This window comes from Pedococcus bigeumensis (assembly GCF_039531795.1).
GTDB lineage: Bacteria > Actinomycetota > Actinomycetes > Actinomycetales > Dermatophilaceae > Pedococcus > Pedococcus bigeumensis.
This window is the reverse complement of the sequence record NZ_BAAAQS010000003.1, coordinates 1-56779: the sequence shown is the minus strand read 5'-3', so window position 1 is coordinate 56779 and position 56779 is coordinate 1. Positions and strand designations below refer to the sequence as shown.

Annotated in this window: 54 protein-coding genes and 1 tRNA gene (1 of these 55 cut by a window edge); 39 read left to right on the top strand and 16 right to left on the bottom strand. The window is 71.4% G+C overall.

Annotated elements, in window-relative coordinates; all coding sequences use genetic code 11:
• On the top strand, positions 1-224 hold the final stretch of the coding sequence (locus tag ABD262_RS10885) for a CYTH and CHAD domain-containing protein (protein ID WP_344135530.1). It extends 1306 nt beyond the left edge of the window; the window shows 224 of its 1530 coding nt (coding positions 1307-1530); its start codon lies beyond the left edge, outside the window; the stop codon is at positions 222-224.
• A 39-nt stretch (positions 225-263) separates the two neighbouring features.
• On the opposite strand, the gene ABD262_RS10880 is transcribed toward ABD262_RS10885, so the two are convergent.
• The 3 genes from ABD262_RS10880 to ABD262_RS10870 all read right to left on the bottom strand — a co-directional run bounded on the left by ABD262_RS10880 (position 264) and on the right by ABD262_RS10870 (position 1794).
• A complete protein-coding gene (locus ABD262_RS10880) occupies positions 264-500 on the bottom strand; it encodes a three-helix bundle dimerization domain-containing protein (protein WP_344135527.1) in 237 nt (78 codons plus the stop codon).
• Between the two features lie 109 nt (positions 501-609).
• Positions 610-927 (bottom strand): hypothetical protein, encoded by a 318-nt coding sequence (locus ABD262_RS10875; protein WP_344135524.1) that lies wholly within the window; start codon positions 925-927, stop codon positions 610-612.
• Positions 928-1278: 351 nt separating this feature from the next.
• Positions 1279-1794, bottom strand: a complete 516-nt coding sequence (locus ABD262_RS10870; protein ID WP_344135521.1) for a hypothetical protein — start codon at positions 1792-1794, stop codon at positions 1279-1281.
• 209 nt (positions 1795-2003) lie between these two features.
• Between ABD262_RS10870 and ABD262_RS10865 the strand changes: the two genes are divergently transcribed.
• The 6 genes from ABD262_RS10865 to ABD262_RS10840 all read left to right on the top strand — a co-directional run bounded on the left by ABD262_RS10865 (position 2004) and on the right by ABD262_RS10840 (position 4918).
• Positions 2004-2366, top strand: coding sequence for an ATPase, T2SS/T4P/T4SS family (locus ABD262_RS10865; RefSeq protein ID WP_344135518.1), 363 nt, complete (start codon positions 2004-2006; stop codon positions 2364-2366).
• A gap of 182 nt (positions 2367-2548) precedes the next feature.
• Positions 2549-3112, top strand: coding sequence for a type II secretion system F family protein (locus ABD262_RS10860; RefSeq protein WP_344135515.1), 564 nt, complete (start codon positions 2549-2551; stop codon positions 3110-3112).
• 68 nt (positions 3113-3180) lie between these two features.
• Positions 3181-3732 carry a type II secretion system F family protein gene (locus tag ABD262_RS10855; protein ID WP_344135512.1) on the top strand — a complete coding sequence of 184 codons (552 nt, stop codon included), beginning with the start codon at positions 3181-3183 and terminating at the stop codon, positions 3730-3732.
• 268 nt (positions 3733-4000) lie between these two features.
• Positions 4001-4195, top strand: coding sequence for a DUF4244 domain-containing protein (locus tag ABD262_RS10850; RefSeq protein ID WP_344135510.1), 195 nt, complete (start codon positions 4001-4003; stop codon positions 4193-4195).
• A 17-nt stretch (positions 4196-4212) separates the two neighbouring features.
• The gene (locus ABD262_RS10845; RefSeq protein WP_425564848.1) at positions 4213-4569 is read left to right on the top strand and encodes a TadE family type IV pilus minor pilin; all 357 of its coding nucleotides are present in this window, start codon (positions 4213-4215) and stop codon (positions 4567-4569) included.
• Complete coding sequence (locus ABD262_RS10840) at positions 4520-4918, top strand: Rv3654c family TadE-like protein (protein ID WP_344135505.1); 399 nt, start codon at positions 4520-4522, stop codon at positions 4916-4918. Before ABD262_RS10845 ends, ABD262_RS10840 begins: the two co-directional genes overlap by 50 nt.
• Positions 4919-4960: 42 nt before the next feature.
• On the opposite strand, the gene ABD262_RS10835 is transcribed toward ABD262_RS10840, so the two are convergent.
• Positions 4961-5917: a hypothetical protein gene (locus ABD262_RS10835; protein WP_344135502.1), complete on the bottom strand. Its 957-nt coding sequence runs from the start codon at positions 5915-5917 to the stop codon at positions 4961-4963.
• 52 nt (positions 5918-5969) lie between these two features.
• Positions 5970-8390, bottom strand: a complete 2421-nt coding sequence (locus ABD262_RS10830; protein ID WP_344135499.1) for a DEAD/DEAH box helicase — start codon at positions 8388-8390, stop codon at positions 5970-5972.
• A 74-nt stretch (positions 8391-8464) separates the two neighbouring features.
• Between ABD262_RS10830 and ABD262_RS10825 the strand changes: the two genes are divergently transcribed.
• The 8 genes from ABD262_RS10825 (at position 8465) to ABD262_RS10790 (ending at position 18856) form a co-directional block, all read left to right on the top strand.
• The gene (locus ABD262_RS10825; protein WP_344135496.1) at positions 8465-8809 is read left to right on the top strand and encodes an anti-sigma factor antagonist; all 345 of its coding nucleotides are present in this window, start codon (positions 8465-8467) and stop codon (positions 8807-8809) included.
• Positions 8810-8987: 178 nt separating this feature from the next.
• Positions 8988-11489 (top strand): sodium-translocating pyrophosphatase, encoded by a 2502-nt coding sequence (locus tag ABD262_RS10820; RefSeq protein ID WP_344135493.1) that lies wholly within the window; start codon positions 8988-8990, stop codon positions 11487-11489.
• Positions 11490-11654: 165 nt separating this feature from the next.
• Positions 11655-12131, top strand: coding sequence for a GNAT family N-acetyltransferase (locus ABD262_RS10815; protein ID WP_344135489.1), 477 nt, complete (start codon positions 11655-11657; stop codon positions 12129-12131).
• 9 nt (positions 12132-12140) lie between these two features.
• Complete coding sequence (locus tag ABD262_RS10810) at positions 12141-12857, top strand: AIM24 family protein (RefSeq protein WP_344135487.1); 717 nt, start codon at positions 12141-12143, stop codon at positions 12855-12857.
• On the top strand, positions 12854-14353 hold the full coding sequence (locus ABD262_RS10805; protein WP_344135485.1) for a DUF7059 domain-containing protein: 1500 nt from the start codon (positions 12854-12856) through the stop codon (positions 14351-14353). Before ABD262_RS10810 ends, ABD262_RS10805 begins: the two co-directional genes overlap by 4 nt.
• Before the next feature lie 101 nt (positions 14354-14454).
• Positions 14455-15084 (top strand): TetR/AcrR family transcriptional regulator, encoded by a 630-nt coding sequence (locus ABD262_RS10800; protein ID WP_344135482.1) that lies wholly within the window; start codon positions 14455-14457, stop codon positions 15082-15084.
• Entirely contained in the window at positions 15084-16820 is a 1737-nt protein-coding gene (locus ABD262_RS10795; protein WP_344135479.1) for an ABC transporter ATP-binding protein, read from the top strand. The genes ABD262_RS10800 and ABD262_RS10795 overlap by 1 nt, the downstream gene beginning before the upstream one ends.
• Complete coding sequence (locus ABD262_RS10790; RefSeq protein WP_344135476.1) at positions 16817-18856, top strand: ABC transporter ATP-binding protein; 2040 nt, start codon at positions 16817-16819, stop codon at positions 18854-18856. The genes ABD262_RS10795 and ABD262_RS10790 overlap by 4 nt, the downstream gene beginning before the upstream one ends.
• Before the next feature lie 78 nt (positions 18857-18934).
• Here the strand turns inward: ABD262_RS10790 and ABD262_RS10785 are convergent, their stop codons facing one another.
• Positions 18935-19366, bottom strand: a complete 432-nt coding sequence (locus tag ABD262_RS10785; protein ID WP_344135473.1) for a DUF1801 domain-containing protein — start codon at positions 19364-19366, stop codon at positions 18935-18937.
• A gap of 140 nt (positions 19367-19506) precedes the next feature.
• Here ABD262_RS10785 and ABD262_RS10780 point away from each other — a divergent pair, with 140 nt between their 5' ends.
• Both ABD262_RS10780 and ABD262_RS10775 read left to right on the top strand, forming a co-directional pair.
• Positions 19507-21270 carry a sodium:solute symporter family protein gene (locus tag ABD262_RS10780; RefSeq protein WP_344135470.1) on the top strand — a complete coding sequence of 588 codons (1764 nt, stop codon included), beginning with the start codon at positions 19507-19509 and terminating at the stop codon, positions 21268-21270.
• 12 nt (positions 21271-21282) lie between these two features.
• A complete protein-coding gene (locus tag ABD262_RS10775; RefSeq protein ID WP_344135467.1) occupies positions 21283-21603 on the top strand; it encodes a hypothetical protein in 321 nt (106 codons plus the stop codon).
• A 52-nt stretch (positions 21604-21655) separates the two neighbouring features.
• On the opposite strand, the gene ABD262_RS10770 is transcribed toward ABD262_RS10775, so the two are convergent.
• The 3 genes from ABD262_RS10770 to ABD262_RS10760 are packed head-to-tail and all read right to left on the bottom strand — an operon-like array spanning position 21656 to position 23983.
• Positions 21656-22828 (bottom strand): MFS transporter, encoded by a 1173-nt coding sequence (locus tag ABD262_RS10770; RefSeq protein ID WP_344135464.1) that lies wholly within the window; start codon positions 22826-22828, stop codon positions 21656-21658.
• Between the two features lie 37 nt (positions 22829-22865).
• Complete coding sequence (locus ABD262_RS10765; RefSeq protein WP_344135461.1) at positions 22866-23267, bottom strand: VOC family protein; 402 nt, start codon at positions 23265-23267, stop codon at positions 22866-22868.
• A complete protein-coding gene (locus tag ABD262_RS10760) occupies positions 23264-23983 on the bottom strand; it encodes a TetR/AcrR family transcriptional regulator (RefSeq protein ID WP_344135458.1) in 720 nt (239 codons plus the stop codon). The genes ABD262_RS10765 and ABD262_RS10760 overlap by 4 nt, the downstream gene beginning before the upstream one ends.
• A gap of 125 nt (positions 23984-24108) precedes the next feature.
• On the opposite strand from ABD262_RS10760, the gene ABD262_RS10755 reads away from it, so the two are divergent.
• Positions 24109-25185: an NAD(P)-dependent alcohol dehydrogenase gene (locus tag ABD262_RS10755; RefSeq protein ID WP_344135455.1), complete on the top strand. Its 1077-nt coding sequence runs from the start codon at positions 24109-24111 to the stop codon at positions 25183-25185.
• 185 nt (positions 25186-25370) lie between these two features.
• Here the strand turns inward: ABD262_RS10755 and ABD262_RS10750 are convergent, their stop codons facing one another.
• Entirely contained in the window at positions 25371-26174 is an 804-nt protein-coding gene (locus ABD262_RS10750; protein WP_344135452.1) for a dioxygenase family protein, read from the bottom strand.
• 467 nt (positions 26175-26641) lie between these two features.
• Here ABD262_RS10750 and ABD262_RS10745 point away from each other — a divergent pair, with 467 nt between their 5' ends.
• The 17 genes from ABD262_RS10745 (at position 26642) to ABD262_RS10665 (ending at position 44423) form a co-directional block, all read left to right on the top strand.
• On the top strand, positions 26642-26863 hold the full coding sequence (locus ABD262_RS10745) for a hypothetical protein (protein ID WP_344135449.1): 222 nt from the start codon (positions 26642-26644) through the stop codon (positions 26861-26863).
• Positions 26864-26889: 26 nt separating this feature from the next.
• On the top strand, positions 26890-27423 hold the full coding sequence (locus ABD262_RS10740; RefSeq protein ID WP_344135446.1) for a hypothetical protein: 534 nt from the start codon (positions 26890-26892) through the stop codon (positions 27421-27423).
• A gap of 135 nt (positions 27424-27558) precedes the next feature.
• Positions 27559-30387, top strand: a complete 2829-nt coding sequence (topA, locus tag ABD262_RS10735; protein WP_344135443.1) for a type I DNA topoisomerase — start codon at positions 27559-27561, stop codon at positions 30385-30387.
• Positions 30388-30390: 3 nt separating this feature from the next.
• Complete coding sequence (locus ABD262_RS10730; protein ID WP_344135440.1) at positions 30391-31749, top strand: serine hydrolase domain-containing protein; 1359 nt, start codon at positions 30391-30393, stop codon at positions 31747-31749.
• 202 nt (positions 31750-31951) lie between these two features.
• Positions 31952-32725: an ABC transporter ATP-binding protein gene (locus ABD262_RS10725; protein ID WP_344135437.1), complete on the top strand. Its 774-nt coding sequence runs from the start codon at positions 31952-31954 to the stop codon at positions 32723-32725.
• Positions 32722-33438 carry an ABC transporter ATP-binding protein gene (locus tag ABD262_RS10720; protein WP_344135434.1) on the top strand — a complete coding sequence of 239 codons (717 nt, stop codon included), beginning with the start codon at positions 32722-32724 and terminating at the stop codon, positions 33436-33438. The genes ABD262_RS10725 and ABD262_RS10720 overlap by 4 nt, the downstream gene beginning before the upstream one ends.
• 95 nt (positions 33439-33533) lie before the next feature.
• Positions 33534-34787 carry an ABC transporter substrate-binding protein gene (locus ABD262_RS10715; RefSeq protein WP_344135431.1) on the top strand — a complete coding sequence of 418 codons (1254 nt, stop codon included), beginning with the start codon at positions 33534-33536 and terminating at the stop codon, positions 34785-34787.
• 104 nt (positions 34788-34891) lie between these two features.
• Positions 34892-35764 (top strand): branched-chain amino acid ABC transporter permease, encoded by an 873-nt coding sequence (locus ABD262_RS10710; protein WP_344135427.1) that lies wholly within the window; start codon positions 34892-34894, stop codon positions 35762-35764.
• Positions 35761-36783, top strand: a complete 1023-nt coding sequence (locus tag ABD262_RS10705; protein WP_344135423.1) for a branched-chain amino acid ABC transporter permease — start codon at positions 35761-35763, stop codon at positions 36781-36783. The genes ABD262_RS10710 and ABD262_RS10705 overlap by 4 nt, the downstream gene beginning before the upstream one ends.
• 33 nt (positions 36784-36816) lie before the next feature.
• A complete protein-coding gene (locus ABD262_RS10700) occupies positions 36817-37590 on the top strand; it encodes a MerR family transcriptional regulator (protein WP_344135420.1) in 774 nt (257 codons plus the stop codon).
• Between the two features lie 39 nt (positions 37591-37629).
• Complete coding sequence (locus ABD262_RS10695; protein WP_344135417.1) at positions 37630-38220, top strand: GNAT family N-acetyltransferase; 591 nt, start codon at positions 37630-37632, stop codon at positions 38218-38220.
• 132 nt (positions 38221-38352) lie between these two features.
• Positions 38353-38901, top strand: coding sequence for a hypothetical protein (locus ABD262_RS10690; protein ID WP_344135414.1), 549 nt, complete (start codon positions 38353-38355; stop codon positions 38899-38901).
• Positions 38902-40320: a sensor histidine kinase gene (locus tag ABD262_RS10685; RefSeq protein WP_344135411.1), complete on the top strand. Its 1419-nt coding sequence runs from the start codon at positions 38902-38904 to the stop codon at positions 40318-40320. It begins immediately after the preceding gene.
• Positions 40317-40934, top strand: coding sequence for a response regulator (locus ABD262_RS10680; protein ID WP_344135408.1), 618 nt, complete (start codon positions 40317-40319; stop codon positions 40932-40934). The genes ABD262_RS10685 and ABD262_RS10680 overlap by 4 nt, the downstream gene beginning before the upstream one ends.
• 150 nt (positions 40935-41084) lie before the next feature.
• The gene (gene tmk, locus ABD262_RS10675) at positions 41085-41702 is read left to right on the top strand and encodes a dTMP kinase (RefSeq protein WP_344135405.1); all 618 of its coding nucleotides are present in this window, start codon (positions 41085-41087) and stop codon (positions 41700-41702) included.
• Positions 41699-42838: a DNA polymerase III subunit delta' gene (locus tag ABD262_RS10670; RefSeq protein WP_344135402.1), complete on the top strand. Its 1140-nt coding sequence runs from the start codon at positions 41699-41701 to the stop codon at positions 42836-42838. The genes tmk and ABD262_RS10670 overlap by 4 nt, the downstream gene beginning before the upstream one ends.
• Before the next feature lie 34 nt (positions 42839-42872).
• The gene (locus tag ABD262_RS10665; RefSeq protein ID WP_344135399.1) at positions 42873-44423 is read left to right on the top strand and encodes an alpha/beta hydrolase; all 1551 of its coding nucleotides are present in this window, start codon (positions 42873-42875) and stop codon (positions 44421-44423) included.
• A 123-nt stretch (positions 44424-44546) separates the two neighbouring features.
• Here ABD262_RS10665 and ABD262_RS10660 read toward each other — a convergent pair whose 3' ends face one another.
• Positions 44547-45341: an SIMPL domain-containing protein gene (locus ABD262_RS10660; RefSeq protein ID WP_344135397.1), complete on the bottom strand. Its 795-nt coding sequence runs from the start codon at positions 45339-45341 to the stop codon at positions 44547-44549.
• Positions 45342-45447: 106 nt separating this feature from the next.
• On the opposite strand from ABD262_RS10660, the gene ABD262_RS10655 reads away from it, so the two are divergent.
• Positions 45448-45521, top strand: a tRNA-Thr gene (locus ABD262_RS10655).
• Between the two features lie 123 nt (positions 45522-45644).
• On the opposite strand, the gene ABD262_RS10650 is transcribed toward ABD262_RS10655, so the two are convergent.
• A complete protein-coding gene (locus ABD262_RS10650) occupies positions 45645-47069 on the bottom strand; it encodes a glycoside hydrolase family 3 N-terminal domain-containing protein (RefSeq protein ID WP_344135394.1) in 1425 nt (474 codons plus the stop codon).
• Between the two features lie 139 nt (positions 47070-47208).
• Positions 47209-48390 (bottom strand): ornithine--oxo-acid transaminase, encoded by a 1182-nt coding sequence (gene rocD / locus ABD262_RS10645; RefSeq protein WP_344138156.1) that lies wholly within the window; start codon positions 48388-48390, stop codon positions 47209-47211.
• 253 nt (positions 48391-48643) lie between these two features.
• Here rocD and ABD262_RS10640 point away from each other — a divergent pair, with 253 nt between their 5' ends.
• Positions 48644-50116 carry a cyclic 2,3-diphosphoglycerate synthase gene (locus tag ABD262_RS10640; protein ID WP_344135391.1) on the top strand — a complete coding sequence of 491 codons (1473 nt, stop codon included), beginning with the start codon at positions 48644-48646 and terminating at the stop codon, positions 50114-50116.
• A gap of 39 nt (positions 50117-50155) precedes the next feature.
• On the opposite strand, the gene ABD262_RS10635 is transcribed toward ABD262_RS10640, so the two are convergent.
• Together ABD262_RS10635 and ABD262_RS10630 are read right to left on the bottom strand one after the other, a co-directional pair.
• Positions 50156-51820 (bottom strand): FAD-dependent monooxygenase, encoded by a 1665-nt coding sequence (locus tag ABD262_RS10635; protein WP_425564846.1) that lies wholly within the window; start codon positions 51818-51820, stop codon positions 50156-50158.
• Positions 51817-52299: a hypothetical protein gene (locus ABD262_RS10630; RefSeq protein WP_344135388.1), complete on the bottom strand. Its 483-nt coding sequence runs from the start codon at positions 52297-52299 to the stop codon at positions 51817-51819. The genes ABD262_RS10635 and ABD262_RS10630 overlap by 4 nt, the downstream gene beginning before the upstream one ends.
• A gap of 625 nt (positions 52300-52924) precedes the next feature.
• Between ABD262_RS10630 and ABD262_RS10625 the strand changes: the two genes are divergently transcribed.
• A complete protein-coding gene (locus tag ABD262_RS10625; protein ID WP_344135385.1) occupies positions 52925-53701 on the top strand; it encodes a C40 family peptidase in 777 nt (258 codons plus the stop codon).
• Positions 53702-53791: 90 nt separating this feature from the next.
• Here ABD262_RS10625 and ABD262_RS10620 read toward each other — a convergent pair whose 3' ends face one another.
• Entirely contained in the window at positions 53792-54703 is a 912-nt protein-coding gene (locus ABD262_RS10620) for a universal stress protein (protein ID WP_344135382.1), read from the bottom strand.
• Positions 54704-54950: 247 nt separating this feature from the next.
• On the opposite strand from ABD262_RS10620, the gene ABD262_RS10615 reads away from it, so the two are divergent.
• Positions 54951-56779: GAF domain-containing SpoIIE family protein phosphatase (locus ABD262_RS10615; RefSeq protein WP_344135377.1), on the top strand; the 1829-nt coding region annotated here is incomplete at its 3' end.

Here is a 56779-nt window from a genome sequence, read left to right as displayed (position 1 = left end):
CCGTCCAGCAGGCACTGGGCCAACACCAGGACAGCGTCGTTGCCCGACAGCACCTGCGACAGCTAGGTGCCCAAGCGTTCCTTCACAGCGAGAACGGCTTCACCTTCGGGCTGCTCCACGGTGCAGAAAGACTGCGTGCCCAACAGGCCGAACGCGACTTCCAGCGGGCCCTGGACCGACTACCGCGACCACGCGCTGCGGGCTCATGGGCAGCCAAACGATAGGCACACCACAGCGCGCCCCCTTCCCAGGACGCCGCCGCTTCAGCCGCTCACCCGGTCACGACTGGCCGGAGGAACCGAGTAGTCCACCATGTGCGCCAAACGCTCCCGTGCCGCCCGCTCCACGAGAATCGACACGAAGTCCCGCACCGGCCCCGTCACGTCCGCATAGGCCAACCTCACGGCAGCCTCAACCACCTCAGGACCCAGGTGCGCGAACCGTTGGTTCAACCGCTCCTGAACAACAAGCAAAGCCCGGGCCTCAGCCTCGCGATCCATCCGCTCATCGTGAAGCCAACCCCGCCCCCTTGGCAACGCCACATCGACGCCCACGGGACCCCAGCACCAGGGCGCGCGTGCCCGCGCCCAGCCCAACGCGCAACGGCCGTTAGGCGCGACCGGCCCGCTCCGACACCTTCGCCGCCTTCCGCAGGGCGGCCACCAGCTCCGCCTTCTCCTCGCCCTGGCTCACCAGGGCGAGCGGCTCCGCCGCCAGCAGGTCGCCCAACAGAGCCGAAACCCGCCACTCCCGCGTCGCCAACCTGACAACGGCATCGAACGGGTCCTCACCAGCCACCGAGAACGCATGCGGCAACGCATGCCACAGCGGCCACCCCCGCTCCAGAGCGCAAGCAAGTTCCATCAAAACGGCATAAACGCGCCCATCCCCGGACGCAGCTGCGGCACACTCTCCCTCGGTCATCATGACCTCCACCGTTGCGCGCGGGCCCCGCACGACAACCATTCGCTTACTGGAAGGCCGAGACATCATGTGCCCTGGATGCGGGGATGAACGGGAGTGGCGCTGCCTCGGATGCAAGACCCGAGGATGCAGGACACCTCGATGCGCATACGCGGTCGATGGGCTCCGTCGCGGACTCTGCGACGACTGCCACGCCGTCATCGAACGCATCTGACGCGCGAGGGCTCCAGACGGTGCCGGCGGCCCACGGCACGTCCTAGGTCTCCCGCGCCAACCCTGCACACCGCATGAAGCGTCCCTCGCCCGAAGAGGGGCGAGGGACGCAAGGGATGGAACGGCCGGGGCGGACCCAGGTCAGGGCAGTTCGTCGACCGTGTAGTCCACGTCGGGACGGCGGGTGTCGACCAGCACCTGGAGCCCGTTCGGGTACCGGTACACGTCCCACCCTTCATCGGCCAGGTCACGCAGACGCTGGGCCTCGGCCTCCAAGGCGTCGACGACCTCACGCACCGTGTCGAACTGCTCGACAGGGATGTCGACCTGCAGCGGGCTGCTGTACAGGTGTTGCTCGATGCACCCCACTGGGGTACGGAAGCCGGTCCGCACCAGTCGAACGTCACCCAGCCGGTTCTCGACGACGAAGTGGGTCTGACCGACAGCCCAGAACAGGCGCTCGGACTCCGGGTGACCCGTCAGAAGTTCGCCCCATTCGGAGGCGCCGCGGACAACCTCGATGGTGCCTTCGGCTGTCCCCCTGACCAGGGGCAGGTGTTTGTACCGGGGGTGATTACGGCTGATGGCCTTGAGCCGCAGCGGTGCACGGACGTTCGGAGTGGTCGGACCGAACACCGGAGGAAACGGGTACTGCATGAGGGAACTCCTCGCGTGCGTTGTGCCAGACCCGAAGGGGTCCGGATGAACGCCACGAACCGTCAGAGCGCCGCAGCGACCTCCAAGCGCAGCCGGCAGTGTCCCCGCCAGAAGCAACCACGCAGCGGTGTCCCATCTGGAGGGCGCAGTGTCCCTGCCGGAATCGGTGTCCCGGGCAGAGGGCCGGACACTGGAGACAGACTGCGCAGGTGCGGGGTGCGGAAGTGCGCGAGATGCTCGCGGCCCTCAACACGGGGCACGACGGTGGCTGCGGCACGGTGCACGCCAACGCGCCCGTCGACGTGCCCCGCCGGTTCGACGCGCTGGGCGCGCTGGCCGGGCTGCCCCGCGACGCGGTCCAGACCCAGCTGGCCAGCGCGGTCGAAGCAGTGGTGCACCTCGTACGCGAGGGTGGTGGGCGGCGGGTGGACTCGATCTCGGTGCTGCGGTGGACCGGCGCGGAGACCGTCAGCGACCTGGCTTTCGACGCCGCCCCGGGCCGCGACTCCGCAGATCAACGGGGCCCCGGCTGGCCGGCGCTCGCTTCCCTGACGGGGGTCGACCCGTGCTGATGGTCGGCTCGCCACCCGCTGTCCTGGGCGCGGTGGTCCTGGGTTTGGTGGTGGCCACCGCTGTCCTGTGGCCTCCCGGCCCCGATCGACTGGCCGGTGCCAGATCGCCCACGACCGCTCCCGGTGGCGGCCGGGCACGGCAGGGCGCCGGCTCGCAGCGCACGAGCACCCTCCGACGTGCCGTGCGCCGCCGGGCACGACAGGAGGCTCGCGAGCGAGCGCTTGCCGACCTCGTGGCCGCGCTGGCGGCCCCGCTGCGAGCCGGGGTGCCGCCGGTCGGCGCCGTGGCCGCGGCCGCGCCGTGGTTCGGCGACGACGCTGCGCTGGGTCCCCTGCTGCGTGACCTGTCCGACGCCGCAGCGCGCGGCGCCCCGCTGGCCGAGGTGTGGCGCACCCACGCCGAGACCCACGAGAGCACTGACCTGTCGTACGTCTCCCGGGCCTGGGCAGTGAGCGAGCTGACCGGCGCGCCGCTCGCCGACGCCCTGGCCAGCGGTGAGCAGGTCCTGCGCGCCCGGGCCCGGGGGCGCGAACGGCTGTCTGCGGCCTCGGCCGGTCCCAAGGCGTCGATGGCGGTCCTGTGTCTCCTCCCGGCCGCCGGTCCTGTCGTCGGGGCGGTGCTGGGCGTCGACCCGGTGACCCTCTACTTCTCCTCCGGGGTGGCCACCGGCAGCCTCGTCCTGGGGATCGTCCTCGGCCTCGGCGCGTGGCTGTGGAGTCGGCGGATCCTGCGCAGGGCCGCGTGAGGGCCTTGGTGGTCTGCCTGCTGGCGGGTCTTGCGCCGCTGCTGTGGCCGCCATCAGCACAGGTGCGAGTGCCGCCCAGGCCCAGCTCCACTGCGACGCGGCCCCGGCCGGCGCGGCCGCTCGCCCGGCATCCGACGGCATGGTGGCGTGGTGCACCGACCCGCGGCCGACGGCCGGAGGCGACGTACGGCGAGGTCGCCGACGCCCTGGTCCTCATCGCGCTGTGCCTCCGTGCGGGACTGCCCCTGACTGCTGCCCTGCACCACGTCCAGGCGGGTGCCACCGGCGTCGTGCGCGACGACCTCGCGGCCGTGGTCGCGGCGCTGCGGTGGGGCCTTCCGGCGCGGGAGGCGTGGGCGTACGCCGGCGCTGCGTGGCGACCGGCGGCCACCGCGAGTCACCTGTCCGAGCAGACCGGCGCCGCCGCCGCCGAGCTCCTCGATGGTGCCGCGGCACGGATGCGCGAGCAGGGTGAGCGCGCCGGTGAGCGCGCCGCCGCGAGGGCCGGCGTGCTGCTGGTGCTGCCGCTGGGTCTGGGCTTCCTCCCGGCGTTCGCGTGCACCGCCGTCGTCCCGGTGGTCGTCAACCTCGCCTCCGGAGTCCTCGCCGGAGGCTCGTGAGCCGCGACTCTCCCCGGCTCCTGGCCCTCGGCTGAGCCGAAGGACGCGACCAACGGCTCCGCTCGGGAGGGCCGGTTCGCTGGGCCTGCGGAGGCCGCGGGTGCCGCGCCGCATCGACGGCCGCACCGGACGACCCATCCACAGCCCAGCCCACGGCCTGGGGTGGTCCACAAGCAGGCTCGCCAGGCATGGCGACCCGGCAGGCCCTCGGGTGGACTGACGGTCGACGAAGGGCGTTCGGCCTACCGACCAACTCGAGGAGCACAGCGTGAAATGCACACTGACCACACGGTTTTCGACGGTCCGACGCTCGGCCGAGGCTGGCATGACGACGGCGGAGTATGCCGTGGGCACGCTGGCCGCGTGCGCGTTCGCCGCCGTCCTGCTCGCCGTGGTCCGCTCGGGGACCGTCAAGTCGGCGCTGGCGTCCGTGATCGCGGCCGCACTGGGGTCGGTCGGTTAGGTGGCGAGCAGGGGATGGTGACTGCGGAGCTCGCGGTCGCCATCCCGACCCTCGTCCTGGTGCTGTTCGTCGCCCTCTCGGCGCTCGCGACCGTGACCGACCAGGTGCGGTGCGTCGACGCGGCGAGGGCCACCGCCAGGGATTTGGCGAGGGGTGACGCCCAGGCCTCGGCCCTGTCCTCCGGCAAGCGGCTGGCGCCGCCGGGCGCCTCGTTCGCGGTCTCCGGCGTCGGGTCCGGTCCGGGATCGGAGGTGACGGTCGTGGTGCGGGGGCACCCGGCTCCCGGTCTGGGCTGGCTCGGGGCGCGGGCCACTCCGACCGGCCGTGTGGTGGCCGTCATGGAGGAGGTGGGGAGCGATCGCCCCGCGCACTGAGCGCGGGGCAGCAACGGTGTTGGTGCTGGCTGCGGTCTCAGTGGTGCTCATGGTCCTGGTGGCGGGGCTGGCCCTGGGCAGCGCCGTCGTCGCGACCCATCAGGCCAGGGCAGCGGCGGACCTCGGGGCGCTCGCGGCGGCCGAGGCCCTGCAGCGAGGCGTCGGCTCTGCTGCCGCGGCCGCGTCCGGTGCCGCGCTGGCCTCGCGCAACGGCGCCCGGTCCGCAGGATGCGTGGTGGGGGCGGACGAGTCGGTGACGTGTCGCGCGACGACCTCGCCGGCCTTCGTCCTGCCGGGCACCCCGCGACGAACCACGACGGCGACGGCCCGAGCCGGGCCGTCGCCGTGACGGAGCTGCCGCCGTGTGCGGCGCTGGGGGGTCAGTCGCGGGTCACTCGCGCCCGGTGCGGTCGCTGCCGGCGGCCCGCTGGCTGTCTTCGGTGCGGTCGGCCGTGTCGGCTGCGTCCCCGTGGACGGTGGCATCAGCGGTGTCGGAGGACTCTGAGGACTCGGAGAACTCGGAAGACTCGACGGGGTAGCGGCCCATGATCTTGTCTGCCACCGTCCGGTGAGCGGGGTGGTTCGGGTCGTTCGAGGTCTCGTCCTCACCCGCGGCAGTGCCTCGGGTGGTCGAGTCGTCCGCGGACATCGTGCGGGTCGAGTCGTCTTCCCCGGCACCGACCGTGGAAGACGAGGTGGCAGCGGTCTCGCCGGAGTCGGCCGGGGCGTCAGCGGAGTGCCGGGCCGCGAACTCGTCGCCGGTCGCAGGCTGTTCGGGACCGACGTGGTCGACGTGACCGGCGTGGCTGGCGGCGAGTCCGGCTCCGGCACCGGCGACTGCCGCGGTGGCCGAGTGGCCGGGGGCCGCGCCGCGAGCGGCGTACTCCTGCTCGAGCCGCTCGCGCTCGTAGGCGCGAGCCCGCTCCTCGGCGTCCTGCTGGCGGGTGGCGAACTCGGTCTCGCGCTCGCGGTCGCGCTCGGCCATCCGCGCCTCGAACTCCTCGTCCCGCACGCGGTCACGCTCGGCCAGGGCGCTCTGGTGCGACTCCTCGGCGCGGGCCCGCTCATCGGCGCGGATGCTTTCCTCGATCTTCGCCTGGCGCTCGGCCTCCTTGGCCTCACGGGCGGGGCGACGGCGACGCTTGGAGCTGGCGCGGATCATCGCCAGCCCGAGCCACAGGAGCAGGAGCACCGCGGCGCCGGTGATGAGCAGGGCGAGCGGGGTCATCCCCCAGCTGTAGCCGGCGAGCTCGAGGTCGATCGGCGTGGTGAGCGAATCGGTGGCGAGGAACAGGATGACACCTGCTCCCACAGCGAGCAGGACGAGAATCAGGCCGAGCACGATCACGGAAGAAACCTCCGAGGATGAGGGGTGCGTGGTGCACCGTCCGCCCTCGACCCTAGTCGCTGGCCTGCACGTTTGCCCGATTCGTCACCCTCGGACCCCGCTCCGTACCGGTGGCCACCGCCGCTCCGGAGGGCCGGTCCGGAGCACCCGCGAGCACCGCCCGCAGCAGTCGGACCGCCCCCGACTTGTCCAGGGGTTCGTTGCCGTTGCCGCACTTGGGTGACTGGACGCACGCGGGGCAACCGCTCTCGCAGCGACAGTCGCCCACCGTCTCGAGGGTCGAGCGCAACCACTCCCCGAACGACTCGTAGGCCCGCTCGGCGAATCCGGCCCCACCGGGGTGGCCGTCGTAGACCATGATCGTGGGCAGGCCGGTGTCGGGGTGCAGCGCCGTCGACACCCCACCGATGTCCCACCGGTCGCAGGTGGCGACCAGCGGGAGCATGCCGATCCCGGCGTGCTCGGCCGCGTGCGCGGCCCCGGGGATGTCGACCTCGGCGACGCCGGCCGCCGCCAGCCACTCCACCGGCATGGTCCACCAGACCGCCCGCGTGTTGAGCGTGCGCTGCGGCAGTTCGAGGGGGTGGGTGCCGATGACCTCACCGCTGGGCAGCCGCCGCAGGAACGACGTGACCTGGGTGTGCACGTGCACCGTGCCGAACGACACCTGCACCGGGCCCCAGGCGACACTGCGCTGCGCGGCGATGATGTCGAACGCGCTCACCGACTGCGCGAACGTGCTCCAGCCGGGGTCGCCGCGCACTGCCGTCGCCGTGCCGTGCTCGAGGTCGAGCTCGGTGACGACGTAGGTGTCGCCCTGGTGGACGTGCACCGCACCGGTGTGCACCTGCGTGTGCGCCGACGCCGCGTCGATCGTGCCCAGCACCCGTCCGGTGCGCTGCTCGACGATCCCCACGACCTCCCCGGCGCCGCGCAGCGACACGTGGTCGGAGGCGCGGTCGGTGCGGGCCCAGTACCACCCGGTGGGCCGTCGACGAAGGATCCCCCGGGCCACGAGCGCCTCCACGAGGGGCCGAGCCTGGTCGCCGAACAGGGCCAGGTCGTCCTCCTTGAGCGGCAGCTCGGCCGCGGCGGCAGCCAGGTGCGGGCCGAGGACGTGGGGGTTGTCCGGGTCGAGCACCGTCGCCTCGACCGGCTGCCCGAAGACCACCTCGGGGTGGTGCACGACGTAGGTGTCGAGCGGGTCGTCGGCGGCGACGAACACCGCCAGCGACCGGGTGCCGGCCCGTCCCGCCCGGCCGGCCTGCTGCCACAGCGAGGCGCGGGTGCCCGGCCAGCCGGCCAGCAGCACGGCGTCGAGGCCGCTGATGTCGATGCCGAGCTCGAGCGCGTTCGTGGCGGCGAGCCCGACGATGTCGCCGGCCCTGAGGGCGCGTTCGAGCTCGCGGCGTTCCTCCGGCAGGTAGCCACCGCGGTATGCCGCGACGGCACCGGCCAGCGCCGGTGACACCTCGGTGAGTGTGCGGCGGGCGCTGGTGGCCAGGGCCTCGACTCCGGCCCGCGACTTCGCGAAGGCCACCGTCTGCACGCGCTGGGCGACCAGGTCGGCGAGCAGGTCGGCCGCCTCGGAGGTGGCCGACCGGCGCCCGTCGCCCTCCCCGAGCGGGCCCGGCTCCCACATCGCGAACGTCATCGCCTCACGGGGTGAGCCGTCCTCGGTGACCGGCACGACCGGCATACCGACGAGGCGGGAGGCGTGCAGACCGGGGTCGCGCACGGTGGCCGAGGCAAGGATGAAGGTGGGGTGCGAGCCGTAGCGGGCGCAGACGCGGCGCAGGCGGCGCAGCAGCGCGGCGAGGTGCGAGCCGAACACACCGCGGTAGGTGTGGCACTCGTCGATGACCACGTAGCGCAGTGCCCTCAGGAACGGCGCCCAGCGCTCGTGCAGCGGCAGCAGGGAGTGGTGGACGAGGTCGGGGTTGGTGAGGATGAGCTGGGCATGGTCACGGATCCAGCGCCGTTCCTCGGTGGCGGTGTCGCCGTCGTAGGTCGCCGCCCGGACGCCCGGCACGGCCATCGACTGCACCCGGGCCAGCTGGTCGGCCGCGAGCGCCTTGGTCGGTGACAGGTAGAGCGCGGTGGCGCCACGTCCGGAGGGCGCAGCCGACCCCTCGACGAGGGCCGACAGGACCGGCAGCAGGTAGCCGAGGCTCTTGCCCGAGGCGGTGCCGGTGGCCATCACCACGTGGGAGCCGTCGTGGGCGAGGTCGGCCGCGGCCCGCTGGTGGGACCAGAGGGAGGTCACCCCGGCGCCGGCGCACGCGGCATACACGCTCGGATCCACCCAGGTGGGCCAGGGCACCAGCGCCGCGGCCCGGGCCGGCACCTCGTGGACGTGCTGCAGCCGCTCGCTCCTGGCGCCACTCGCGAGAGTCGTCAGCGCCGTCACCGGGTCGAACGCGAGGCGACGGGGCGCCGCGGAACCGGGTGGGGTGGAGCCGGAGGTGGACATTGCCGCTACCGTAATCCCGAGAGCAGACGGTCCCCACCGCCTGCTCACCGGTGTCGGTCAGTGAAAGGGTGCACGTGGACCTCTCGGTCTCCAGCAGTGAGCAGGGCGCGGTGACGATCGTGCACGTCGCGGGCGAGATCGACGTCTACACGGCTCCCTTGCTGCGCGAAGTCCTCGACAAGCAGGTCGCCGCCGGCCGGACCGACCTCGTGGTCGACCTCGAGAAGGTCACCTTCATGGACTCCACCGGCCTCGGTGTCCTCGTGGGCCGGCTGAAGCTGGTGCGTGGCCAGAACGGCACCCTGCGCATCGTGAGCGCCCAGGAGCGGATCCTCAAGGTCTTCAAGATCACCGGCCTGGACAAGGTGTTCCACATCTACCCGACGGTCGACGAGGCCGCGGCGGCGACGAACGCCTGAGCCCCGCCCAACGCGGGCGAAGTCGCCCGAACAGCGGGCGAAATCCCTGTGACGATCCTCACCCGGCGTCACAAACCCTGTGACGTGCATTACCCTCGCCAGCAACGTCCCCTCTGGGGTGCGCCATCGTGGCGCGCCCGTGGGCGGTCCTGAATGTTTCCCCAACGAGGAGGATGGAATGTCGCGCCTCGCGCCTGCCGCCGCGGCTGCTGACCTGCAGCTGGACGGCACCAATCTCACCCTGGTCATCGTGGTGGCCGTCATCGCGGTCATCTCGCTGGCCATGGGTGTGTTCTTCCGCCAGCAAGTGCTGGCGGCCGACCCCGGCACCGAGAAGATGCAGGAGATCGGCGCTGCCGTCGAAGAAGGCGCCCAGGCCTACCTCGCTCGTCAGTTCAAGACGCTCAGCGTCTTCGTCGTGCTGGTCTTCGGTCTGCTGCTCCTGCTCCCGGCCGACACCGCCGGCGTCCGCTGGGGCCGGTCCGGCTTCTTCGTGGTCGGTGCCTTGTTCTCCGCAGCCATCGGCTACCTCGGCATGAGCCTCGCCGTGAAGGCGAACGTCCGCGTCGCCTCCGCCGCCCGCGGCGGTGACCGCGACTCCGGCATGAAGATCGCGTTCCGCACCGGTGGCACCGTCGGCATGGCGACCGTGGGCCTCGGCCTGCTGGGCGCCTCCGTCGTCGTCCTCCTCTACAAGGGCGACGCGCCCAAGGTGCTGGAGGGCTTCGGCTTCGGCGCCGCGCTGCTCGCCATGTTCATGCGTGTCGGTGGCGGCATCTTCACCAAGGCCGCCGACGTCGGCGCCGACCTCGTCGGCAAGGTCGAGGCCGGCATCCCCGAGGACGACCCGCGCAACGCCGCGACCATCGCCGACAACGTGGGCGACAACGTGGGCGACTGCGCCGGCATGGCCGCCGACCTCTTCGAGTCGTATGCCGTGATGCTGGTGGCCGCGCTGATCCTCGGCTCCGCGGCGTTCGGCGAGTTCGGGCTCGTCTTCCCGCTGCTCGTGCCGGCCATCGGCGCGGTGACCGCCCTCATCGGTGTCTTCATCACCCGCGTCAAGCCGGGCGAGAACGCCCTGTCGGCGATCAACCGCGGTTTCTACATCTCCGCGGCGATCGCCGCGGTCCTGTCCGGCGTGGCCGCGTACGTCTACCTGCCCGACACGTTCGCGGGCCTCAAGTCGTCCGACGCCGGCATCACCGCGCTGGCCGGAGACCCCCGCCGCACCGCGATCATGGCCGTCGTCATCGGCATCATCCTCGCCGCCGTCATCCTGTGGCTGACCGGCTACTTCACCGGCACCGACAAGCGCCCGACCAAGGACGTCGCCCGCACCTCCCTCACGGGGGCCGCGACGGTCGTCCTGTCCGGTATCGGCGTCGGCCTCGAGTCGGCCGTCTACACCGCGGTCATCATCGGTGCCGCCGTCTACGCCGCGTTCCTGCTCGGTGGCGGCTCGGTCATCCTGTCGCTCTTCCTCATCGCGCTCGCCGGCTGTGGCCTGCTGACCACGGTGGGCGTCATCGTGGCCATGGACACCTTCGGCCCGGTCTCCGACAACGCCCAGGGCATCGCGGAGATGTCGGGTGACGTCGACGGTGAGGGCGCGCAGATCCTCACCGACCTCGACGCGGTGGGCAACACCACCAAGGCGATCACCAAGGGCATCGCGATCGCGACGGCGGTCCTCGCGGCGACCGCGCTGTTCGGGTCCTACTCCGACGCGTGGAAGGCGAAGTTCGAGCCGATCATCCAGGCGCTGGCCAAGTCGACCGAGACCGACCTGGTCGGCAAGATCCAGAACGGCTCCCTGACCCAGGAGGCCGCCCAGGCGCAGTACACCGCGATCCTGCAGAAGGCCAACGCGCCGTTCGACCTGCAGATCGTCACGCCGAGCGTGCTCGTCGGACTGCTGCTGGGTGCAGCCGTGGTGTTCCTGTTCTCCGGTCTGGCCATCAACGCGGTGACCCGCGCGGCCGGCGCCATCGTCTTCGAGGTGCGTCGCCAGTTCCGCGAGCACCCCGGGATCATGGACTACACCGAGAAGCCCGAGTACGGCCGCGTGGTCGACATCTGCACCAAGGACTCGCTGCGCGAGCTCGCGACGCCTGGTCTGCTGGCCGCCCTCACCCCGGTCGCCGTCGGCTTCGGCCTCGGCATCGGCCCGCTCGCCGGCTTCCTCGCCGGCGCGATCGGCACCGGGTGCCTGATGGCGGTGTTCCTGGCCAACTCCGGTGGGTCGTGGGACAACGCGAAGAAGATCGTCGAGGACGGCACCCACGGTGGCAAGGGCAGTGAGGCCCACGCCGCGACCGTCATCGGTGACACCGTCGGTGACCCGTTCAAGGACACCGCCGGCCCGGCGATCAACCCGCTGATCAAGGTCATGAACCTCGTGTCGGTGCTCATCGCCCCGGCCGTCGTGACGCTGTCGATCGGCGCCGACAAGAACAACGTGGCTCGCTACGGCATCGCTGCCGCCGCGATCATCATCGTGATCGCCGCGGTCGCCGTCTCCAAGTCGCGTGACCTCGCCATCGGCGGCGAGTCGCCGGAGGAGCTGGCCACCGAGGAGGCCGCGCTTGCTCACGCGCACGCCCAGGCGCCCGCCTCGGTCGAGGCGGACGAGCAGGTGCGCGACACCGGAGTCGCGGAGGAAGACCTGCGCCACTAGCCCAGGCACCGTCGAACGGCCGGTCCCCTCGCTGGGGCCGGCCGTTCGTCGTCGCGCCGGGCAGTCACCCAGGACGGCGAGCCCGTGGCGGTGTGCCCTGGTGGTGTGCCGTAGTGGTGTGCCGTGGTGGTATGCCGTGGCGCCGGTCGCGCGTAGGGTCACGCCATGGAGCGCGCGGGCGGGGTGCAGGTCAGGCCGGTCACCACCCACGACCTGGTGGACCTGCTGCCGCTGATGCGGGCCTACTGCACCTTCTACGAGACCGACCCCGCCGACGAGGACCTGCGCGCCATGGCGACCGCGTTCCTCGGGGAGGGGGCCGCAGGCACCCAGCTCATCGCCCGCGACGGCTCCGGGGACGCGCTGGGCCACGCGACCGTGCTCTGGAGCTGGGACACCACGCTCGCTCGGCCGTTCGCCGTCATGGAGGACCTCTTCGTCGTCGAGGCGGCCCGCGGCCGCGGAGTGGGCGCGGCCCTCATCGAGGGGTGTCGCCAGCTGGCGGCCGACCGTGGCCGCGAGTGGCTGGCGTGGGTGACCGCACCGGACAACGCGACGGCCCAACGGCTGTACGACGGGCTGGCTGCCCGCGCCGGGACGTGGTTGGCCTACCGCCTGCCCACGGACCGTCCGGCGACCTAGGCTGGAGCCATGCAGAGTCCGCTCTTTGACCAGGCCAACCTCGAAGTCCAGGCGCAGCAGCGGTTCGCGCTGCAGAACCCCCAGATGCTGCGGGTCCACCTCGGTGGCGACGTGCTGGCGGTCAAGGGCGCGATGGTCTCCTACCAGGGCCAGATCCGCTTCGACCACGAGCGGGCCGGCAGTGTCGGCAAGCTCTTCAAGAAGGTCGTCACAGGCGAGGACATCTCGCTGATGCGGGTCTCGGGCGAGGGCGACGTCTTCTTCGCGTCCGAGGCCGGCTACGTCTTCCTCGTCGAGCTGACCGGAGACGCCCTCAGTGTCAACGCGCGCAACCTGCTGGCCTTCGACTCCACCATCGAGTGGGACATCAAGCGGGTGCAGGGCGCCGGGATGCTCAGCGGCGGTCTGTTCAACACCACCCTCCAGGGCACCGGCACGGCCGCGATCCACACCGTGGGCCAGCCGGTGATCCTCGACTGCAGCCAGCAGCCCACCTACGTCGACGTGCAGGCCTGCGTGGGCTGGTCGGCCAACCTCGTCCCCCAGGTGGTGTCGAGCATGAACGTCCGGTCGATGCTGCGCGGCGGCTCGGGTGAGGCCTTCCAGTACGCCTTCTCGGGCCCGGGCTTCGTCATCGTGCAGCCCAGCGAGTGGACCCCGCCGGCCGCGGGCGGCGGCGGCGGTGGGGGTGGCGGCTTCAACCTCGGCGGCCTGCTCGACGGATGAGCGCCCCGACCCCGGCAGCCGACCCCGACCTGGTCGCGCGCCTGCGCGCCGACCTCACGGCGGCGGCATACACGGTCGAGGCGGTGGGCGCGCTCCTCGGCCCGCTGGCCGCGGCGGCGCTCGCTCGCGAGCAGGTGATCCCTGCGCAGCGGGTCACGGCCGGTGCCGACGGGCCGCTCGCCACGCTGGTGCGGCTGTTCGCACTCGGCGACGCGGTCGACACCGAGGAGGCGGGGGAGGCGCTGCCGAGGCTCGGCCTCGCCGGCGCCAGTGCGCTGCGGCTCGTGCGCGAGCAGGGCCCCGGGGTCGTCGCGACCTGCGACCTGCGCCCCTACGGCGAGGAGGGCTCCGCCTGGTGGGTCGCCTCCGACCTCACCGAGCTGGCCACCCGCGCGCCGCTGCGCGAGGACCACGTGCTGGGCATCGGGGGAGCCTCGACCACGCTGGCCTCGTGGACGCCGCGGCCCCCTGTCGAGCGAGCCCTCGACGTCGGCACCGGCTGCGGCGTGCAGGCGCTCCACCTCGGCTCGCACGCCCAGCACGTCACGGTCACCGACATCTCGACGCGGGCGCTGGAGTTCGCCCGGTTCAACGCCGTGCTCAACGGGTTCGACTGGGAGGTCCTCGAGGGGTCGATGCTGGATCCCGTTGCAGGACAACGGTTCGGGCTGATCGTGAGCAACCCGCCGTTCGTGATCACGCCCCGCAGCCCCGACGTCCCGCTCTTCGAGTACCGCGACGGGGGCCAGTCGGGTGACACCATCGTCGCCGACCTCGTGCGGTCGATCGGCGACCACCTGGAGCCCGGCGGCGTGGCCCAGTTCCTCGGCAACTGGGAGGTCGTCGGCGACACCGACTGGCGTGACCGGGTGCGCGGCTGGGTGGCCGGCACCGGGCTCGACGCCTGGATCGTGCAGCGTGACGTGCAGGACCCGGCCGAGTACGCCGAGACCTGGTCGCGCGACGGCGGCCACCACAGCGCCACGACCGAGTTCGCGACGATGTATGCCGCGTGGCTCGACGACTTCGCGTCCCGCGGCGTGGGCGCGATCGGCTTCGGGGTCATCACCCTGCAGAAGCCGGTGGGGGAGCGCGAGCCCTTCGTCGACCTCACCGAGGCGACCGGGCCGGTGACGGCGCCGATGGGTCCGCACGTGCTCTCGGGTCTGCGGGCCCGCACCTGGCTGGCCGAGCACGACGACGACGAGCTGTTCGCGGTGGCCTGGCGGTGCGCCGACGACGTGGTGGAGGAGCGGCACGGCCGACCGGGTGACGACGAGCCTGCGGTCATCCAGCTGAGGCAGGGAGTGGGCCTCGGTCGCACGGTCAGGCTCGACACCGTCGGTGCGGCACTGGTCAGCGTGTGCGACGGGTCGTTGCCGGCCGGGGTGGCCCTCGACGCGATCGCGGAGCTGCTCGGCGAGGACGCGGCGGCCGTGCGCGAGTCGGCGGTGCCGCTGCTGCGTGCGCTCGTGGCCGACGGCCTGCTCGTCTGACGCGAGTGAGTGGGCGCCGGGACATCCGTCACGGACGGGCTCGTTTGCGCAGGTGGAAAACCCGCTTGTGAGTGAGTGCTCACTCACTCATACTGTTCCCCATGTCTCCCCGCGCCGCCGCGATGGCCCCCGACGACCGCCGGGCCTCGATCATCGCCGCCACGATCCCGTTGCTGCGGGACAAGGGCCGAGGCATCAGCACCCGCGAGATCGCCAAGGCGGCCGGCATCGCCGAAGGGACGATCTTCCGGGTGTTCGACAGCAAGGACGAGATCATCCACGCCTGCGTCCACGAGGCGTTCGACACCGCCGCAGTGAAGGCCGAGCTGGCGGCCGTGGACCGCGACCTGCCGTTGCGCGAGCGGCTGGCCGCTGCTGTCACCGTGATGCAGACGCACCTCCAGGGGATCTTCGCCCTGATGAGCGTGCTGCAGTCGTCCGGCCAGCCGCTGCACCGCCCGATGGACGCCAAGGCGCTGCGCCGCCGACAGGAGGGGACCGCCGAGCTCGACCGGGCCTTCACCGAGCTCATCGGCGACGACGCGGTCCTCCTGCGGATCCCGGTGCTCAACTTCATCGGCTACCTGCGCATGCTCACGCTGTCCAGCGTCCACCCGATGCTCGACGGCCAGGACTCGACGGCGTCGGAGCTCGTCGACGTCGTGCTCGAGGGTGCGTTGGCCCGACCTGCTGCACCCGCCACCACACGCACCACGAGGGGGAAGAACTAGTGCTCATCCGGATCATCCGCGACTACCTCAGGCCCTACAGCGGCCTGGTCGCCGGGCTCGTCGGGCTCCAGCTGGTCGGCACGATGGCCTCGCTCTACCTGCCCAGCCTGAACGGCAGGATCATCGACGAGGGCGTGGCCAAGGGCGACACGGGGTACATCGTGCGCACCGGTGGCTGGATGCTCGCCGTCTCGCTGGTGCAGATCGTCGCCACGGTCGCCGCCACCTACCTCGGGGCCAAGTCGGCCGCCGGGCTCGGACGTGACCTGCGGGCCGGCATCTTCGCCCGGGTCGGGGACTTCTCGGCCCAGGAGGTCTCGCGGTTCGGAGCCCCTACCCTCATCTCCCGCAACACCAACGACGTCACGCAGGTGCAGACCGTCGTGTTCATGGGCGCGGCCATGATGGTGTCCGCCCCGATCATGATGGTCGGCGGCATCATCATGGCGCTGCGCGAGGACGTCGGGCTGTCCTGGCTCGTGGCCGTCGCGGTGCCGGCCCTGGCCGTGTCGGTCGCGCTGGTGATCCGCAAGATGATCCCGCAGTTCCGGCTCATGCAGGAGTCGGTCGACTGGGTGAACCGCGTGCTGCGCGAGCAGATCACGGGGATCCGGGTCGTGCGGGCCTTCGTGCGCGAGGAGCACGAGCAGGAGCGCTTCGCCAAGGCCAACACCCAGTACACCGGCACCGCCCTCGCCGTCGGCCGGCTGATGGCGATGATCTTCCCGATCGTCATGCTCATCTTCAACGCCTCCACCGTGGCCGTCCTGTGGTTCGGCTCGCACCGGGTGGAGAACGGCCAGATGCAGATCGGGGAGCTCACCGCCTTCATGAGCTACCTCATGCAGATCCTCATGTCGGTCATGATGGCGACCTTCATGTCCATGATGATCCCGCGTGCAACGGTGTCGGCCGGGCGCATCACCGAGGTCCTCGACACCGACTCCACGGTCGTCCAGCCGAGCGCACCCGTCGTGATCCCGCGCGCCGGCACCACGGTCGAGCTGCGTGACGTGGAGTTCTGCTACCCCGGCGCGGACGTCCCTGTCCTGCAAGGGGTCTCGATGACCGCGGAGCCGGGACACACCACGGCCATCATCGGGAGCACCGGCTCTGGCAAGTCGACGCTGGTGTCGCTCATCCCGCGCCTCTACGACGTGACGGGAGGGTCGGTGCGGCTCGGTGGCGTGGACGTGCGCGACGCGGCCCTCGAGGACGTCTGGTCGCGGATCGGGTTGGTGCCGCAGAAGCCCTACCTGTTCACCGGCACGGTCGCGTCCAACCTGCGCTACGGCGACTCCGACGCGACCGACGACGAGCTCTGGGACGCCCTGCGGATCGCGCAGGCCGAGGACTTCGTGCGGGCCATGCCGCAGGGCCTCGACTCGCCGATCGCCCAGGGCGGCACCAACGTCTCGGGGGGCCAGCGCCAACGGCTCGCCATCGCCCGGGCGCTGGTGGCCAAGCCCGAGGTGTTCCTGTTCGACGACAGCTTCTCGGCCCTCGACCTGTCCACCGACGCGCGGCTCCGGTCTGCGCTGCGACCGGTCACGCGGCATGCCGCCGTCATCGTCGTGGCCCAACGGGTCTCGACGATCATCGACGCCGACCACATCGTCGTCCTCGACGACGGCAAGGTGGTCGGCGCGGGCCGCCACGACGAGCTGCTCGACACGTGTCCGACCTACGTCGAGATCGTCGAGTCGCAGCGATCTGCAGAGGAGGCCGCGGCATGAGCAGCGCCGAGGGTGTGAAGACCGAGGAGGAGAAGGCGGCCGAGGCGCGTCGGGGCCCGGGCGCGAACGCCGGTCACCGCCGGGGGCCGATGTCGCTGGGCATGCCCACGGAGAAGTCGCAGAACTTCGGCCCGTCGGCCAAGCGGCTGCTGTCGCTGCTACGGCCCGAGCGGGCGTCGTTGTATGCCGTGCTGGGGCTGGCCGTCGGCAGCGTCACCCTCAACGCGGTCGGACCGAAGATCCTGGGGCGGGCGACCGACCTGATCTTCGCGGGGTTCATCGGCAAGCAGCTGCCCTCCACCGCGACCCGTGAGCAGGTCGTCCAGGGGCTGCGGTCACGCGGTCAGGACAAGCAGGCCGACCTGCTCGCCAGGATGGACCACCTCAGGCCGGGCTTCGGCATCGACTTCGGTGCCGTGGGGCGGGTGCTGCTGTTCGTGCTGGCGCTCTACGCTCTCGCCAGCGTGCTGTCGTGGGCGATGGGCTGGATCCTCACCGGCGCGGTCAACCGCACCATCTTCGACCTGCGCCGCGACGTCGAGGACAAGCTCAACCGGCTGCCCCTGCCCTACTTCGACAACCAGCCGCGGGGCGAGCTGCTGAGCCGCGTCACCAACGACATCGACAACGTCGCGCAGAGCCTGCAGCAGACGCTCAGCCAGATGTTGACGTCGTTGCTGACCGTCGTGGCGATGGTCGCGATGATGCTCTACATCTCGCCGCTGCTGGCGGTGATCGCGCTGGTGACGATCCCGATCTCGATGGTCGTCACGGCGACTATCGGCAAGCGCTCGCAGAAGCACTTCGTGCAGCAGTGGAAGAGCACGGGTGAGCTCAACGGCATCGTCGAGGAGACCTTCACGGGGCACCAGCTGGTCAAGGTCTTCGGTCGCGAGGACGAGGTGCGGGCCGCGTTCAAGGCCAAGAACGACGACCTGTTCGACGCCGGTTTCGGCGCCCAGTTCATCAGCGGCATCATCATGCCGACGATGATGTTCATCGGGAACCTCAACTACGTCGTCATCGCCGTCGTCGGTGGTCTGCGGGTGGCCAGTGGGTCGATGAGCCTCGGTGACGTGCAGGCGTTCATCCAGTACTCGCGCCAGTTCACCCAGCCGCTCACGCAGGTGGCCTCGATGGCCAACCTGCTGCAGTCCGGGGTGGCCTCCGCCGAGCGGGTGTTCGACGTGCTCGACGCACCGGAGCAGCGGGCCGACGCCGTCGCCCCGACCACCCTCGACGACCCGCACGGGCGGGTGAGGTTCGAGGACGTGTCGTTCTCGTACGACCCGGAGAAGCCGCTGATCCAGCACCTCGACCTCAGCGTCGAGCCCGGTCAGACGGTCGCGATCGTCGGCCCGACCGGCGCCGGGAAGACCACCCTGGTCAACCTGATCATGCGCTTCTACGAGCTGGACGCCGGTCGGATCACCCTCGACGGTGTCGACATCACCGAGCTGACCCGGCACAACCTGCGCAGCGAGATCGGCATGGTGCTGCAGGACACCTGGCTGTTCGGCGGCACGATCCGCGACAACATCGCCTACGGCCGCCCGGGGGCGAGCGACGAGGAGGTCATGGCTGCGGCGAAGGCCACCTACGTCGACCGGTTCGTCCACTCGCTTCCCGACGGCTACGACACGGTGCTCGACGCCGAGGGCGGCAACATCAGCGCGGGCGAGAAGCAACTCATCACCATCGCCCGGGCGTTCCTGTCAGACCCCGCCCTGCTGATCCTCGACGAGGCCACCAGCTCGGTCGACACGCGCACGGAGCTCTTGGTGCAGCAGGCGATGTCGGCGCTGCGCCACGACCGGACCAGCTTCGTCATCGCCCACCGGCTGTCCACGATCCGCGACGCCGACCTCATCCTCGTGATGCGCGACGGCCAGATCGTCGAGCAGGGCTCGCACGAGCAGCTGCTCGCCAGCGGCGGCGCCTACGCCGAGCTCTACGCCGCGCAGTTCAGCGGTGCGGCCGTGGACCTCGACACCGGCGAGGCCCCGGCGCCAGACCTGGCCGGCGCCAAGGTCTGAGCCGCGACCCAGCGGGACGGTATGCCGCGTGGCCACCTCGGCCACGCGGCATACCCTCGCCCGCGGCAGGCTGGCTCCTCAGCCGTCCGGGTCGAGACGCATGCCGTGGCTGATGGCTGCGTGGAGGACGTCGACGTCGGCGTCGGCGAGGCGCCTGAACCTGATGCAGTAGCCCGTGACGCTGGCCTTGCCGATGGAGTCGCCGTAGGTGCGCTTCAGGTAGGTCTTGTCGTCGAGGCCGAGCACGTAGACCGAGATGCCAGTGGTGGTGGCGCTCAAGCCGATCCGGTAGAACTCACGCGACGAGCCGTCGGCGTAGGCGTTCGTGGAGGCGCCGTAGCCGATGTTGGGGTTGGCCACGACCTTGCCGGTGTCGTCGGTGCCGTCGGTGAACCACAAGCGGCTGTCGGGGAACTCCGCCAGGACGCGCGCGTGCAGCCGGCGCAGGTCACCCTGCTTGGGCTCGGGTTGGCCGGCGAGGTACGCCTCGACCTGGTCTGCGGTGGACATCGACATCGGGCCAGATGCTAGCAACGGCGCGACGAGCCGGGGCTTGCGCTGCGGGCCGGGGTGGCGACGGCCCGGGTGCCGATTCGCGGCATACGCCCTAGGTTGGCCTGAGGTCCGCCGACGTACCCCAGGAGTCGCTCGTGAACGCCCTCGCCCCCCTCGTGCTACCCGCTGCCGAGCCCCTCATCGACGCGAACTGGCTCGACTACACGTTCGTGGCGATCTACTTCGCGTTCGTGCTCGGCATCGGTGTCCTGGCCCGCCGGTCGGTCTCCGACTCGATCGACTTCTTCCTGTCGGGACGTTCGCTGCCCGCGTGGGTGACCGGCCTGGCCTTCATCTCGGCCAACCTGGGCGCCGTCGAGATCATGGGCATGTCGGCCAACGGGGCGGAGATCGGGCTCCCGACGGTGCACTACTTCTGGGTCGGCGCGATCCCGGCGATGCTGTTCCTCGGCGTCGTGATGATGCCGTTCTACTACGGCTCCAAGGTGCGGTCGGTGCCGGAGTTCATGTTCCGCCGGTTCGGCACCGGCGCCCACCTGGTCAACGCGATCAGCTTCGCGTTCGCCCAGCTGCTCATCGCCGGCGTCAACCTCTACCTCCTCGGGTCGATCGTGCACGCGCTGCTCGGCTGGCCGCTCTGGGTCGCGCTGATCGTGGCGGCCGCGATCGTGCTGTCCTACATCACCCTCGGTGGCCTGTCCGCCGCCATCTACAACGAGGTCCTGCAGTTCTTCGTCATCGTCGCCTCGCTCCTGCCGCTGACCCTCATCGGCCTGCATCGCGTGGGTGGCTACGGCGGCCTGAAGGACAAGATCACGGCCTTTGCCGACTCCCAGCCGGCTGGCTCCAAGGTGGCCCCGGCGGCCCAGCAGCTCGAGTCGTGGCCGGGGCAGGCCCTCTCCGGCTTCGACTCCGGTTTCTGGTCGGTCGTGGGCATCGTCTTCGGCCTCGGCTTCGTGCTGTCCTTCGGCTACTGGACGACGAACTTCGTCGAGGTGCAGCGCGCGATGGCCTCCAAGTCGATCTCGGCGGCCCGCAAGACACCGATCATCGGCGCCTTCCCCAAGATGTTCGTGCCGTTCCTCGTCATCTTCCCCGGCATGGTCTCGGCCGTCCTGGTCAAGGAGATGATCGATCTCAAGGGCGGCGGCAGCCCGCCGGGCGGCGCCTCCGGGGAGGGCGTGAAGTACAACGACGCGCTGCTGCTGCTGATGCGCGACATCCTGCCCAACGGGTTGCTCGGCCTGGCCATCGCCGGCCTCCTGGCCGCCTTCATGGCCGGCATGGCCGCCAACATCTCGGCCTTCAACACGGTGTTCAGCTACGACCTGTGGCAGCGCTACATCCGCAAGGACCACAGCGACGACTACTACCTGCGGATCGGCCGGCTCGCCACGGTGGCGGCGACGCTCATCGCCATCTTCACCGCGACCCTGGCGAGCAGCTTCTCCAACATCATGGACTACCTCCAGACGTTGTTCGGGTTCTTCAACGCGCCGTTGTTCGCGACGTTCATCCTCGGCATGTTCTGGAAGCGGATGACGCCGACCGCCGGCTGGGTCGGCCTCTCGAGCGGCACGCTCTCGGCGGTGCTGGTCGCCTTCCTCTCGGAGGACGCGTTCGGCTCGGCGAGCCAGGGCGTCATCCCCCTCTCGGGCCAGGGGGCGAGCTTCGTCGCGGCCTCGACGGCGTTCGTCGTCGACATCGTCCTCAGCGTCGTGGTCAGCCTCGTCACCCAGCCGAAACCGGTCTCGGAGCTCAAGGGCCTGGTCTACTCGGAGACACCCAAGGAGGACCTCGTCGACCCCGAGGAGGCCACCCTCCCGTGGTACCAGCGCACCATGCCCCTCGCAGGGATCGCGCTCGTCATGGTCCTCGTCCTCAACTTCGCGTTCTAAGGGAGGCTGCACATGTCCGACAAGCACACCGACACCTCGGCCAAGGCATCAGGCGCCCACACCGCCGGCGCGTTCGACATCCGCAACATCATCGGCGCCCTGCTCAGCATCTACGGCGTGCTGCTGCTGGCTGCGGGTCTGTTCATGGACACCCAGGAGGCCAAGACCGGCGGGGTCAACGCGAACCTCTGGACCGGCCTGGCGCTGGCCGTCGCGGGTGCCCTCTTCCTGCTGTGGGCGCGGCTGAAGCCGATCGTCGTCCCGGCCGACGTGGAGCCGGTCGCGGACGACCCCACCCGCCCGGCGCCGCGCCGCCGCCCCGGCGGCCACTGACACCGGAGCGCGACTGGCGGGTATGCCGGGTGGCCACCACCCGGCATACCCGTCAGTGCGTCTGGTCGACCGGCTGGCGGCGCAGGGCCTGGCGGCCGGTGAAGGCGAGCACGGCGGCAGCCACCACGCCGAGCGCGCCGCCGCACACCCACATCAGCCGCGGGCTCAGCTCGAAGAGCGCGCCGGCGAGCGGTGGCGCGAGGACGGTGCCGCCGATGGAGGCCGCGCCGTAGAGGCTCTGGTAGCGGCCGTGCATCCCCTCGGGTGCTCGGTCCGACGCGTGGGCGGTGGCCGTCGGCTTGTAGAGCATCTCGCCCGCCGTCACGACGGCCACTGCGACCAGCACCAGCACGACGCCCGGTGCCGGCGCCACGACCACCCAGCCGACGCCGACGAGCAGGAAGCCGAGGGCGATCAGGCGTTCGGGGGCGCGGTCGCGCAACCGGTGCGCGAGCCACGGCTCGAACAGCACGATGAGCGCGCAGTTGAGCGAGATGGTCGTGCCGTAGATCCACGGCGCGGCACCGAGGGCGTCGAGCTGCCACGGCACGGCGGAGTAGGCGAAGCGGTAGGCGGTGTCGGCGGCGACGACGGTCAGCAGGAGCAGGAGGAAGCGTGGGTCCTGGCGCAACGCCGCGAGCAGTCGGGTAGGGGTGCCGTCCGGCAGGGGGAGGCGGGGCGCGGTCGGCACGACGAACAGCACCACGCCCAGCATCATCAGGCTGGCGACCGCGTCGATGACGAAGATCGCGCCGAAGTGGTGCACCGCCAGCAGGCCGCCCAGTGGTGGGCCGAGGACGGTGCCAGCGTTGTTGACGGCGCGCATCCACGCGGTCGCCTGGCGGCGGTGCTGGGTCGGGAGGGCGCTCGTCACGAGGGCGAACGACACCGGTCGGCCGATGCCGCCGAGGGCGCCCATGAGCGCCAACACGACCGGAAGCGCCGCGGTGGGGGTCGTCGGGACGAGCAGGCACCCGACGGCCGAGGCGAGCGAGGCCAGCGCCAGTGTCGGGCGGAGCCCGAAGCGGTCGCCGACCGACCCACCGGCGAGGTTGCCGGCGATCATCCCCATGCCCCACACCGCTGCGACCGACCCCGCAGCGCCCTCGCTCAGGCCACGGTCGGAGACGAGATAGAGCGGGATGAAGACCCAGGCCATCGAGCCGAGGGCGTTGACGAACCGGCCGACCAGCAGCCACCGGACCCAGCTCGGGAGGTCGCTCACGCGGCGGTCGTCGGGGCCGCGGTCGGCACGCCCGCCGTCACCACATCGCCTCGAGCTCGGACCTGCCCAGCGCCGGCGGGTCGTAGCGCGGCTGGTAGAGCGTCATGGTGCCCGCGCCGGGGACCACCAGCTGCACCGTGGTGCCCCAGGACTGCTGGGTCACGCCCCCCTCGAACACGGCGCCGCGCTCCTCGAGCTCGGCCATGGTCGACTCGAGGTCGTCGCAGATCAGCGACAGGTCGAACCGCTGGTCGGTGCCACCCGGCTCGCCGGCGTGCTCCCACGAGGACGGATGCACCCCGAGCTCGCTCGGCCCGGTGCGGAAGATGAGCCAGCCGCCACCGGTGTCGGTCGCGGGGAAGCGCAGCACGTCGCGGAAGAAGTCGCGGGCCGCGGCCGGGTCGTGCGCGTAGACCAGGGTGTGCAGGGCGGTGATCATGGGACCACGGTAGAAGCCCGGCGGCGCTCCAGCCCGTCGAGCACGACGTCGAGTCCGAACTCGAACTCGGTCTGGTCGTCGCACCAGCCGAGGGTGGAGCCGGGGTCGTCGTGCGCCACCTCGCCGAGCATCTCGACCAGGTGGGGGATCTGGCTCGCCATCGCCGCGAGCATCTCCTCCGACGCGTCGCCGGCCGCGGCGTCACCCGGGTCGAAGAGCTCCTGGGAGAAGCCGACCACCCGGCTGCCGAGGGCGTGCAGGGAGTGGTGGGCGAGGTCGTTGCTGAAGCCGCCGGCCCGCAGGATCCCGACGACCCCGTCGTAGTAGCGCACGATGTCGAGGCTCATCGTGGTGCGGGTCTCGAGGACACCCGGAGCCCACCGGTGCTGCAGCATCACCGCCCGGGCGGCCAGGGCCCGGGCGCGCAGGGCGCCACGCCAGTCGGTCGCCGGGTCGGGGGAGTCGAGCGACGCCACCGCCGCGACGAGCTCGGTCGCGACCTGCTCCACCATCGCGTCGAGCAACGCCTCCTTGCTGGCGACGTGGTTGTAGAGCGACATCGCCTCGACGCCGAGCGCCTGGCCGATCCGGCGCATCGAGACCGCCGAGATGCCCTCGGCGTCAGCCACCTCGACCGCCGCCCGCATGATCCGCTCGCGACTGAGCGGTGTGCGGGGTGCGTCCTTCGCGGTGTCGCGGGCGACGGTGTCGGTCACGGTGCCTCCGGTCGGATGCGTGGGTCGTCACGAATGCTAGCTCTCCATCGTTGACAGACTTACGCCGTAGGTCTAACTTACACCGTATATTTACACCGTAAGTAACACCTACCCCGGGAGCTCCCATGACCGACCTCGACCACGCCAGTCCGTCCGCCGAGCCGGGCGTCGCCGCCCAGCCCACCCACGCCGCCCCGCGGCCTCCCGGCCCGTTGCCCACGACGATGCGCGCCGCGGTGCACGAGCGCTACGGCAGCCCGGAGGAGGTCGTGGTCGTCAAGACCGTGCCGGTGCCGGAGGTCGGTCCGGACGACGTGCTCGTCCGGGTCGCGGCGGCCTCGGTCAACGCCCTCGACTGGCACTACGTCACCGGGCTGCCGATGTTCGCGCGTCCGACCCTGGGTCTGCGCCGGCCCAAGCGGCAGGTGCCCGGGGCCGACGTCGCCGGGGTCGTCGAGGCTGTGGGATCGGCGGTCACGCGGTTGCAGCCGGGCGACCGGGTGTTCGGCGAGGTATCCGGGGGAGCGTTCGCGGAGCTCGTCGTGGCGCCGGCCGACTGGCTGGTGCCGGTGCCCGAGGGCGTCGACCTCGAGACGGCCGCCACCATCGGTGTCGCTGCCGAGACCGCGCTCCAGGGCCTGCGCGACTGGGGGCGGCTGGAGCCGGGGCAGCGGGTGCTGGTCAACGGCGCCTCGGGTGGCGTCGGCAGCTTCGCCGTCCAGCTCGCCAAGGCACTGGGCGCCTCGCACGTGACGGCGGTGTGCAGCACCGGCAACGTCGACGCGGCCCGCCGGGCCGGCGCGGACCGGGTCGTCGACTACACCCGCGAGGACGTCCGGGCGCTGGGCGAGACCTTCGACCTGTTCTTCGACAATGCCGGCAGCCTGACCCTGCGTGACAGCCGTCGCCTGGTCTCGCCCGGTGGCAGCTACGTGATGGTCACGTCGCCGAAGTCGAAGTGGCTGCACCCCATGCCGCGGATGCTCAGCGTGCCGGTCCACTTCGCGTTCGGCAGCCGCCGGGCGCCGGCCTTCAAGGTGGCCTCGCGCAGCCGGGCCGACCTCGAGCTCCTCATCGACCTGGTGGCTCGCGGCCTCGTGCGGCCGGTCATGGACCGGCGCTGGGCGCTCGCCGACGCCCCCGAGGCGCTCCGGGTGCAGGGCGAGTTCCATGCCAAGGGGAAGTCCGTCGTCATCCCTTGAGCTCTCCCGCACTTGTTGCGCGCAGGTGGTCACGAGGTTGCCGTTTCGGCGCCTCAGTGGCGACGAGGACGCAACAAGTCCGAGCTCTCCCGCACTTGTTGTGCGCAGGTGGTCACGAGGTTGCCGTTTCGGCGCCTCAGTGACGACGAGGACGCAACAAGTGCGGGAAGGGAGGGGTGACAGGGTCAGGCGAACTGCCAGGAGCGCTTGCTCAGCCCGAACCAGAACCCCTCGATGACGCTCTCGTTGTCCAGGCTGCCCGACTCGTAGGCCGCGCCGAGACTGACGTAGAGCGGTGCCCAGTGCTCGGTGCGCGGGTGGGCCTCACGGGCGGCCGGAGCCTTGTGCATGAAGTCGAGGATGGCGTCGACGTCCTGGCGCTCGAGCGCCTCGGCGGCCCAGTTGTCGAACTCGGACGACGCCGCGGGGGGAGTGCCGTCGGGACCGGCGGCGGGGTTGAACCAGCGCAGGTTGTGCGTGGTGAAGCCCGAGCCGACGATCAGCGTGCCCTGGTCGCGCAGGGGGGCGAGCTTGCGACCCAGGTCGAACAACGCCCGCGGGTCGAGGGTCGGCATCGACATCTGCAGCACCGGGATGTCGGCGTCGGGGTACATCTCGACGAGCGGCACGTAGGCGCCGTGGTCGAGGCCGCGGGTCTCGTCGCGGTGGACCGGGGTGTCGGACGAGTGCATCAGCTTGGCGACGTCGGCGGCCAGCTCGGGCGCACCCGGCGCGGCATACGTCACCTCGTAGTAGTGGCGCGGGAAGCCGTAGAAGTCGTAGACGAGGGGCACGTCGCCGGTCGTCGCGGACAGCGACAGCGGCGCCTCCTCCCAGTGCGCCGAGACCATCAGGATGTTCGCGGGCTTGTCGAAGCGGGTCGCCCAGGTCGAGAGCTGGTCGGTCCACACCGGGTCGTCGGCCAGTGGTGGCGCGCCGTGGCTGAGGTACAGCACGGGCTGGCGGGTGGTGGTGGTCGTCTCGCTCATGGGGCAAGCGTACTCCACATTACTTGAACCTTCAACTAATTCTTTCCCCGTGTCATGAGCACCGCGCTCAAGCGTCCCGACCCAAGAGCCGTCAGTAGCGGCTGATCTGGAGCGGGGGAGTTCGAAGATGATTCGTCGATGGGTTCGCGCGTGCATGACAATTCTCGTCCTCGTGGCGACCGTCGGGCGTGTGCCCCAGGCCGCCTGGGGGTCGACGGCGACGGCAGGAGGGCATCGCGCAGAGGCTGAAGGAAGCCAGGGGGCACCCGGCGTTCGGGGAGGATCGTGGCAACTGAGCGGCTCAGACAAGGCCGAGCGTCGAGGGTAGGAAGCGGCTGCCTCAGTCTGGGAATGTACCGGTCATGCAAACACACCAGGAATCGTGGTGGACTCCTCACACAGGAACTGGATTTCGTACTCGGCGTTCCAGAACTGCGTCGGAACCCTTTGACGTGCAGCAGGTATGCGTGAAGCTCCAAGAGCGGGACCACTTCGGCAACTTCTACAACCGCACCAACTACGAGTGCTCGGTTCAGACGGGGATGCCGCAGGCGTTCAAAGGGCGTTCGGTCCTGTGCTCGCAGGCTCAGCACGGCACGTTTCGAACCGCCGCATACGGGTTGGCATGGCCGGACGGTGTCCGCTGGCAGTCGATAACTCGATACTCCTACAGCGCGACGCTCTGCTGATGACAGCGCCGCAACACACGTGGTCAATGCGTTCCGGCGATAGGGGTCGGGTCGTCAAGGACGACGTCACGGTGCGGGCCAAGTACACGCTGACGGGAGCGGCGAGCGGCGCTCCGCACACCATCACCTACTGGCGGCTCGGGGAGTCCCTCAGGGCGGAGGACTCGGCAGGGCTGGTGTTCGTGGCGGGCACACCAGGGGGCGATGTTGTGGTCCGTGGGGTGGACGGTGCGCTGGTCCGCGTCGGACCCGGCGGGCTGCTGCCACCTCTGCCTGCGCCCGAGCTGGACGCCCTCGCCAGTGCCGAGCAGGCCGTGGCCTGGCTCGACAGTGGCGGGGCCCCGCTGTCGCGGACGACAAGGGTCCACGCTGCCACGGGCCGGCCCTCGGTGGTGAGCACTTGGCGATTGCATGCGCTGCGAGTCGTCGCCGACGCGGAGACGGAGTGCGTGCTCGACCTCGACGCCGATGGGCTGCGCGGTCCGGTCGCGATCCGCACCTCGGAGTTCGTCCTGCAGGACCCGGACCCGGACCTCTTCGTCCTGCCCCAGCTCGGCTGACTGCCGACCCCTGCGAACGACCGCACGCCGGGCCTTCCGTCACGGACTTGACGGGTTCGGATACCGTCATCGGCGATGCCGTGTCCATGCAGCGACGAATCCGCTGCACATGGGGTCAGGAACAGAGGTTGAACCATGAGTGAGGGGCGCAAGCTCGTCATCGTCGAGTCGCCGGCCAAGGCGAAGACGATCGGCGGCTACCTGGGCAAGGACTGGGATGTCGAGGCGTCGGTCGGCCACATCCGCGACATCCCGACCCCCTCGGAGATGCCCGCCGACATCAAGAAGGGCCCGTTCGGCCGGTTCGGCGTCGACGTCGACAACGGCTTCGAGGCCTACTACGTCGTCGACGCGGACAAGAAGAAGAAGGTCTCCGAGCTCAAGCGCCTGCTCAAGGGTGCCGACGAGCTCTACCTCGCCACTGATGAGGACCGCGAGGGCGAGGCCATCGCGTGGCACCTGCTCGAGGTGCTCCAGCCGAAGGTCCCCGTCAAGCGGATGGTCTTCCACGAGATCACCAAGGAAGCGATCCAGCGCGCCGCGAACACCACCCGCGACCTCGACGTCGCGATGGTCGACGCCCAGGAGACCCGCCGCATCCTCGACCGTCTCTACGGCTACGAGGTCAGCCCGGTCCTGTGGCGCAAGGTGAAGGCGGGCCTGTCCGCCGGGCGCGTGCAGTCCGTCGCGACCCGGATGGTCGTCGAGCGGGAGCGTGAGCGGATGGCGTTCGTCCGCGCGTCCTACTGGGACGTCGTCGGCGACTTCACGCCCGACGGCCCGGCCAACCAGTTCGGGGCGCGGCTCTCGGCCGTCGACAGCGCCCGCGTGGCCACCGGCCGCGACTTCGCCGACGACGGCACGCTCAAGTCCAAGAACGTCGTCCACCTCGACGAGGAGACCGCGAACTCCATTGCCCGGCAGGTGGTCTCGGCTCAGGTCAAGGTCACCAGCGTCCAGGAGAAGCCCTACACGCGACGCCCCTCCGCGCCGTTCACGACGAGCACCCTCCAGCAGGAGGCGTCGCGCAAGCTGCGGCTCTCCTCGAAGAACGCGATGCGGGTCGCCCAGCGGCTGTACGAGAACGGCTACATCACCTACATGCGTACCGACAGCACCACGCTGTCGGAGGCCGCCCTCACCGCGGCACGCCAGCAGGCGCGCGACCTGTATGGCGCGGAGTACGTGCCCGACGCCCCTCGCCGCTACGAGAAGAAGGTCAAGAACGCCCAGGAGGCGCACGAGGCCATCCGTCCGGCGGGGGACAGGTTCCGCACCCCTGCCCAGGTCGCGGGCGAGCTTCGCGGCGACGAGTTCGCGCTCTACGAGCTGATCTGGAAGCGCACGGTCGCCTCGCAGATGGCCGATGCGCGCGGGTCGACGGCCACGGTCAAGCTCGGCGGCACCCTCGAGGACGGCCGGGTCGTGGAGTTCAGCGCGTCCGGCACGGTCATCACCTTCCGCGGGTTCCTCGCGGCCTACGAGGAGGGCCGCGACGAGGAGCAGATCAGCCGCGCCCAGGAGGCCGACGAGGAGCGTCGCCTGCCCAAGCTGAGCGAGGGCGTGGACATCACCACGCTGCGCGCCGACGCCGACGGCCACGAGACCTCGCCGCCGCCGCGCTACACCGAGGCGACCCTCGTGAAGGCCATGGAGGAGAAGGGGATCGGCCGACCCTCGACCTACGCCAGCACCGTGGGCACCATCCAGGACCGCGGCTACGTCAACACCCGCGGCAACGCCCTGATCCCCACCTGGCTGGCGTTCGCGGTGACGAGGCTGCTCGAGGAGCACTTCAGCGAGCTGGTCGACTACGACTTCACCGCCTCGATGGAGGAGGACCTCGACCGCATCGCCGGCGGAGACGAGCAGCGGGCCGCGTGGCTGCAGCGCTTCTACTTCGGTGAGGGGCTCAGCGGTGAGGGGCTCAGCGGTGAGGGGCTCACTGAGGGCACCTCGACCGCGTCTCCCGGCGGGCTGCCGAACATCGGCCGCTCCGGCCAGGGCCTCAAGCACCTCGTCGAGGACCTCGGCGAGATCGACGCCCGCGAGATCTCGACCATCCCGATCGGTGAGGGCATCGTCGTGCGGGTGGGTCGCTACGGCCCCTACGTCGAGGAGACCGTGCCGCAGGGCGTCGACCTGTCGACCGGGGAGATGAGCGACGACGCGGCGACGACGCCGCGACGCGCCACCATCAACGACGACATCGCCCCTGACGAGATGACCCCGGCCAAGGCCCGCGAGCTGCTCGACCAGTCGGCAGACGACGGCAGGGTGCTGGGCCAGGACCCGGACACCGGGCGCGACATCGTGGCCAAGGCCGGTCGCTACGGGCCCTACGTCACCGAGGTGCTCGACGAGGAGACCGCGGCGCTCAAGGGCAAGGCCAAGGTCAAGCCCCGCACCGCGAGCCTGTTCAAGGACATGGACCTCGCGACCATGGACCTCGACACCGCCCTCAAGCTGCTCAGCCTGCCCCGGGTCGTCGGCACGTCGACCGAGGAGGACGGCACCGAGGTCGAGATCACGGCCCAGAACGGCCGGTACGGCCCCTACCTCAAGAAGGGCACCGACTCCCGGTCGCTCACCAGCGAGCAGCAGCTCTTCGACATCACCCTCGAGGAGGCGCTGGCGATCTACGCCCAGCCCAAGCAGCGCGGTCGTGCCTCCGCGGCCCCGCTGAAGGAGCTCGGCAACGACCCGGTGTCGGGTCGGCCGATGGTGGTCAAGGACGGCCGTTTCGGCCCCTACGTCACCGACGGGGAGACCAACTCGACCCTGCGCAAGGGCGACGACCCCGAGGAGATCACCCCGGAGCGCGGCGCCGAGCTGCTCGCCGAGAAGCGCGCCAAGGGCCCGACCACGCGCAAGCGGGCCGCGAAGAAGACGACCAAGAAGGCCGCCACCAAGAAGACGGCTGCGAAGAAGACGGCCAAGAAGGCCGCGACGGAGAAGGCCTAGCCGATGCCGCTCGACCCCACCACGGCCCGCAGGCTCGACCTGCGGCTGGCCACCGAGCAGGCGCAGAGCCGGCTGCCGTCGGTGGCGGCAGGCCTGGTGCGCGACGGCGAGCTGGTGTGGTCGGGCGCCGTCGGCACCCTCACCGGCCGGCTCGACGGCGAGCCGTCGAGCACCGACACGCAGTACCGCATCGGCTCGATCACCAAGACGTTCGTCGGGGTGGAGGTCCTGCGGCTGCGTGACGAGGGGCGCTTCGAGCTGAACGACCGGATCGACGCCCTCCTCCCCGAGACCGCCGACGTGGAGTTCGCGCCGGTGACGGTCGCGCAGCTGCTCTCGCACTCCTCGGGCCTCCAGGCTGAGACGCCGGGGCCGTGGTGGGAGCGCGTCGAGGGCGGCGCCTGGAGCGACCTGCTGGCGAGCCGACCGCGCCTGCGCTTCCGTCCCGGCGCGCGGTTCCACTACTCCAACGTCGGGTATGCCGTGCTGGGCGAGCTCGTCGGACGGCTCCGGGGTGCGTCGTGGCAGGAGGTCGTGACCACGAACCTGCTCGAGCCGCTCGGGATGTCACGCACCACGAGCCGGCCGGTCGCCCCGTCGGCGCCCGGCTGGGGGGTGCACCCGATGGCCGACCTGCTCCACGTCGAGCCCGAGCACGATGCCGGCGCCATGGCGCCGGCCGGACAGCTGTGGTCGACGGTCGAGGACCTCTCGCGCTGGGCCACCTTCCTGGCCGGCGACACCGCGGGGCTGCTCGACGCTGCCACCCTCGAGGAGATGTGCCTGCCACTGGTGGTCAGCGACGTGCCCGAGCAGGCCTGGACCGGCGCCCACGGCCTCGGCTGGCAGGTCTGGAACGTCGACGGTGTCCGGTTCGCCGGGCACGGTGGGTCGATGCCGGGGTTCCTCGCGGGGCTGCGGGTCAACCTGTCGACCGGGGACGGCTGCGTCGTCTTCGCGAACGCGACCTCGGGCCTGGGCCCGCTCGGCCACGACCTGCTGGAGCTGCTGGCCGAGGAGCCGCGCCCGGTCCGGGCCTGGCACGCGGACGCCGACCACGCGTCGGCGCTCGACCTCGTCGGCGACTGGTACTGGGGCACGACCGGCTACGACCTGCGGTTGGGCCCCGACGGCCAGCTCGTCCTGGGGGAGCCCGGCAAGCTCCGGGGCACCCGGCTGCGCCCGACCGAGACCGGCTGGGTCGGGCTCGACGGCTACTTCGAGGGCGAGCCGCTGACGGTCGTGCGCGACGCCGACGGTCGCCCGGGTCACCTCGACCTGGGTTCCTTCCGGCTGAGCCGGACGCCCTACGACCCGGCTGCCGACATCCCGGGTGACGTCCACCCCGACGGCTGGCACTGAGCCACCCGGCATACCGTCGCCGCCTGGGGCAGCTCCCCGGGAACATCCCCAACCGTGACCAACCTCAGGTGTGGGCCGAGGACATGTTCTGGCACGGTTGTGTGGCGAACCCGGACATGTCCGGCCTGCTGCGGTCCCCCTAGGGTTCTGCAGAACGCGACGGACCCCCCACCGTCGCACCGACCCGCACGAGGAGGTGCCGGTGCCCAGCGACGCCAGCGCGCCCGCGGCAGGAGCACTGCTCCAGACCCGCGGGCTGACCAAGGAGTTCCGCGGGTTCCGCGCGGTCTCCGACGTCAGCCTGGGCGTCGCCGACGGGACGGTCCACGCGCTGGTCGGCCCCAACGGCGCCGGCAAGACCACCCTGTTCAACCTGCTGACCGGCTTCCTGTCGCCGACCTCGGGCCAGATCCTCTTCCGCGGTGAGGACATCACCGGCCGCCAGCCCGAGCAGATCGCCCACCTCGGCATCGCGCGGTCGTTCCAGATCACCAGCCTCTTCGACCAGATGAGCGCCGTCGACCACGTGGAGCTGGCGCTCGCGTCGCCGACCGGTCTGGGCTACCGCTTCTGGCGGTCGTCCGCGCAGATGCGGCAGTTCCGCGGCCGCGCCCTCGACCTGCTCGACCAGGTCGGTCTCGCGGACCTCTCCGGCGCCGTGGCCGGAGCCCTGGCCTACGGGCAGAAGCGGGCCCTGGAGCTGGCCCTCGCGCTCGCCCTGGACCCCCAGCTCCTGCTCCTCGACGAGCCGACCGCGGGCATGGGCCTGGAGGACGTCGACCGCACCATCGCGCTGGTCAAGAAGGTCTCGGAGGGCCGCACCGTCGTGTTCGTCGACCACAACATGCACGTGGTCGGTTCGCTGGCCGACACCGTGACCGTGCTGCAGTCCGGTCAGGTCCTGGCCGAGGGCAGCTACGACCAGGTGCGCCACGACGAGCGGGTCGTCACCGCCTACCTCGGACAGGCGGGGTGAGCGCGGTGTCGGGAGAGATCCTCGAGGTCGACGGCCTGTCCGCGTGGTACGGCGAAGCGCGCGTGCTGACCGACGTGGCCCTGCGCGTCGCCCCGGGAGAGGTGGTCACGCTGGTCGGGCGCAACGGAGCCGGCAAGACGACCTTGCTGCGCTCGGTGATGGGCCTGCACCGCCAGGTCGAGGGCACCGTCTCGTGGGCCGGCCAGGTGCTCGGCCGGTCGAGTGCCGACAAGCGGGCCAAGGCCGGCCTCGGCTGGGTGCCCGACGACCGTGGGATCTACGCGACCCTGTCGGTGCAGGAGAACCTGCTCCTCCCGCCGATCACCAGCAAGGCCGACGCGTGGAGCCTCGAGCGGGTCTACGAGCAGTTCCCCGTGCTGCACGAGCGCCGGCACTTCCCGGGCACCAAGCTCTCGGGTGGTGAGCAGCAGATGCTCGCCATCGCCCGGGTCCTGCGCACGGGGTCGAGGCTGTTGCTCCTCGACGAGCCGTCCGAGGGCCTGGCGCCGGTCATCGTCCAGCAGATCGGCGACATCATCCGTCAGATCAAGGACCAGGGCGTCTCGGTGCTGCTCGTCGAGCAGAACGTGAAGTTCGCCTCCACCGTCGCCGACCGCCACTACCTGCTCGCGCAGGGCCGCGTCGTGGAGTCGCTCGACAACGAGTCCTTCCAGTCCCGCACCTCCGAGCTCCTCGAGTACCTCGGCATGTGACGCCGAGCGACACCACCCAGCCACACCAACCAGCCACACCAACCAGCCACACCAACCACACCCGAACGTCCGGCACCACACCCCAGGAGGGGAACATGCAGCGCACCACCTCCCGACAGACCCTGGCCGTCCTGGCCACTGCTGTCACCGGCAGCCTCGTGCTCGCCGCCTGCGGCGGGGCCGGCGGCCCCAGCTCCGGCGGCGGCAAGATCAGTGACGGCAAGGTCGTCATCGGTCTGCTCAACGACCAGTCCGGTGTCTACAAGGACCTGTCCGGCCCGAACTCCAAGGTCGCCATCCAGATGGCGGTCGACGACTACAAGGCCAAGTACGGCGACAAGGCGGTCGCCAAGGACATCGAGATCGTGTCGGCGGACCACCAGAACAAGCCGGACGTCGCCAACACCAAGGCCCAGGAGATGTACGACCGCGACAAGGCCGACATCATCCTCGACGTGCCGACCTCCTCGGCCGCGCTCGCCGTCGCCACCCAGGCCAAGGCGAAGAAGAAGCTGTTCATCGACATCGGTGCCGGCACCACCGCGCTGACCGGCGCCCAGTGCAACAAGTACACGTTCCACTGGGCCTACGACACCTACATGCTCGCGTCGGGCACCGGTGCGGCGCTGGTCGAGGGTGGCGGCAAGAACTGGTCGATCGTCTACCCCGACTACGCCTTCGGGCAGGACATGACCAAGTCGTTCAGCGCCGCCGTCGAGCGCGCGGGTGGCACGGTCCAGCAGAAGATCGCTACCCCCTTCCCCAACGAGAACTTCGCGACCTTCATCACCAAGGCCGGCTCGACCAAGCCCGACGTGATCGGGATCATGGCCGCCGGCGGTGACCTGGTGAACTTCGTGAAGCAGTACAACCAGGCCGGGATGGCCGACAAGGCCAAGCTGGCCGTCGGCCTGATGTTCATCACCGACATCCACAGCCTGGGTGTCGACCAGTTCAAGGGCACCACGTTCACCGACGCGTGGTACTGGAACTTCGACGCCCAGAACAAGGCCTGGGCCGACAAGTTCAAGGCCAAGACCAACACCCGGCCGTCGTTCGCCCACGCCGGCAACTACTCGGCTGCCTTCAACTACCTCGAGGCGGTGCAGGCCGCGGGCACCGACAAGTCCGACGACATCGTCAAGCAGCTCGAGGGCAAGAAGATCAACGACATGTTCCTGCGCAACGGCGAGGTCCGAGCGGCCGACCACAACGTCATCCACGACGTCTACCAGGTCAAGGTCAAGAGCAAGGACCAGGTCAAGGAGGAGTGGGACTACGAGGAGGTCGTCAAGACCATCCCCGCTGCCGACGCCTACGGCCCGGTGAACACCGCCTGCAAGATGTGACCGCGGACCACCACGCCTGAGAGGTATGCCGCCCGGGCACGCGAGCGGGCGGCATACCTCCCAAGCACAGCCGGCCAGACCACACCCACGACCCGGGAAGACCCATGACCGCCTTCATCCAGTACACGCTCCAGGGCCTGGCCCTCGGTGGCTTCTACGCGCTGGCCGCGCTGGGACTGGCCGTGATCTTCGGTGTCCTCGGAGTCGTCAACTTCAGCCACGGCGCCTGCTACATGCTGGGCGCGGTCGGCGCGGCCGTCCTGCTGGACGCCACCGGCCTCGGGTTCTGGTGGGCGCTGCCGATCATGACCATCGCGATGTTCCTGTTCGGCGTGCTGATGGAGCGGTTGCTCGTCCAGTGGCTGCTGCGGCTCGACCCGCTCTACAACTTCCTCCTGACCTTCGGGCTCACGCTCCTGCTCGTCGACCTGGTCAAGCGCAAGTACGGCGTCTCCGGCCTGCCCTACCCGCTGCCGTCCGGGCTCGACGGCCGGATCGCCGTCGGCTCGGTGTCGCTGTCGACCTACCAGGTGTTCGCGGCGGTCTTCTCGATCGTGGTCTGCCTCGCGGTCTGGCTGGTGCTCACCAAGACCCGCGTCGGCATGATCGTGCGCGCGTCCACCGAGGACGCCGAGCGCTCGCGGGCGCTCGGCATCAACGTGAGCCGTTGGGTGACACCGGTTTTCGGCTTCGGCATCGCCCTCGCGGGGCTGGCCGGGGTGCTGCGTGCGCCGACCGGCTCGGTCACGGCCGACATGGGCAGCTTCTTCATCATCATCCTGTTCGCGGTGGTCGTCATTGGGGGGCTGGGCTCGATCCTCGGCGCCGTCGTCGCAGGCTTCCTGGTCGGCCTCGTCGAGGCCTACGGCCAGGGGTATGCCGGGCGCTTCAGCCAGGTGTTCATCTTCATGCTGATGGCGTTGGTGATCCTGGTCCGGCCCTCCGGGCTGTTCGGGCGTGAGGAGGCCGCATCATGAGCGCCCAGCTGGAGAGCAAGGTCGAGGTCGAGCTGCCCGCGGGCCCGGTGGTCGCGACGCGCCGTCCGGTGGTCCGCTGGGCGATGCTGGCGGTCGGCCTGCTGGTGACGCTGGCGCTGCCCTGGTTCATCTACCCGCCGGTGGCGATGGACATCGCCGCATGGGCGCTGTTCGCGATCTCGGTCGACCTGCTGCTCGGGTACACGGGGCTCCTGTCGTTCGGGCACGCGGCCTTCTGGGGCACGTCGGCATACACGACCGGGCTCATCGCCAGCCACTTCGGGGTGCCCTTCCCGGTGGCCGTCCTGGGCGGCGCCGTCGCCTCGATGGTGCTCGCCGTGCCGATCGGCTACCTCTCGGTCAAACGCACCGGCATCTACTTCGCCATGGTGACCCTGGCCTTCGCGCAGATGGTCTACTTCATCGCCAACCAGTGGCGCTCGGTGACCGGCGGTGAGAACGGTCTCCAGGGCATCCCGAAGAACCTGGGCCCCGCCACGGACACCATCAACGCCGACTCGTTCTACTTCTACTACGCGGCGCTGCCGATCATCCTGCTCGGGGTGTTCATCGCCTGGCGGGCCGTCAACAGCCCGTTCGGGCGGGTGCTCGTCGCGATCCGCGACAACCCCTCTCGGGCCAGGGCCCTGGGCTACGACGTGGAGCGCTACAAGATCATGGCGTTCGTGCTGTCGGCCGGTCTGGCCGGTCTCGCGGGTGGGGTCTTCTCGATCAGCCACGGCTTCGCGTCGTTGCAGGAGCTGATCTGGACCACCTCGGGCAAGGTCGTGCTGATCACCGTCCTGGGCGGGATCGGCACCCTGTGGGGGGCGGTCGTCGGCGCCGCCCTGGTGGTGACCCTCGAGGACCAGCTCGCCTCCTCGGGCTTCAACGGCATCGGCATCGTCACCGGCGCGATCTTCGTCGTCATCGTGCTGGCCTTCCGGCACGGCATCTGGGGCACGGCCCGCAACGGCCTGAGCTCCTGGCTCCGCAAGCGCCGCAACGCCCGCGCTTGACCCTCACCCGGCGTGAGGCGGCACAGTGGTCGCATGACCGAGCGGACGCAGACCCTGCTGACCGTGGGACAGGTGGCCGAGCGACTCGACGTGACGGTGCGGACCCTGCACCACTACGACGAGATCGGGCTGCTCCGGCCGAGCGAGCGATCGCCGGCTGGCTACCGGCTCTACACGGCTGACGACCTCACGCGTCTGCAGCACGTGGTGGTCTACCGCCGCCTCGGGTTCGCCCTGGAGGAGATCGCCCTCCTGCTCGACCACCCCGAGAGCGTCGAGCAGCACCTGCGTCGCCAACGCGCAGCGGTCCAGCAACGGCTCGACGAGATGAGAGACCTCGTCACGGCCATCGACCGAGCACTGGAGAGAGAGATGAACGACGAGCAAGCCACCGCCGAGGACCTGAAGGAGCTCTTCGGAGACGGGTTCGAGGACGCCCAGGCCGAGGCGGAGCAGCGCTGGGGTGACAGCGACGCGTGGCAGCAGTCGCAGCGGCGCACCAAGCACTACACGAAGGCCGACTGGGAAGCGGTCAAGGCCGAGAGCGACGCCCTGCACCGGGGGTTCACCGATGCGATGGACGCGGGTGAGCCGCCCACGAGCGCCGCAGCGATGGATGCCGCCGAGGCCCACCGGCGCAACATCAACGAGCGCTTCTACGACTGCTCGCTGGAGCTCCACCGCAACCTCGCGGACCTGTACACGAGCGACCCGAGGTTCACCTCGACGTACGACGAGATCCGGCCCGGCATGGCGCAGTACGTCCGGGATGCCATCTACGCCAACGCCGACCGTCAGGAGCAGTAGCGCCCCACGGCGGTGCCTGCCCTGGCCTACGCTCGGACGATGGGGACTGGACCGGTCGACTTCGGGGCGCTGTCGTGGCCGCTCCGGACGCGGCGCACCTCGCTGCGGCCGGTCGCTCCCGGCGACCGTGAGGCGGTGCACTCCTACCGCAGCCGCGAGGACGTCACGACCTACCTCAGCCGGGGGCCGATGAGCCTGTCGGACGTCGACGAGCGCCTCGCCGAGAACTTCGAGCGCTCCACGCCAGGACACCCGAATCCGTTGCTGGGAATGGTGATCGAGGTGGACGCGACTGTCGTGGGCGACTGCATGGTGCGGTTCGCGCCCGACGACAACGGCATGCGGATCGCGTTCATCGGCTACGCGCTCCATCCGGACAACGCTGGGCAGGGGCTGGCCACCGAGGTGGCCGAGGCGCTCGTGCGGCTGTGCTTCACCGAGCTGGGGGCCGCGATGGTGCAGGCCGACGTGTTCGCCCCCAACCGCACCTCGCAGCGCGTGCTCGAGAAGGTCGGGCTGCGTCGAATCGGGTTCACCGCAGCGGGCAGCGAAGGCGGGGGACGCCCGCGGATGGACGACTACCTGTATGCCGTGACCGCGGCCGAGTGGGCCGCGTCCCACACGTCGTAGTAGCCGGCTCGCGTTGGCGCCGGCTGCGGGTGCGACCACCCGACCGGGGTACTACGACCATCGCCCAATATCGCGCGACCACGGCCCGGCCGCACTGTGGATCCGTCACAATCCAGTACGGAAGGATCCGTCATGAAGCGCACCACCATCACCCTGGTCGCCCTGTTGGCCGCACTCGTCCCCGCGGCCGTCGGGCTGTGGGGCAATGCCTCGTTCTCCCAGGCGGTGCCGGTCCGCGTCCCGGCAAGCGCCGAGGTGGTCACCGCGAGCACGCCGGCACCGGGCGCCACGACCACCACCGACGACCACGGCGGCGACACTCCCCGTGACCAGCGGACCGAGCCCGGCGACGACCGCGACGACCACTCGGCCACGGCCACGTCCACCAGCCGCCCGAGTGGCACGCGGACCACCGAGGCCGGCGACGACCACGGCGGGCGGACCCCGCGCGACCAGCGCACCGAGCCCGGTGACGACCGCGACTCCGGTTCGGGTGGCTCCGGCTCGGACGACAGCTCGGGCTCCGGTTCGGGTGGCGGCTCCGACGACTCGGGCGCCGACGACTCGGGCTCCCACCACTCGGGGTCCGACGACAGCGGCTCCGACGACTCGGGCTCCCACCACTCGGGGTCCGACGACAGCGGCTCGGACGACCACGGCGGCCACGGAAGCGACGACTGAGTGGACCAACGCACCTCCCCGGCCGCCTCGACCAAGCCCCTGCGCGTCGAGGCGGTCGAGGCTGCGCCCTGGGTGACGGTCTCGCGTCGACGCGAGAGCGCCGACGCGCAGCCGCCCGTCCGCCCGCGCCGGGTGGTCACCCAGGTGGTGGGCGGGCTGGCCGCGGTGCTGCTGGTGGTCGGGCTGCTCGGCTCGTGGGCCGCCCAGCGGCTCGCCGAGCGGGAGGCGGTCACCGACGCCGCGACCATCGCGGACGTCCTCGCCGAGGCCGTGATCACCCCCTCCCTCACCGACGCCCTGGCGGACGGCGACCCCGCCGCTGTGACGGCCATGGACGCCGTGGTGCGCGAGCGGGTGCTCGGTCCCCGCATCACCCGGGTGAAGCTGTGGTCGCCGCAGGGGCGGGTCCTCTACGCCGACGAGCCGCAGCTGGTGGGTCGCACGTTCCCCCTCAGCGCCGACCAGCGGGTGGCGCTCTCGCAGCCGCAGACCAAGGCCGAGGTGTCGCATCTGGACTCCACCGAGAACGAGTTCGAGACCGGGGGGCGCGCGCTCGAGGTCTACCGGCCGGTGTGGACTCCCGGCGGTCGCGAGCTGCTGTTCGAGACGTACTCGCCCTATGACTCGGTCAGCCAGCGCAGCAGCCAGCTGTGGCGCGGGTTCGCCGGTGTCACCGTCAGCAGCCTGCTGATGCTCGTCGTCCTGACGGCGCCCATCCTCTGGCGGCTGCTGCGGCGGTTGGGCGAGGGGCAACGCCAGCGCGAACGACTGCTCGAGCGCACCGTCGAGGCCTCGGACGCGGAGCGGCGCCGCATCGCCGGTACCCTGCACGACGGCCCGGTCCAGGACCTCGTGGCGTCGGCCTTCGTCGCCGCCGGGTCGGCCGCCAAGGCCGAGTCGGCCGGGCAGCCGCGGCTGGCCGACGACCTGCGCGGGCTGGCGGCGTCGGTGCGGGGCAACATCCGCACCCTGCGCACCCTGCTCGTCGACATCTACCCACCGAGCCTGGCCAGCGCGGGCCTCGCCACGGCGCTCGTCGACCTCGCCCAGTCCGGGGCCTCCCGTGGGCTCACCGTGCACGTCGACGTCGAGGGGGCCGACGACCTCGGCCTGAGCCAGGACCAGGAGCGGCTGGTGCACCGGGTGGCGCAGGAGTGCCTGCGCAACAGCGCCAAGCACGCTGCCCCCTGCGCCGCGACGATCCGCCTCGCCCGAGAGGATGGTGCCGTGGTGCTCGACGTGCTGGACGACGGACCGGGCTTCGACGCAGCGGGGCTGGACTCGCCGCCGGAGGGCCACTTCGGCCTGCGCGTGCTGGCCGACCTCGCCAGCGACGCGGGAGCCGTCCTCCAGGTGGCGTCCCGCCCGGGGGCAGGCACGCACTGGCGACTGGTGATGGCACCGGAGGTGGCGTCGTGATCCGCGTCGTGGTGGTCGACGACCACGCGATGGTCCGCACCGGCCTCGCCGCCCTGCTGGAGGCCAGCGACGACGTCACCGTGGTGGGACAGGCGGCTGACGGTCGTGAGGCCATGGCGGTGGCGGTCGCCACCCTGCCCGACGTGGTCCTCATGGACCTGTCGATGCCCGTCATGGACGGGGCCGAGGCCACCCGCGAGGTGCTGGCTGCGGTCCCCGGCGCGAAGGTCGTGGTGCTCACGTCGTTCTCCGACCGGCGTCGCGTGAGCGAGGCGCTCGAGGCCGGTGCCGTCGGCTACCAGCTCAAGGACTGCGAGCCGGCCGACCTGCTGGCCGCGGTCCGCGCCGCGGCGGCCGGGCACGTCCCCCTCGACCCGCGGGTGGCGAGGGTCCTGCTGCCCGAGCCCGGCACCCGTGCCGCCGACGGGCTCAGCCCGCGCGAGCAGGAAGTGCTCCGGCTGGTGGCGGACGGTCTGGCCAACAAGCAGATCGGGCGCGCCCTCGGCATCACCGAGCGCACCGTGAAGGCCCACCTGGGTCGGGTCTTCCGCCAGATCGGTGTGCTCGACCGCACGAGCGCAGCCCTCTGGGCCCGCGACAACCTCGACGCCTGACCGCCGCTCGGATATGCCGCGGGCCCGAGCCGGGCACCCGGCATACCCCTGCGTCCGAGGACGTGTTCGTCCTGGCCCTGCCCGACCTCGAGGTCGTCGACGCACACCTCGCCCGCAGGTCCTGTCCCCCCGCTGGCCTAGGCTCGGCCCGTGACCGACGGACTCTTCATCGCCTTCGAGGGCGGCGACGGCGCGGGCAAGTCCACCCAGGTGGCCCTGCTGCGCGACGCCTTCGAGGCCGCCGGCCGCACGGTGACGGTCACCCGTCAGCCCGGCGGCACCACGCTGGGCCGTGAGATCCGCGACCTGGTGCTCCACGGTGACCACGTCGCCCCGCGGGCCGAGGCGCTGCTCTTCGCCGCGGACAAGGCCCACCACGTCGACCAGCTCATCCGGCCGGCGCTCGAGCGTGGCGAGGTCGTGCTGACCGACCGCTACACCGACTCCTCGGTGGCCTACCAGGGAGCCGGCCGCGACCTCGGCGCCCAGGAGATCCATGACCTCAACATGTGGGCGGTCGACGACCTCGTGCCCGACCTGACCGTGGTGGTCGACATCTCGGCGGCGGAGGGTCGCCGGCGCAGGGGCGACGTCCACGACCGGCTCGAGGCCGAGGAAGACGCCTTCCACGACGCGATCCGCGCCCACTACCTCGCGATGGCGCAGGGCAACCCGCAGCGCTACGTCGTGGTCGACGGCACCCTCAGCCCTGACGAGATCCATGCGTTGGTCCTCGCCCGGCTGCGCGCCATGGGGGCCCTGCCGTGACCGTGTGGCGCGACGTCATCGGGCAGGACTCGGCCGTCGCCACGCTCCAGCGGGCGGTGACTGACCCGACGTCGATGACGCACGCCTGGCTGCTCACAGGTCCTCCGGGATCCGGACGCTCCGTGGCGGCCCGCGCCTTCGCGGCCGCGCTGGAGTGCCCCCTGGACGGCTGTGGCGAGTGCCGCGAGTGCCGCACCTCGGTCGACGGCACGCACGCCGACGTCGACGTCATCGCCACCGAGGGGCTCTCGATCAAGGTCGAGCAGGCCCGCGAGCTGGCTGCCATGTCGGCTCTGCGCCCCTCGGTGGGCCCGTGGCGGGTGATCATCGTCGAGGACGCCGACCGCCTCACCGAGCGGGCGGCCGACGCGCTGCTCAAGGCGATCGAGGAGCCGGTGCCCCGCACCGTCTGGATCCTCTGCGCCCCCTCCCTCGAGGACGTCGTCATCACCATCCGTTCGCGCTCGCGCCACGTGCGCCTGCGCACGCCCCCCGCCGAGGCGGTCGCCGAGCTCCTCCACCGTCGCGACGGCGTCGAGATGCCGATGGCCATGTATGCCGCGCGGGCGGCCCAGAGCCACGTCGGCCTCGCCCGCCGGCTGGCGTGGGACGAAGGCGCCCGCATCCGACGGCGCGACGTGATCAGCCTCGCCGGGCGGATCCACGGGGTGGGCGACGCGATCGGAGCGGCCGCCGACCTGGCGTCCATCGCCGACGAGGAGTCGACGGCCGCGGCCGCCGAGCGCGACACCGCGGAGCGGCAGCGGCTGATGGAGGTGCTGGGGGCCGACCCGTCCGCGCGCACCCAGCCGCCCCACATCCGCAGCCAGCTCTCCGGGCTCGAGAAGGAGCAGAAGGCCCGGGCCACCCGACACTCCCGCGACGTGCTCGACCGGTCGCTGGTCGACCTGCTCTCGGTCTACCGCGACGCGTTGATCCTGCACAGCGGGGCCGCGCTCGGGCTGGTCAACCAGGACAGCCTGCCGATCGTGCAGGGCGTCGCCCGGTCGATGAGCGCCGAGCAGCTGCTCCAGGCGATGGACGCCATCGGCACCGCCCGCGAGCGCATCGGCCTCAACGTCGCGCCGCTGCTCGCGCTGGAGGCCATGGCGATCTCGCTGCGCGTGCCGCGTTGAGCCGTCCCCAGCCACGCGGGATACGGTCGAACGCATGACTGTGAGGCGACGAGTCCTGGTAGCCGCGGCCGCCGCCCTGAGCATGGGGCTGTCGACCGGGCTGGCCGGCTGCTCCCTGCCCGGCGGGAGCTCCAAGCCCCCCGTCACGCCGCTGCCGAGCACGGCCCGCACACCCCCGGCCGGGTCGGAGGCGCTCGCGAAGTTCTACGGACAGACGCTGGCCTGGAAGGGCTGCGGCCTGGGGCAGTGCGCTGCCCTGTCCGTCCCGCTGGACTACGCCAAGCCCGACGGCGAGGCGATCACCCTCCAGGTGGTGCGGATGCGCGCGACGAAGAAGTCGCAGCGGCTCGGCTCGCTCGTCGTGAACCCGGGCGGCCCCGGCGCCTCGGGTGTCGACTACGCCCGCGCCGCCGACGTCATCGTCGGCAAGCCGGTGCGGCAGCGGTTCGACGTCGTGGGGTTCGACCCTCGCGGCGTGCAGCGCTCCAGCCCGGTCGACTGCCTGTCCGACCAGGAGATGGACGGCTTCCTCGCCCAGGACCCGACGCCCGACGACCCGAGCGAGGTCACGAAGTACCTCGGCTCGATGAAGGTGCTCGCCGCGGGCTGCCTCCAGCGCACCGGCCCGCTCCTCGCCCACATCTCCACCGAGGAGACGGCCAAGGACATGGACATCCTGCGGTCGGCCCTCGGCGACGCCAAGCTCAACTACCTCGGCAAGTCCTACGGCACGCAGCTCGGCGCGGTCTATTCGGGGCTGTTCCCCCAGCTGGTCGGGCGGTTCGTCCTCGACGGCGTGCTCCCGACCGACCTGACCTGGGAGGAGTCGGCCGTGGGCCAGGCGGAGGGCTTCGAGCGCGCGGCGCACTCGTGGGCCAGGGACTGCGTCGACCGGGGCAGCTGCCCCCTCGGCGACTCCGAGTCCGCGGTGATGTCAGGGTTGGGCGACCTGCTGAAGCGGCTCGACACCACCCCCGTGCCGATGCGCGACGGGCGGGAGTCCGAGCTCACCGAGGGCTGGGCGACCCTCGGGGTCGCCCAGGCGATGTACGACACCCGGCTGTGGAAGCCGCTCACCGACGCGCTGCGCCAGGTCGTCACCGAAGGCACCGGCACCAAGCTGATGCTGCTCTCCGACGAGTACGCCCGGCGCAACCCCACCGGGAAGTACACCTCCAACCTGCTCGAGGCGTTCTACGCGATCAGCTGCCTCGACAACCCGGGCAGCACCGACGCGAAGTTCTACGAGGACCTCGTCGCCAAGGCCAGTGTCAAGGCCCCGGTCTTCGGTCCCGCCCTGGCCTGGGGTGCCGCCACGTGCATCAGCTGGCCGGTGAAGGGCGACGGTCCACGCAAGATCAGCGCTGAGGGCAGCGGCCCCATCGTGGTCATCGGCACGACCCGCGACCCCGCGACCCCCTACGAATGGGCCGTGCGCGAGCGTGACCAGCTCGCCAACGCGCGGCTGCTGACCTTCGACGGCGACGGCCACACGGCCTACACCTCCTCGAACAAGTGCATCGACAACGCCGTCAACGACTACTACTCCAAGGGCAAGGTCCCCGCCGACAACACCACGTGCTGACCCAGCCAACCGGTGAGGTGTACAGGGCGGTCACTGCGTCGATGACCATCCACTGAGGTGCGCCGGCGGTCACTGCCTCGGTGACCACCGGCCCACCCACGCTGCGCCGGGCTGCGGCCTGGCTCAGCGGAAGGCGTAGACGACGGTGACCGTCACGCCGACGTTCTCGCTCCCGGGCTGGATCGGCACCGGTGCCGCGCTGTCCTTGCTGGCCATGGCGCGGACGTCGTAGGCCACCGGTGGCGGGTCGGAGACGGTCTCGGAGATGCTGACCACGGCCCCGAGGTCGCGTCCGGAGGCCTTGGCGTACTGCTCGGCCTTCGTCTTCGCATTGGCCACGGCCCGGTCGCGGGCGGTGCTGAGGAGCTTGCCGTTGTCCTCGAGGTCGAGGCTGATCCCGTTGACCTGCACGGCGTTTCCGCCCGCACTGACGGCTGCGGAGATCGCGTTGCCTGACTTGCCGAGGTTGCGCAGGGTCGCGGTCACGCCCTCGGTGACGGTGTAGCCCTTGACGACCGGGCTGTCGTTGGTCGGGTACGAGTACTCGGGCTGGACCTGCAGGTCGGAGGTCTGGATGTCCTTGCCGGCCACGCCGTTCCTGGTCAGGGACGACTGGACGCGGGCGGTGATCGAGTTGGCGGAGTCGAGGGCCTTGGCCACCGTGTCGCCCCGGGTCTGGACGCTGAGGTCGAGACGCAGGGTGTCGGGCTTGCCGGCCACCTCCGAGGTGCCGGTGACGGTGATTCCGGGGCTGGTGGCCGGGACGCCGGTGCTGCCGGGGTTGGTCGTGATCGGATAGGAGACGAGCGGTGCGGCCGAGGCTTCGCGGCCGGAGTGGGAGCCGACCCAGAAGGCCGCTCCGAGCAGTACCGCGGTCGCCGCGGCGACCGCTCCACGGGACATCTGCTGGGTGCTCATGGCGATGGGACGGTATGCCGCGTGGCTCGGTTCCGCGGGCGGGCTGAGCCGGTTCGGAAATCTGCCGGGTCATCCGTATACTCATCGTCCGTGCCTTCGGGCACCTGCCGCCTTAGCTCAGTCGGCCAGAGCGATTCACTCGTAATGAATAGGTCATCGGTTCGATTCCGATAGGCGGCTCAGCGAACGCCCCCCAGTCAGCTGGGGGGCGTTCCTGGTTGCAGAGAGCTCCGGCCCGGTGCACGGAGCCCGGCCCGGCGCCGCCAGCCCGGGCCGAGGTGGCCAGCCGGGGGTGGAGGGACCTCACATCTGGGTGGTCAGGTAGGCCTGCAGCTGCGTCACGGTCCGGGCGTTCCAGGTGCGCGCACCGTCGGTCGCGATCCCCAGGTAGAGCTGGAGTGCCCGCATCGACGCCGGTCCCCAGACACCGTCCGCCGTGGTGCCGACCCGGGTCTGCAGCGCCCGGACCGTCGTCGGGTTGAGCGCCCCGGTGACCGTGACGCCCAGCCAGTGCTGGAGTGCCGAGATCGTCCGGGCGCTGAGGACTCCGTCGAGCGAGAGCCGGGCGCCGAGCAGCCCCTCGGCAGCCTTGGCCGTGAGCACCCGCAGCACCGCTGCCGCGACCTTGGCGCGGAACGCCGGGTCGGCGGCGGCACGCACCCGCACCGCAGCCACCATCGCCGGGATGGTCGAGGCGTTGACGGTCAGCACCTCGTCACCGCCGGCGTCGATGAAGCGGACGGCGCGGTCGCCGGCTGACCAGGCGGCGACGGCCTTGGCGTTGCCGAGATCGTCGCTCATGACGACGCCGCGGAAGCCCAGGGTGGTGCGCAGGAGGCCGGTGACCACGGTGGGCGAGAACACTGCCGGCCGTGACCCGTCGATCCGGGTGTAGATCGCCGACGACATCATGACGACCGGGACGCCGTTCGCCACGGCTGACCGGAACGGCGCGATCGACCCGGAGGTCGTCGTCGTGACCGAGTCCTTGACGCCTGCGGTCGTGTCGGTGTTGGCGGTGACATAGCCCAGCCCCGGGAAGTGCTTGGCGGTCATCGCCAGGTCAACGGCCCGCTCGCCGGAGAGAAAGGCACCGCCCTTGGTCGTCACGACGCTCGGGGTGTGGCCGAACTCCCTCTGCCAGTAGCCGATCGGTGGGTTCTTCGACGCAGTCGAGGCAGGCGCCGTGTCCAGCACCGGGGCCAGGTTCAGGTCCACACCCGAACGGCGCAGCTGCCGCCCCCAGGTGCGTGCCGACGACGTCAGGGTGGTCGTCGACCAGGTCCCCATGGTCAGGGCGGTCGGCATCCGTGAGAACCCGCTGCCCTGCAGCACCTGGACGTAGCCGCCCTCCTGGTCCGTGGCGACCCACAGCGGGACACCGGACGTCGCGGTGCCGGTCGCCAACCGGTCCAGGCGAGCCGTCAGGGCACGGATCGCTGCGGCTCCGGCGGTGGACCGGCCGGTGAGGATCACGTTGCCGACGTGATAGGTCCCGATCGCGGTCGCCGCCGCGGACGACAGGCCGGTGGCCGGAGTGCCGACCATGAACAGCTGGCCGATGCGCTGAGCGTCGCTCATCCGGGTGTATGCCGCCTGGGCCAGCGTTGCCGGGGTGCCGGCCTCCGCTCGGGGGACCGCCGGCGCGACGCCCGAGACGACGCCCGAGACGACGACCGTCGCCACGGCGATGACCAGACCACGGTTCAGACGGGAACGGGTCCGCATGGGGACCACCACCTCGGCTCGATGGACGCTTCTGCCTGTTCGAACACTACGACGCCCCGCGGCCGGTCGAGGTTGTCCCTGGCGCTGGTCGGCCGGCGGCTGCGCCGACCAGGACCCGGCCCGCGACAGGCAGGGCGGGTCAGGGCCTCAGGACGGCCTGGAGGGCCTGCAGGATGATCTCGATCTCCGCCTCCTCGACCACCAGTGGCGGCGCGATGCGGATCGTCGAGCCGTGGGTGTCCTTGACGAGGACCCCGCGGCCGAGGAGCCGGTAGGAGGCCTCGCGGCCGGACATCAGGGCCGGGTCGATGTCGATCCCCGCCCACAGGCCCCGGCACCGGACCGCCTCGACCCCGTGTCCGAGCAGCTCGCGCAGCCCTGACTCGAGCTGAGCCCCGAGCCGGCGAGCCCGTTCCTGGTACTCGCCCGTCGCGAGGAGGGCCACCACTGCGCGACCGACCGCGGCCGCCAACGGGTTGCCGCCGAAGGTCGAGCCGTGGCTCCCCGGGGTGAAGACGCCCATCACGTCGCGGTCGGCGACCACCGCCGAGACCGGGACGATCCCGCCGCCCAGGGCCTTGCCGAGGACGTAGACGTCCGGCACGACGCCCTCGAGGTCACACGCGAAGGTGGCGCCCGCCCGCCCGAGCCCGGACTGGATCTCGTCAGCGACCATGAGCACGTTGCGGCGACGGGTCAGCTCGCGAACGTCACGCAGCCAGCCCTGCGGGGGGATGATCACGCCGCCCTCACCCTGCACGGGCTCGAGCAGCACTGCCACCGTCTCGTCGGTGATCGCCGCCTCGAGCGCTGCGAGGTCCCCGAAGGGCACCAGGTCGAAACCCGGCGTGTAGGGCCCGTAGTGCTCCCGCGCGACAGGGTCGTCGGAGAAGCTGATGATCGTCGTCGTGCGGCCGTGGAAGTTGCCGGCCATCGCGATGATGCGGGCCCGTCCGTCGGGCACACCCTTGACCTCGTAGCCCCAGCGGCGTGCCAGCTTGATCGCGGTCTCGACGCCCTCGGCGCCGGTGTTCATCGGGAGCACGAGGTCCTTGCCCGCCAACGTGGCGAGGTCACGGCAGAACGGTCCGAGCTGGTCGCTGTGGAAGGCCCGGCTGGTCAACGTGAGCCGGTCGAGCTGGGCGGCCGCCGCAGCGACGAGCCGCGGGTGGAGGTGACCGAAGTTGAGGGCCGAGTAGCCGGCCAGGGCGTCGAGGTAGCGGCGCCCCTCGACATCGGTGACCCAGGCGCCCTCGGCGTGGGCGATGACGACCGGCAACGGGCTGTAGTTGCCCGCGACCCAGTCCTCCGCCACGGAGATGTGCTCGTGGGTGGGGGAGCCCGGGGTCGGCGTCGGACCAGCTCCGTCCCCGGCCCCGGCAGGCGCGACCGTCTCGCTCACCCTCCGATGATCCCATCGGGAGGGCCGCGCGGTGTAGGGGCGAGTGGAAGTTGGTCGGCTCGCGACCGCGGCGGCCCTCGACGCCGGTGGGAGACTGGAGCCGGCGGGTCCACACCAGCAGCACCCGCAGTGGGTGTGTCGATCCCGTCCGGGACCCGACCGGGGAGACGTCATGACCAGCACGCCCCACAGCAGCACGCCCCACAGCAGCACGCCCCACAGCAGCACGCCCCACAGCGGCACACCCCACAGCAGTCCGGCCCACCCCGGCCGTGCCCGCACCCGGGTCGTCATCCTCGGCGCGGCCGGACGCGATTTCCACGACTTCAACGTCGTCTTCCGTGACGACCCCACCCATGAGGTCGTCGCCTTCACGGCGACGCAGATCCCCGACATCGACGGGCGCCGGTACCCGGCAGGGCTGGCCGGGCCCTCCTACCCGGACGGCATCCCGATCGTGGCCGAGGCGCAGCTGGCCGAGCTCCTGCACCGCGAACACGTCGACGCCGTCGTCTTCGCCTACTCCGACGTCCGCCACGAGCAGGTCATGCACCTGGCCTCGCGCTGCATCGCGGCGGGCGCGGACTTCCGGCTGCACGGCGCGCGGCGCGCCATGCTGCGCAGCACCAAGCCGGTCGTCGCCGTCACGGCCGTGCGCACCGGGGTCGGGAAGAGCCAGACGACCCGCTACCTGGCCGCCATGCTGCGCGGCCAGGGCCTGCGGGTGGTCGCCGTCCGGCACCCGATGCCCTACGGCGACCTCGCCGCCCAGGCCTGCCAGCGGTTCGGGTCCTACGCCGACCTCGACCGCTACGACTGCACCATCGAGGAGCGCGAGGAGTACGAACCGCACCTCGATGCCGGCGGGGTCGTCTACGCCGGAGTCGACTACACCCGGATCCTGCGCGAGGCCGAGCAGGAGGCGGACGTCATCCTGTGGGACGGCGGCAACAACGACCTGCCGTTCTTCGCCCCTGACCTGCACATCGTCCTCGCCGACCCCCTGCGCCCCGGTGACGAGGCGGCATACCACCCGGGGGAGGCGAACGTCCGCATGGCGGACGTGGTCGTCATCGCGAAGTGCGACTCGGCGCGGACCGAGGACATCGAGGCGGTCGAGGCGTCGGTGCGCGCCCTCAACCCCACCGCGACCGTCCTGCGGGCCGAGAGCCCGGTGACCGTCGACGACGCCGCCGCCATCCGCGGGCGGCGCGTCATCGTCATCGAGGACGGCCCGACGCTCACGCACGGCTCGATGACCTTCGGGGCGGGCGTGGTGGGCGCCAAGGCCGCCGGTGCCGCCGAGATCGTCGAGCCGACGCCGTATGCCGTGGGCTCCATCAAGGCGACGTACGCCAAGTACCCGAACGCCCACGGAGTCCTGCCGGCCATGGGCTACGGCACCGCGCAGGTGCGTGACCTCGAGGCAACGATCGCGGCGGCGGTGGAAGCGGGCGCGTGCGAGGCGGTCGTGAGCGGCACGCCCATCGACCTGACGCGCGTGCTGTCGGCGCGGGTGCCGGTCGTGCGGGCGCGGTACGAGCTCCGAGAGGTCGTTGCAGGGGGGCTGGCCGCCGCGGTGCGGGCCGCGCTGCCCCTGGCGGGCTCCACGGCTCCGTCGGTCGCCGACCGCCGGACCGGCTGAGGTCGGAAAGGGGCGGCACCGGCCCCATCGGGCGTCGGCTCACCCGGTCTGCTCCGGCAACGCCCCCACGAGCCTCAGCCAGCCGACCAGCTCGGCGTCCCCGGCGCCGCTGCGGAACCCGGCGCCGCTGCGGAACCCGACGTAGCCGTCGGGGCGGATCCCGACGACCGCTGTCCCCGCGTGGCTCGACAGCCGGTGCACGTGGATCCGTGGTGCGGGACCGGGCCGCCCGACGAGGACGCGGTTGGTCGCGGCCTCACGCTCGAGGAGGAGGTGGACACCGGGCATCGCCGTCAGGTCGTGCAGGCGCGCGGGTCGTCCGCCCACCTCGACCGCCTGGTCCGGCAGGCGGTCGCCGGGTCGCGGCCAGTGACCCGCACCGGGCGCTCCGTCGACCGAGAGGGGGCTGTGCCGGTACCGCACGAAGGGCTGTGCGAGGAGCCTGACCCCTGCAGCCATCAGGCGACGCCGGCGCACCAGGAGAGGGAGCACGGGGGAGCTGCACGGCAGCAGGGTGCCCCGCGCCCACCGTGCGACCGGGTGCGGAGAAGCCTCGCCGAAGAACAGGAGGTGGGTCAGGGCGAGCACCTGGCGAGCGGCCAGCCGTCGCTCCTGGTCGTAGGAGTCGAGCAGGACGTCGCAGGGCTGCTCAGGGTCGGCGAACGCCAGCTTCCATCCGAGGTTGACGGCGTCCAGGATGCCGTTGTTCATCCCCTGCCCCCCGGCCGGCGAGTGGCCGTGTGCGGCATCACCCACGACGACGAGCCGACCGTGGCGGAACGTGCTCGCGATCCGGTGCTGGAGGGGGACCCGCGCCGACCAGCGCAGCTCACGGAGCGTCGCGCCCAGCCCGGACCCGGCCAGCAGCTGCCCCAGCTCATCGTCCGGCACGGCGGGACCTGGTTGGCCGAAGGGTCCAGCGCTGAGGGTGCTGGCGGGGCGGGTGGCGAGCATCCGCCAGCTGGTCCCTTCGCCGAGCGCGAAGAGGAAGGTCAGGCCGCGCGCACCCACGGCTACGTGCAGCGCCCCTGGGTCGAGGTCTGCGTCGAGCTCGAGGTCGGCGAGGACCGCCTCGACACGGTACGGCGCACCCCGCCACTGCGCGCCCAGCGCGTGACGCACCAGGCTCGACTGACCGTCGCACCCGGCGACGAACACACAGTGGTGCTCCTCGGGCCTTCCCGGCGGCGAGCGCAGCCGAGCCCGCACCGCATTCCCTCCCGACGACGAGGTCAGGCCCACCAGCTCGACGCCCCACTCGACCTCGACACCCCGCGCGAGCAGGGCCGAACACAGGACGTCCTCGACGTCGGCCTGTCGCACGAGTGTCAGGTGTGGGAAGGCGGTGTCGGGGAGCTCCACCTGGTCGAGCCCGACGGACAGCGAGCGTCGCCCGAGGTGGAGGCGGAGCTCGGGGGTCGTGTCGGCCCGCCCGAGAAGGTCGTCGGTGACGCCCAGTGGGCGCAGGCACTCCAGCGCCCTGGAGTGCAGCATCATCGCGCGGGACGGTCGCCAGCGCTCGAGCCGACGGTCCACGATCCGCACGCTGGCGCCGTGAGCAGCGGCTTCGAGTGCCGCGGTCAGCCCGGTCGGCCCGGCGCCGACGACCAGGAGGTCGGCCCGAGTCCTCAGGTGGGCTGGAGTTGCCGTGTCACCCGGAGTCGCCGTGTCACCCGGAGTCGCCGTGTCACCCGGAGTCGTCACGTCACCCCCACGAGACGCCACCACCCGGCGTCGGTGCGGTCGGCGTCGTGGGCAGCGCCCTGTATCCGGCTGGGATCGGCCAGGACCTCGTCGCGGCGCAGCCCGGGCAGCACCCGGTACCGGATCGAGCCCGGCACGCTCACGAGCTCGAGCACCCGCCACAACGACCCGGCATAGTGCTCGGCCCGCTCGGCGCCATCCCATTCGTACACGCCCCGGTAGACGTCGTGGTCGTCATGGGCGCACCAGAGCTTGGAGACGAATCCGGGGAACCCCACGAAGAGCGGCGTGTTGAGCAGGCTCTCGACCTCGAACAGCCGATGCCCTCCGCCGCGCACGAGACGGAGCCGAAAGGCGACCACCAGGATGCACGGCTCGGCGGTCTCCGCCGCGTGCACCACGGTCTCGCGGTACACCCGGGTCGTGCTCCCGTCGGCGAAGCCGAGGGTGTGGCCGACGTGCTCCCGGGACAGGTGCACCCTCCGCCGCGCCAGCATTGTGAAGCTCGCGACGACACAGCGACCCACCGCCCGCCACGCGGGGAGTCTGGGGGCTGGGCTCGGCCCGGTGGTCCTGGGGATCGCCATCACCTAGACGTAGTGGCGCCGCCCCTGACACGGGAGGGGCCAAGGTCCCGTCGCCCGTGGCCGGGCGACGGGAGGACCTTCGGCACCTCTGCGCGCGCTGCGGAGGCGCGAAGATCGACTCGTGAACCTGAGGGTCGCTGCTTCAGCCGCCACGCTGGTGCTGGCCATCTGCGCGTGTGCCGGACCGACTCCCTCTGCGTCCAGCTCCCCCACCTCCACCGGCACGGTCGCGCCGACCACGAGGTCCACGACCTCGACCACGACAGCACCATCGAGGACGACGCCCCCGACCACGACGCGGCCGACCCCCTCCACGCCTGCCGTGCCCCCGTCATCGCGCCCCCGCCCCACCACGGCTCGCCCGACCTCACCGACCTCACCGCCGGCCCTGCGGCCCGGTCGACCGGCCTGGGTGAGTGTCTCGGTCGCGACCCTCTGGCGCAGTCCGTCCTCGCCCCGGCTCGTGGACCGCCCCGCACTGAGAGCCCCGGCCGGCATCCGCGCCTGGCTTGCGGGGATGAGCCTGGCCGACCGACGCGGTCTCCAGGGCCGTGCCGACAGCCAGGCGCTCCTGGGTGACCGGGTGCAGGTCACGACCATCCGCGGCACGTGGGCCCACGTCGTCGTACCCGACCAACCCACACCGCTCGACCGGCGCGGCTACCCGGGGTGGGTGCCCGTTCGGCAGCTGGTCGCCGAGGCCCCACCCTCGAAGCTGGAGTCGGCCACCGTGGTGGCGCGCACGTCCTGGCTGAGGGCCGACTCCTCGGCCGCCGGACGGTTGGTCGAGGTCAGCTACGGGACCAGGTTGCCCGTGCTCGGTCGCCGCGACGGGTGGCTCCGGGTGGGGCTCCCCGGTGGCCTCGTGCGACGGATCGACCCGGCGAGTGTGATCCAGCACGCGGTCGGGACCCCGGCTAGATCACCCACGTCGTCGGTCGTCGCGTCAGCGAAGTCGTTCACCGGCCTGCCCTACCTGTGGGCGGGGCGCTCCGGCTTCGGGGTCGACTGCTCGGGACTGACCTCCCTGGTGTTCCGGGTCCACGGCATCGTGATCGCCCGCGATGCCGACGCGCAGGCGCTCGGGGGTCGGCGGGTGGCCTCCGGCGACCTCTCACCGGGTGACCTGTTGTTCTACGCCACGAGCACGGGATACGTGCACCACGTCTCGATGTATGCCGGCAGCGGCCTGATGGTGCAGGCGCCGGCGACCGGTCAGACGGTGCAGACGATCCCGATGAGCACACCGAAGTACGCAGCGCAGTTCGCCGGCGCTCGCCGCTACCTTCGCTAGTGAGCTGACCGCCACCTTCGCTAGTGAGCTGACCGCCACCTTCGCTCGTGATCCAGTCGCTGCTCCGGTCAGGCCCGCGCGATGCTCCGGTCAGGCCCGCGCGATCATGACCGGGCACGGCGCCTCGTGGATGACGGTGTGGCTGACCGAGCCGAGCAGCAGCCCTGCGAACCCACCGTGTCCCCGGGTGCCGACGACGATGAGAGACGCGTGCTCGCCGAGGGGACTGAGGACGTGTCCCGCGCTGCCGTAGAGGACCTCGGTCTCGATGGGCAGGTTCGCGAAGGCTGCCCGCGCGCGGTCAGCGGCTCGGTGGACGATGTCTTCCGCCTGGGCGCGCACCGCGTTCGTGTGCTCGGTGCCGGCCCTGGCGCTCTCGACGTAGGCCTGCGCGTCCGGCGAGAAGAACCCGTGGGCGACGTGGACGATGTGCAGGGGAGCGCCTGAGACGGCGGCCATCTCGGCGGCGAGGTCGAGGGCACGCTCCGAAGGCTGCGACGCGTCGACGCCGACGACCACCGGGTGGTCGTGGTCCAGGTGGGTCTGGGGCTCCGCGCGCACCACGACGGCTGGACAGGCGGCGTGCGCCGTCACGGCGAAGGCCACCGAGCCCAACAACCCCGCAGCGAGCGGCCCCCGCCCCCGGCTACCCGTGACGACGAGGTCGGCGTCCGCGGAGGCGTGCACGAGCTCGGCGGCCGGCGACCCGACTGCGAGCACGCCGACGACCCGCGACGAGTCCGTCATGAGCTTCTCCGCGCGAGCGACCCCATCGGCCAAGAGCTCGCGCCCGGCCTCGCCGACGGCCTCGGGGAGCCGGTCGACGTCGTATGCCGGTTCGACCGGCGCCGCGGCGATGTCGGCGGTGTGCAGCACGGTGAGGGTGGTGCCCCACCGCCGTGCCGTCTCGGCAGCCCATTCCAGGGCTGCGACAGAGCTGGGGGACTCGTCGTACCCGACGACGACCCCCTTGGACCGTTGGTTCGTGGGCTGGTCGACCATGAGGTTCCTCCGACGGTGTGAGTCAGCTGGGTCACCGAACTCCTGGACTGCCGCTCGGCCTGCTCAGAGCATCCGGCCCTGTCCGCGAAAGGGGGAGGGCCGGAAGTCCCTGTGCGCGCGGGCGTCCTGCGCCCACCCTGGCTGTCGGCCACACCCGAGCGTGCCCCCTTGGCGCCGCGCGTTCCGTGACCGGCGCAGTTTGGGCCAAAGGTCAGATTCCCCGGGGTCGGTGCTGCGATCATGCGGCATGACTTCGGCACCAGACGACCCGTTGGGCGCGCGCCTGACCGGGCTGGCGCGCGTGACGGCCGAGCTCATCGAGGCGACCACCTCCGAGGCCGTCACGAGGATCGTCGTCGAGCACAGTGCCGTGGCCGTCGGGGCCACCGTCGCGTCGCTGAGCCTGCGAGTCGAACCCGACCAGGTTCGCCTCGCGGGACTCTGGGGCGGGATGGACGGAGATGCGGAGGCCTACGCGTCCTTCCCGTTGAGCACCTCCACGCCCGCCACCGACGCCATCCGCTCGCGGCGACGCCTCATGCTCATCGGTCGGTCGGAGATCCTGCGGGCGTATCCCGACCTGCCGCGGATCGACCGAGGAGAGCGCTCGATCCTCGTCCTGCCGTTGAACACCGCGGATGGGACCCTGGGCGCCATCGGCCTGTCCTTTCCCGGCCAGCGCAAGTTCGAGGCAGCCGAGCTGGACTTCCTCGACATCCTCGCCGACAGCTGCGCGCAGGCACTCCTGCGCATCCAGGCTGAGGGCAGGGCAGCCGTGCGGCAGGCGCAGATGTCGTTCCTCGCCGAGGCCTCGGCCGAGCTGGCGAGCAGCCTCGACTACGAGTTGACCCTGGCGCGGGTGGCGCAGCTGGCGGTCCCCACCTTCGCGGACTGGTGCGCGATCGACCTGGTCAAGGACAACCGCCTGCGTCGCCTGGCTGTGGCGCACGTCGACCCGGCCAAGGTCGAGTTCGCCCACGAGCTGGCCCAGCGGTACCCGAGCGACCCCGACTCCGCGTCAGGTCCGTGGCAGGTGATGCGGACCGGTCGCAGCGAGCTCATCGCCCGGATCACCGACGAGATGCTGGTCGCGGCCGCGCGCGACGACGAGCACCTGCGCATCGCACGGGAGCTGGCGCTGCACAGTGCGATCACCGTCCCGTTGATCGCCCGCGGCCGGACCTTGGGCGTGATCTCGTGGGTCAGGGCCGAGTCGAAGATCCGGTACTCCCAGGACGACGTCGAGTTCGCCGAGGAGCTGGCGCGCAGAGCCGCCGTGTCCATCGACAACTCCGACCTCCACAGCCAGACGCTCGCCGTGGCGGTCCGGCTCCAGCACGCCGTCCTCCCGCTTGCCCTGCCGGTGCTCGATGCTGGTCAGGTCGCGGCGTACTACTCACCATCGGGTCGCACCGGCGTCGGCGGCGACTTCTACGACGTACTGGCCCTGCCCGACGGACGGGTCGCCCTCTTCGTCGGTGACGTGATGGGGAGAGGGGTCGAGGCGGCTGCGTCCATGGCCCAGATGCGGGCCGCGGTCCGGGCCTATGTCGCGGTGGACCCGGATCCGGACGCCGTGCTCGCCAAGCTCGACCTGATGATGGCCGCCTACGGCGACGACCAGCTCGTCACCTTGGTCTACCTGCTCGTCGACCCGGCGCGGGACGAGCTTCTCGTGGGCAACGCCGGGCACCCTGCACCGACCCTGCTGAGAGCCGACAAGTCGGTCGAGCAGCTGCCCAGCGCCGATGCCGGCCCGTTGGGGATCGCCGGCGACACCCGCGGCTCGCAGCGGGTCACGGTGTGTCCCGGAGACACCGTCCTGCTGTTCACGGATGGGTTGATCGAGCGGCGTACCGAGGACATCGACGCCGGCCGCGCCCGGCTCGGCGGCGCACTCCACCTCCTCGCCGAGAGCGACCTGGAGACGGCTCTCGGCCGCTTGGTGGAACAGGTCAGGGACGAGACGCAGGACGACGACGTCGCGGCGGTGGCCCTGCGCCGTCAGGCCCTCGTGCCCGGCGGCGCGGCGCCCGGCGGCGCGGCGCCCGGCGGCGCGGCGCCCGGCGGCGCGGC

Excerpts from the sequence above, each read along its gene's own strand:
- ABD262_RS10880 (WP_344135527.1), bottom strand. The coding sequence starts at position 500 with ATGGATCGCGAGGCTGAGGCCCGGGCTTTGCTTGTTGTTCAGGAGCGG.
- ABD262_RS10875 (WP_344135524.1), bottom strand. The coding sequence starts at position 927 with ATGATGACCGAGGGAGAGTGTGCCGCAGCTGCGTCCGGGGATGGGCGC.
- ABD262_RS10870 (WP_344135521.1), bottom strand. The coding sequence starts at position 1,794 with ATGCAGTACCCGTTTCCTCCGGTGTTCGGTCCGACCACTCCGAACGTC.
- ABD262_RS10830 (WP_344135499.1), bottom strand. The coding sequence starts at position 8,390 with ATGTCCACCTCCGGCTCCACCCCACCCGGTTCCGCGGCGCCCCGTCGC.
- ABD262_RS10820 (WP_344135493.1), top strand. The coding sequence starts at position 8,988 with ATGTCGCGCCTCGCGCCTGCCGCCGCGGCTGCTGACCTGCAGCTGGAC.
- ABD262_RS10815 (WP_344135489.1), top strand. The coding sequence starts at position 11,655 with ATGGAGCGCGCGGGCGGGGTGCAGGTCAGGCCGGTCACCACCCACGAC.
- ABD262_RS10810 (WP_344135487.1), top strand. The coding sequence starts at position 12,141 with ATGCAGAGTCCGCTCTTTGACCAGGCCAACCTCGAAGTCCAGGCGCAG.
- ABD262_RS10805 (WP_344135485.1), top strand. The coding sequence starts at position 12,854 with ATGAGCGCCCCGACCCCGGCAGCCGACCCCGACCTGGTCGCGCGCCTG.
- ABD262_RS10800 (WP_344135482.1), top strand. The coding sequence starts at position 14,455 with ATGTCTCCCCGCGCCGCCGCGATGGCCCCCGACGACCGCCGGGCCTCG.
- ABD262_RS10790 (WP_344135476.1), top strand. The coding sequence starts at position 16,817 with ATGAGCAGCGCCGAGGGTGTGAAGACCGAGGAGGAGAAGGCGGCCGAG.
- ABD262_RS10785 (WP_344135473.1), bottom strand. The coding sequence starts at position 19,366 with ATGTCCACCGCAGACCAGGTCGAGGCGTACCTCGCCGGCCAACCCGAG.
- ABD262_RS10775 (WP_344135467.1), top strand. The coding sequence starts at position 21,283 with ATGTCCGACAAGCACACCGACACCTCGGCCAAGGCATCAGGCGCCCAC.
- ABD262_RS10765 (WP_344135461.1), bottom strand. The coding sequence starts at position 23,267 with ATGATCACCGCCCTGCACACCCTGGTCTACGCGCACGACCCGGCCGCG.
- ABD262_RS10755 (WP_344135455.1), top strand. The coding sequence starts at position 24,109 with ATGACCGACCTCGACCACGCCAGTCCGTCCGCCGAGCCGGGCGTCGCC.
- ABD262_RS10750 (WP_344135452.1), bottom strand. The coding sequence starts at position 26,174 with ATGAGCGAGACGACCACCACCACCCGCCAGCCCGTGCTGTACCTCAGC.
- ABD262_RS10740 (WP_344135446.1), top strand. The coding sequence starts at position 26,890 with ATGCGTTCCGGCGATAGGGGTCGGGTCGTCAAGGACGACGTCACGGTG.
- topA (WP_344135443.1), top strand. The coding sequence starts at position 27,559 with ATGAGTGAGGGGCGCAAGCTCGTCATCGTCGAGTCGCCGGCCAAGGCG.
- ABD262_RS10730 (WP_344135440.1), top strand. The coding sequence starts at position 30,391 with ATGCCGCTCGACCCCACCACGGCCCGCAGGCTCGACCTGCGGCTGGCC.
- ABD262_RS10715 (WP_344135431.1), top strand. The coding sequence starts at position 33,534 with ATGCAGCGCACCACCTCCCGACAGACCCTGGCCGTCCTGGCCACTGCT.
- ABD262_RS10710 (WP_344135427.1), top strand. The coding sequence starts at position 34,892 with ATGACCGCCTTCATCCAGTACACGCTCCAGGGCCTGGCCCTCGGTGGC.
- ABD262_RS10705 (WP_344135423.1), top strand. The coding sequence starts at position 35,761 with ATGAGCGCCCAGCTGGAGAGCAAGGTCGAGGTCGAGCTGCCCGCGGGC.
- ABD262_RS10700 (WP_344135420.1), top strand. The coding sequence starts at position 36,817 with ATGACCGAGCGGACGCAGACCCTGCTGACCGTGGGACAGGTGGCCGAG.
- ABD262_RS10695 (WP_344135417.1), top strand. The coding sequence starts at position 37,630 with ATGGGGACTGGACCGGTCGACTTCGGGGCGCTGTCGTGGCCGCTCCGG.
- ABD262_RS10690 (WP_344135414.1), top strand. The coding sequence starts at position 38,353 with ATGAAGCGCACCACCATCACCCTGGTCGCCCTGTTGGCCGCACTCGTC.
- ABD262_RS10665 (WP_344135399.1), top strand. The coding sequence starts at position 42,873 with ATGACTGTGAGGCGACGAGTCCTGGTAGCCGCGGCCGCCGCCCTGAGC.
- ABD262_RS10660 (WP_344135397.1), bottom strand. The coding sequence starts at position 45,341 with ATGAGCACCCAGCAGATGTCCCGTGGAGCGGTCGCCGCGGCGACCGCG.
- ABD262_RS10650 (WP_344135394.1), bottom strand. The coding sequence starts at position 47,069 with ATGCGGACCCGTTCCCGTCTGAACCGTGGTCTGGTCATCGCCGTGGCG.
- ABD262_RS10640 (WP_344135391.1), top strand. The coding sequence starts at position 48,644 with ATGACCAGCACGCCCCACAGCAGCACGCCCCACAGCAGCACGCCCCAC.
- ABD262_RS10625 (WP_344135385.1), top strand. The coding sequence starts at position 52,925 with ATGAGCCTGGCCGACCGACGCGGTCTCCAGGGCCGTGCCGACAGCCAG.
- ABD262_RS10620 (WP_344135382.1), bottom strand. The coding sequence starts at position 54,703 with ATGGTCGACCAGCCCACGAACCAACGGTCCAAGGGGGTCGTCGTCGGG.